The sequence below is a fragment of the Paraburkholderia aspalathi genome, assembly GCF_900116445.1.
GTDB lineage: Bacteria > Pseudomonadota > Gammaproteobacteria > Burkholderiales > Burkholderiaceae > Paraburkholderia > Paraburkholderia aspalathi.
Map to the genome: position 1 here is coordinate 1 of NZ_FPBH01000015.1, position 57545 is coordinate 57545.

Sequence of the window (57545 nt, forward strand, 5' to 3'; positions counted from 1 at the left end):
GTCACGGGCCATATGCTCGAGCCGGCGCAACTCGGGCAAGGTATTGCGGTCGCCTTTGTGGCGACGTTGTACGGTCTCGCGTTGGCGAATCTGGTTTTTCTGCCCTTGTACGGAAAGATCAGGGCGCAGGTGGATAGCGAATTGCGCTTCAGACGTTTGTATCTCGATGGTTTGCTCGCGATTTCGCGCAAGGAGTCGCCCCATACGATCGAAACCCGGCTCGCGGGTGATGTCCGGGAGCGATCGGCGGAGTTGCTGGGGTAACCAGGGGTCGCCCTGGGGTTGCCCTGGGATTGCCTTGGGATAACTCGGGATAGCCGGCCTCGATCGGTTGGCGCTAGCGCGCGACGCGCCCATTCAAACGCAATTCGGAAGCACACGTTTCGAGCATGACAATCTCCTCGGGTAACAAGCGCCTTGCGGCGGACAAAGCCGGCTATCGGCACGACGATGACGACGGCGATGGCGAGGCGCAATCCGGGCGTTGGTTGATTTCCTACGCGGACCTCATCACCACGTTGATGGTGCTGTTCCTGGCGCTTTACGCGCTGCAGCTGGCGAAAAACCGGGAGCTCGAAGTCAGGATGCTGGAGCGCCGCGAGGTGAAAACGGCGACGGCTGCCGGCACCGCCCACGCGCCGGTGGCAGCAGTGCCGGGCGCACCGGAAGCCGCGAGACGGCAGCTTCTTGCCTTGCTGGCGCCGCTTCAGGACAACCGGCAGATCACGATTTCGAATGCATCACAGGGCGTGGAAATCGCCATCAACGCGAAAATTCTCTTCAACTCGGGCGACGCGCGCTTGTTGCCGGAGTCGTTCGGCGTCCTGGATCAGATCGCAGGGGTGCTGCGCGACCGATCGAAGAACAACATCCTCGTCGAGGGGCACACGGACAATGTGCCGATATCGACAGCGAAGTACGAGTCCAATTGGGAGCTGTCGTCGGCACGAGCCGGCGCCGTGGTTCGATTCTTTGCCGACAAGGGCATCGAAGCTCACAGAATGGCCGCCATTGGCAGGGCGGACAACTTCCCCCTGATCATCGGCGACGATGCCGCAGCGCGCGCCGCGAACCGCCGCGTCACCATCCTCGTGGCATATTGAGTCGCAAGCAGCGTGAGTACGCTGCGCGTCAACACGGATCTCTCTACGGTCCACATGAATCAAAACCGGCCATTTCTTGCCGCATCTTACTCAGCGCTGAACTAAGCCGGACACCGCGTGCTTCGCGAGCATCCAGGAGGCTATGCGACGCGCCAGGTACGAAGTTTTTTATCCACCGTCCGCAAAACCCCATCGTTTGAAACGCACCTTTTCGCCGCGTGACGCGCCACCAGCAAGGCGCTGCGTTTAGTGCGAGGCGAAGCGAGTGCATCGCTTACGCCACGCAAAAAAATTCGTGCGGCAGCCAGCCTGTCCCACGTTCAAGCGATTCATAAATCCTCCGTCAATCCCCGTAGTGCGGGCCAGCACACATAGCGATGCAGGTGCAGGCGCGTCAATCTCGCAACCTGTCCGCCAGAACGACCGCTTGCTGTCTCAAGCTTGCGACACACTGGTCCACGACCTGTAAAAGCTACTTTTGTGTGTTGAGACCCGGCATTTTTGACCTGGGCATTCGTCAAACCATTGCCAGTCATCGTGGCTGCGGGTTTCCCCACCCTCCAGAAATCACGCGTGGCGCATCGCGGCAACCCGCCGCCACGGCCGCTCACGGCGTATCAAACACGAATCATCGCGTGATGCGAACTCCCTTCTGCGGGCTGCACCGAATCGCTCATCACCGCCCAGCAAGGTTTTGAGGGCACATGGCACAGCGCGTGCAATAAGGGAGTCACAAAGCGAAACACGTTGCAGCCGGGAAGCAGCAAACGAGCAGAAGCAGCAGAAAAAAATCCCGGCAGCAGCAACAGTCTTCGTAGAACGCGTCGGGGAGTTCAACGCGCTTTACGGGGTGCGGCGGGGCCAACGAAAAACGGATGTCGATAAAGCACGGCGCGAACGATCGATACGGGGTATCGACGATTCGTGACCGGGACGACGTGAAGCGCTGACCTCGCCACTTTTTCCGTCTCTGTGGACGGACCTCAACGCCGCACCGGTGGACCTGTTTTCAGGCAACTGACGCGGCACAAATCGAAGTCAACTTTCACTCTTACGGGGGTTAGCATGAAGAACACGATCCAACAATTTCTGCGCGAAGAAGACGGTGTTGCAGCGATCGAATATGGCCTGCTGGCCGGGCTGATTGCGGTGGCGATCATTGCGATTGTGACGACAATGGGTACGAACCTGAAAGCAGTGTTCACCACCATTTCGAACAAGTTGGCCACTGCCGCCGCGGCCTGACGCACTTCGCAGCCTCAGGCGCAAAACCGATCGCCCGCCCTGTCTCGACGGTCCTTCGAGATAGGGTAGCGGCGGCTCGGTGCTTAAAAGAAGCGACTCCAGAAGGGCAATTCGATCCTTGAAACGGAGCAGACAATGAACGGGGTTCCTTTTCCGGTTGGACCGTGCGTAATGACGTTGGTGTTGCTGGTCGCCTTGTGGGACTTGCAAACGCGCCGGATTCCTAACTGGTTGGTAGCGACAGGATTGATCGTGGCGATACCCGTGCAGTGGTTTACGCAGGGCGGTATCGACGGGATGCAGATGTGGTTGGGCGGCATGCTCGTAGGTGGTGCGATATTTTTGCCGGGCTACGCGATGCGGCTGATGGGTGCGGGCGACGTGAAGCTGATGGCGGCGATCGGTGCTTTCTGCGGCGCTTACGGCGCACTCGAAATAGGTTTGGCGACCTGTGTGATTGGCGGAATCGGGTCGCTTGCAATATTGCTCCGGCGGCGCCAGATGCGCGTCGGACTGAGCGGGGTGGCGGCATTGCTGATCAGTTGCACGACGCCGGGAAACGGCACAAAGCAACGGCTGGGCAGTGTGGCTGAGAGTAGTGCGACGGGGACCATGCCGTACGGAGTGGCCATAGCAATAGGTAGCGCACTCGTGTTGTTCTACAGCGTGTGACGCAGACCCGCAGGCAAAAAATCGGGGGTTGAAAATGAAAAACGCGCGCGCTGTAACGATGCTGCTGATCGCGACGCTGGCCGGTCTCACCGCGGTGGTGTTTGCCTCGCGCTGGATGGCTTCGCAGGCGTCGAATGCCACGACCAGAATCGTGGTGGCCGCAACCGATATCAATCTCGGTCAGCGGATTGGACCAGACTTCCTCAAGGTCGCCGAATGGCCGTCGGACAGCGTGCCGCCCGGCGCGTTCACCGACGTCCGGAAACTCGACGGCCGCGTGATAAAGGAAAGCCTCTTGCACGGTGAACCGATTGTCGACGCGAAGCTGACACCGGTTGGCACGCTCGGCGGCCTGTCGGCAGTCATCGGCGAAGGCAAGCGGGCCATCACGGTGCGGGTGAACGACGTGATCGGCGTAGCGGGCTTCGCGCTGCCGGGTAACTACGTCGACATCATCGTCAACACGCAGAAAGACAATCGCGATCCCGGTACGCAGCGCGATCAGAACATTTCGAAGATCGTACTCGAAAAGATTCTCGTGCTGGCCGTCGCACAGGAAGTGGGCCGCGACGAAACCAAGCCGAAGGTGGTCGATGCGGTGACGCTCGAAGTGTCGCCGGAACAGGCCGAGAAAATCGACCTGGCGCGCAGCATCGGCACGCTCTCACTGGTGTTGCGCAACCAGATCGACCCGCAGGCGATCGACACCGCCGGCGCGACCAAGGCAACGCTGCTCAAGATGCCGGTTGCAGTAGTCGCCGCGTCTGAACCGAAACCGGTGCACATCGTACGGAAAGTGGCGGTGCGCGCGCCGGGCAACTGTGTCCGTGTGCTCGACGGCGCCGACGCAAGACAAGAATGCTTTTGACAGGCCTTAGCCTGCAAGCCGTGACCGATATGCGTGACTGACCTCCAAGTTCAGCGCGTCAAAAAAGCGGCACATAACGGGGGTAGGACATGAACGCCAGAACGAATCAGCGCGCTCGCGCGCCGCAGGACCCGCTTGGCCCAGGTGAATCACGCGGATTGCATTCGCGCTCACCTCGCGGCCGGACCCGGATCGCTGAAGCCTGCACCTGCGTGGTGGTCGGACTGTATCTGTCGATGCTACCGGTCGCGCAAGCGGCCGGACAGAATGCGGCCGCCAATGTGCCGGGTCTGCCGGATATGCCGCTCACCGTGGCGTCAAACGGAGCCGTGCATCTGACCATCGCGGCAACGGGCATGAGCGGCGGCGCCTCTTCCGGCGGCGCGGCGCAGGCCAGTCGCGGACCCAACTGCAGTGGCCCGGTTGCGGAACATACCTCAGTGACGATCCCGGTTGGCAAATCCGCGATGGTCGATGTGCGCGAACCCGTGCGCAGTCGCACCGTCGGCAATCCGTCAATCGTGCAGGCGATGCTGGTGTCGCCGCAAACGCTTTATCTGCTCGGCTCGGACGTCGGCACCACCAACATGATCGTGCAAGGCCGCAGCGGCTCCTGCACGATCATCGACGTGAGCGTCGGCGCGGACCCGGGCGGCCTGCAGCAGACGCTCGCCGCGCTGATGCCGGAGGAAACCGGCATCCAGGTCAAAACAGCCGCCGATACGCTGGTGCTGACCGGCACGGTCACCGATGCTGTGAAGGCCGAGCGCGTGATGGAACTGGCGCGCGCCTTCGTGGCCCGGCCGACCACCGCGTTGCAAGGCGGTGCGCAGATGGGAAGCGGTCCGTTGCCGATCGGTGCGGCGCCGCGCGCGATGGGCGCATCAGCGCCGGCGCCGGCGCTCGGTGGCGGGAGTGGCGAGCGCATCATCAACATGATGCATGTGGCTGCACCGCAGCAGGTCATGCTCGAAGTGAAGGTCGCCGAAGTCTCGAAGACGCTGATCGACCAACTCGGTGTCGCGGCCAACATCCAGGGCGGCATCGGCAGCTGGAGTTTCGGCTTGCTGGCGAATTACCTGTCTGGCGGGTTGAGCGCGCTGACTGCCTCGAAGGCGAACAATCTCCCGCTCAACCTCGCGGTCGATGCGCAGAAAACCGATCAGCTCGTGAAGATCCTCGCGGAGCCGAATCTGATGGCGATCAGCGGCCAGGAAGCGAGCTTTCTCGCGGGCGGCAAGGTCTACATTCCGGTACCGCAAAGCAACGGCGCTGGCGGCACGACGATCGTGTTGCAGGAAGAACAATACGGTGTCGGGCTAACCTTCACGCCGACGGTGCTCGAAGGTGGCCGTATCAATCTCAAGGTGTCGCCGGAAGTGTCAGAGCTGTCGTCGACCGGTGTGGTGGTCACCGCCGGCAACTCGAACACGACCTCGATTCTGCCTTTGATCACGACGCGGCGCGCCTCGACCACGCTGCAGGTGTTCGACGGTCAGAGCTTCGCGATCGGCGGTCTCCTGAAGAGCAACGTGACGGGCTCGATCAAAGGCCTGCCTGGCGCTGCTGAACTGCCGGTGCTCGGCGCGCTGTTTCGCAGCACCAGCTATGAACAGGACAAGACCGAACTGGTGTTCGTCGTGACACCGCGTCTCGCCAAGCCGCTGCCGCAGCACTATCCGCTGCCGACCGACGGTTTCAGCGACGCCAACGAAGGGAACGTGTATCTGACAGGCCATATGGAGGGCACGAAGCGCGCCGCGCCAGCAGCAGGGGCCACGGCACCGGTTGCACCGAATTCGCCGAACGCCCCCTCGACACCGGCCGCGCCTGACATGCCCGCGGCAATCAGCCAGACACCGGTCGTGACTACGCCTGTCGCAACGCCGGCTACGTCCACGCAACCGTTGCCACCCACGCAACCCAAGCCCGGCCAGGACGATCGTACGCCGGCTCCGGTGGCCGCGACCACCCCGGCCCGCTCATCGACGGCAACGGCTGGCGGCGCGTCGCAGCAACTCACCGCCGTGAAGCCCGACCCGGCCCACGACGCCGCTCTCGTCAGCCAGGCATCGGCGGCCGGCGCCGACTCACACGCCGCGCGCTGAATCGCGGCCCATCGGAGACCGACATGACATCCACCAAGACACTGATCCGCGCAGCCTTATGCGCCGGCCTGAGCGTTGCGCTCGCCGGTTGCCTGACTTCGACGCCGCACTGGGACGCGACGTTCGGCGACTCAGTCAACCAGATCAAGGAAATGCAGACACTCAACCCGCAAGCCTCGGCCAATACCGATCCGGTTGCGGGCATCGACGGTAATGCGGCGGCAGCGGCACAGAAGAGCTATGCCAAATCGTTCACGGCGCCGCCCCCACCGGCCAACAGCCTCACGATCGGCGTCGGCTCATCGAGCAGCTATTGAAACAGCGCGGCCAGGCGGCTCGGGCTCGAGCCAGCGGAGACACACCATGATCGACATTCTCCTGATTTCGTCCAGCGCGGAGCGCGCGCCGCACATCGCAGCGCGTCTCGAAGCTAGCGACGTTGCGTTCCGTCTGCGTACGCTGCACGGCACCGCGAAGCAGTTGCGCGTGCATGCCGCGGCGATCAAGAGCGCGGATCTGCTGATCGTCGACGATGCCGAGCTGACGCCACGCGAACTGGGTGGCGTGGAAGAGGCGCTGTCCCATACGCCGAATCTGCACTGCATGCTGGTGACGCCCGCACCGTCGACCACGCTCCTGATGGCGGCGATGCGCGTGGGCGTGCGGCACGTGCTTTCCTGGCCGCTCGACGAACGCGAAATCGGCGATGCGCTCGCGCATATCTCGGCGAAGAAAACCGCCGGCGTGCGGCGCGACGGCCGTGTGGTGTCATTCACATCGTGCAAGGGCGGCAGCGGCACCACGTTGATCGCCGTGAATCTCGCCTACACACTCGCCGCGTCGCGCGACAAACGCGTTCTGTTGATCGATCTGAACCAGCAGTTCGCCGACGCGAGCCTGCTGGTGGCCGACAAGCCGCCGCCCGCGACGCTGGCCGACCTGTGTGCGCAGATCGATCGCCTCGACGTGGCGCTCTTCGAAGCTTGCGTAATGCACGTGCACGCGAATCTCGACGTACTGGCCGGCGCGGGCGATCCGGTCAAATCGGGCGAGCTGCGAGCCGCGCATCTGGAGCGGATTCTGACGCTGGTGCGCGAGCAATACGATGCGGTGTTGATCGACGTCGGCCAGAACATCAATCCGTTGGCGATTCACGCGCTCGATCACAGCGACTCTATCTGGATGGTGGTGCGGCAGAACATCCTGTATCTGCATGCTGGCCGCCGCATGCTCGACATCTTCAAGGAGCTCGGTTATCCAGCGAGCAAGGTGAAGGTGATCGTCAACCAGTACGACAAAAAGGCGCGGATCGATCTCGCGACGCTCGAAGCAACGCTCAACGCGAAGATCGCACACCATCTGCCGCGCGACGAGAAACAGGCGACTGAAGCGCTGAACCATGGTGTGCCGCTGGTGACGTCGGCGAAAGGCAGTGCGCTTGCACACGGCATCACGCTACTGGCCGAGATGCTCTGGCCGCAGCCTGTCAGGTCGCGCAAGAGTGTGCTTGGGCGTCTGTTCGCAAGCAGGACGAATGCTTCTAATGCGTCGAATGCTTCGAAATCGCCGCCGCAACTGAAGGCCGGACATTGAACCTGGCAAGGTCCGACTGAGTCCGGTTGCCATCGAAAAGAAAAGCGGAGAGCACCATGTCATTGCGCGAACAGTTAATGATGCAAAACGTCACCATGCCGTTCGACGGCAGCAGCGGAAGCACCGCGGCAGCAGCGGGCGTTGCGGCCGAAAGCCTTGCGGCACGGCGCGCGTACCAGCAACTCAAGATGAACGTTCATCAGGCGATCATCGACCGGGTCGAACTCGACAAGCTGCAACGCCTGTCGCCCGAGCAGATCAAGCGCGAACTCGCGCAACTGGTGGAGCGGATCCTCGAGGAAGACAAGATTCCCATGAACGAGCTCGAGCGCCGCCGTCTCGCGCAGGACGTTCACGACGAAATGGTTGGGCTCGGCCCGCTCGAACCGCTGCTCAGCGACCCGACCGTCTCCGACATTCTCGTCAACACGTCGCAGCACGTGTACGTGGAGCGGCGTGGCCGCCTCGAACACACGGACGTGACCTTCTACGACGACGCGCATCTGATGAAGATCATCGAGCGCATCGTCTCGCGGGTGGGTCGCCGGATCGACGAATCCACGCCGATGGTCGACGCGCGTTTGCCCGACGGTTCTCGCGTCAACGCGATCATTCCGCCGTCGGCGATCGACGGTCCGCTGGTGTCGATTCGCCGCTTCGCCGTGAATCCGCTGACGGTTGCCGACATGATTGACAACCAGAGCTTTACGCCCGCGATGGCGCAATTGCTCGAAGCGCTCATCAAATCGAAGCTGAACGTACTGATTTCGGGCGGCACGGGCAGCGGGAAGACGACGTTGCTCAATCTGCTCTCCGGCTTCATTCCTGAAGATGAGCGCGTCGTTACGATCGAAGATGCCGCAGAGCTGCAGATGCGCCAGCAACACGTGCTGCGACTCGAGACGCGGCCACCGAATATCGAAGGCAAAGGTGAAATCTCGCAGCGCTCACTGGTACGCAACGCGTTGCGGATGCGCCCCGACCGCATCGTGCTCGGCGAAGTTCGCGGCGCCGAAGCGCTCGACATGCTGCATGCAATGAACACCGGCCACGAAGGATCAATGGCGACGCTGCACGCGAACACGCCACGCGATGCGTTGACGCGGCTCGAGAATATGGTGAGCATGGCGGGTCTGACGATGCCAATCAAGGCGGTGCGCCAGCAGATCGCATCGGCGATCACGGTAGTGGTGCAGGCCTCGCGTTTGACCGACGGCCGCCGCAAGCTGATGAGCATTCAGGAAATCACCGGCATGGAAGGCGACATCATCAACATGCAGGAAATCTTCACGTTCAAGCGGACCGGCGTCGACGAAAACGGCATGATCAAAGGGCATTTCTGCGCGACCGGCGTACGGCCGAAGTTCTGCGAGCGGCTGGCGGGTTTCGGCATTGCGTTGCCGGACCAGATGTTCGATCCGGCACGGCGCTTCGAGGTGTGAGCATGCCTAACACAATGGCTTCAGGGAGGCGGATATGAACACTTCGTTTATCGGTTTTGCGGTGCTGGCGTTTCTTGCGATCGTGCTGCTGATCGAAGCCGTCTATCTGTTCTGGAACAGTCGTCACGGCACGGCCGTGAAGCGCATGGACGAGCGCCTTCGCGCACTTTCGGCGGGCGGTAATGTCGGCAAAGAGCAAATGTCGATCCTCAAGCAGCGCCTCCTCAGCGAATCGCCGTTTGTCACGCGGCTACTGCTGCGTGTGCCGCGTGTACATACGCTGGACCGGCAGTTGCAGCAGGCAGGGATGCGCTGGTCAGTGGCGCGGTTTGCCACCTATACGCTGTTGTGTGCCGTCGCCGGCGCCGTGCTGGGTTTCCTGATGCAGGTGCCCGCCGTGGTGATGGCGGTTCTGGCAGGGGTGCTGAGCCTGCTGCCCATGATGATCCTGCGCCGCAAGCGCGCGAAGCGCGTGTTGCAACTCGAACGCCAGTTGCCCGACGCAGCCGACCTGATTGCTCGTGCACTGCGTGCGGGCCACTCGTTTCCTGCCGCGCTCGGCATGGTCGGCGAAGAACTGCCCGACCCGCTCGGAGGCGAATTCGCGCTGGCGTTCGACGAGATCAACTATGGCGTGTCGATGAACGACGCGCTCCTGAACATGGTGAATCGCGTACCGGTCGAAGATCTACGCTACTTCGTGATCGCCGTGCTGATTCAGCGTGAAGCGGGCGGCAATCTGGCGGAGATTCTCGGCTGCATCGCCGGCATCATTCGCGAGCGGTTGAAGCTGCTCGGCAAGGTGCGGGTGCTGTCGGCTGAAGGGCGGTTGTCGGCATGGGTGCTCGGCGTCCTGCCGTTCGCGATTCTCGGCCTGCTATCGGTCCTCAATCCAGGTTACATCACTGTGTTCTGGAAAGACCCGGCGGGTGTGCAACTCGCCGGTATCGCAATCACGATGATGCTGTTCGGCATCTTGTGGATGCGCAAAGTCGTGCGCATTCATATTTAGACCGCCGGTCCCAAAGATTCGGAAAGAGGAGCGCGGGTTCTGCCCGCAGACCATGAGAACAGAACAGATCGTTATGTTAGGGGTGATGTTCCTGATCGTGTTCGGTGCCGCGCTGAAAGCGATGATGCTGCTGAAATCCGATCCGGTGCAACAGCGCATCGAGAAGGTCGGACAGTCCGGCGCCACGAACCATGCCGATGCAGAAGACGAGTTCGGTGCAGAGAGGAGCTGGGTCGAAACCGTCACCAAGGTATCTGAGCGTGTCGCCAGGCTTTCGCTTCCGAAAGACGACTGGGACAAGTCGGCTCTGCGCCTGCGCTTTGCGAATGCGGGCATTCGCACGCCGTCCGCGCCGGCCATCTATTTCGCCGCAAAGACGCTGCTGGCGCTCGTTCTGCCGGTCGTCGCGCTGATCTTCCTCGCCAACAGTTTCGACGCTGACAAGCGGGTCTGGCTGTTGCTCGCGGAGTTGGGGGTGTCGGCGGTCGGTTTCTATTTGCCGAATCTGGTGCTCACGCGTCTGATCGAAACCCGCCAGCGCAAGCTGTTCGAAGACTTGCCCGACGCGCTCGATCTGATGACCGTGTGCGTGGAAGCGGGTCTCGGGCTCGACGCGGCGATGATGCGTGTTACTCAGGAAATCGGCGTCAAGAGTCACACGTTGCAGGACGAGTTCGAGATGGTGCTGCTGGAATTGCGTGCCGGATCGGGTCGCGACAAGGCGTTGCGCAATCTGTCGCTGCGCACCGGCGTGGATGATATCGACACACTCGCCGCAATGCTGATTCAGGCGGACCGCTTCGGCACTAGCGTCGGCGATTCGCTACGCGTTTATACCGACAACTTGCGCACCAAACGGCGCTTGCGCGCCGAAGAGCAGGCTGCGAAGATCGCATTAAAACTGCTCTTTCCTCTGATGTTTTTTATTTTTCCGACGCTTCTGGCCGTGCTGGTCGGTCCGTCGGCGATCCAGGTCGTGCGCCAGCTGTACCCGGCCATGGCTGGCATGTCGGGTGGTTGAGCGATCGAGCGCACCGTATCTACCGGGGAATTACATGTTCGCGTCGAGCCCGTTTCCTGAACTGCTTCGCCACGCCACTCACTGGCTGGGCGGCTACGCGCTCGCACTGGTGATGATGGCTGTGGGCGCGTCGCTAGAGCGGCGCTGGCCTGTCGAGTTGCTGCAATCGCGCGCCGGGATGCGCTTTAACCTCATCTACGCAGCGCTGTATATGGCGCTCGCAGAGACAATGCGGCCGCTGACAGCAGTGATCAGCGTCGCGGTGGTCAATGCGCTCGGTGGCGGCTGGGTCGTGCTTGCTTCGCAGGGGTGGAGCGCATTGGCCTCCATCGTGGTCGTGGTATTGACGATCGATCTGCTGGAATATGCATTTCACCGCCTGCAGCACGCGTGGCCCGTGCTTTGGAAGTTGCATTCGCTGCACCACAGTGCCGCTGATTTCAATGTCACGGTGACGTTCCGGCATCACTGGTTCGAAGTGTTCATCAAGGGCTGTCTGCTCTATCCGGTGGTCGGCGTGCTATTCAAAGTCGAGCCGTGGATTGTCGGCGTGAGTTCCATCGTGTTCATGTTCGGCAATTATTTTGCGCATATGAACCTGCGCGTCGACCTGGGCCGCTTCACGACCTGGGTCAACAATCCGCAGTATCACCGCTTGCATCATTCGATCCGCGCCGAGCACTTCGATCACAACTTCACACAACTGCTGCCGCTGTGGGACCACCTGTTCGGCACGTTATGGGTGCCTGCAAAGCACGAATGGCCCGCCACCGGTCTGGACGACGGCGCACAACCGCGTTCATTGCTGGGCGCGCTGAGCTGGCCGCTCCGCTCGCAGGCCGGCGGCAGCGCCGGATTGGACGGCGAGCGCATTGCAATCCTGAACAAGGAGGCGAAATGAAAGCCACTTGCAAAGTTACTCGTGCGGAATCCGCACGACGGGATACGCGCAAGCAGCGCGGCGTAGCGACGATTGAATTCGCATTGCTCGCGCCGGTGCTGTTCCTGCTGTTGTGCATTGCGATGGATCTGGGAGTTGCGCTGTGGGTCAACCTGACGATGCAGTACGCGGTGCGGGAAGGCGCGCGTTACTCGGTGACCGGTCAAAGCAACCTGGATCCGAACGCAACCAATCAGCAGCGCTATCTGGCGATCGTGCAGGAGATCAAGGACAGCTCGATGGGACTCTACACGCTCGTTTCGCCGAGCTATGTGATCACCATCAACGGCGCAGCCCAAACCTACAACACGCAGACCAGTTACAGCACTGGCATGTTCGGCAATCCGGGCGACATCGTCGTGTTGCAGATCAATTGCATCTGGCCGTTGCTGACACCGCTGGTCAAGCCGTTTTTTGCCAACGGCCAGTTCAGTTTCAGCGTCGCGGCGACGATGCGTAACGAGGGCTTCTGACATGCGCACCCGTTCTTCGCCAAGAGGCCGCCACGCAACCAGAGGCATCGTCAGCGTGGAAATGGCGCTGTTGCTGCCGATGCTGGTGGCGCTCGCATTGCCCGTCTACGACATCGCGCGCAACATTCAGGCGCAGATGATACTGATCAACGTAAGCCGCGAGGGTGCGAGCCTGTCGTCGCGCGCATCGCTCACGTATCCGATGCAGACCATCATGTCGTCGTTGACTTCGACCACTCCGCCGCTGGACATGAACGCGCACGGGATGATCTACATCACCGAAATCATGGGCAACAACAACTGCGACAGCAACGGCAATAACTGCACAGGCGTCGTGGTCGCCCAGTATCGCTGGAACGGCGGCAATTATTTCCCGGCGAGCCAACTGTGGAGTTGCGGCAACAGCGGCACACGCTGGGCGACGGACGGCAGCGGCAGTTGCAGCGGCATTCCGGCGGCGGGGGCCAAGTCGCCGGTGGTGAACCTGCTACAAGGCAAGCTTTCCGATGGCCAGATCGCCTATGCAGTCGAGACGTTTTATTTGCAAACACCGCTGCTTGGTTCACTGGATCTGGGCAACGGCGTCAAAACACCGGCGCTCTCGCCGAATCTCTATGCGATGACGGTGTTCTGATTCAAGCAGGTACTGACTCAAAATAATAAAGCGCAGGTCGGGGGATTCAATGAAAAGAATAGCGGCACATAAACGGCAAAAGGGATCGGTCAGCATCATCGTGGCGGTGTCGCTGATTGCGTTGCTGGGCATTCTCGGGCTCGCGGTGGACTCCGGTTTCGGCTACATGATCAAGGCGCGGCTCGACGCCGCTACCGACGGCGCGGTGATCGCCGCCGGCGAGGCAGTCACGCGCGGCAACAACCAGACAGAGCAGACCGCCAACGCGCAGCAAGCGGCAACGGCATTCTTCGCGGCAAATTATCCGGCGGGTTTTCTCGGCTCGACAGTGACGGCAGGAACGCCGTCAATCGTGTTCAACGCCGGTACGGTCACGATCGACATGGCGGCGCAGGCGAGCGTGCCAGTCACGTTCATGCAGACGCTCGGCTTCAAGGTGCTGAACGTGAGTGCCTCGTCGCAGGCGATCCGCAAGACGCTGGATATGGCGTTCGTGATCGATAACACCGGCTCGCTGAACACGTCCGGCGTGCCGGCTGCGGTGCGCTCGAATGCGGTTGCGTTCCTGAACAATTTCGATGTGACCAACGATCGCGTGGCGCTGATGCACTTCGCGTACGGCACCGTGGTGGATGTGCCGTTCAACGGCAATACACGCGGCTTCGATCGCACGGCGATGGACGCCGATATCAACAAATACACCTTCAACGGCAGCACCAATTCAGCTGAAGCGATCTGGAATGCGCGCAACCAGTTGAATACGGTGATCACGCAACCGTCCAGTCTGCGAGTGATCGTGTTCTTCTCGGACGGTGCACCGAATAGCTTCTCGTCGTTCTTCACGACGAATCAGAGCGGCTGCAATAACACGGCCGGTACGATCGCGAGCCCTGATAGCGCGGGGACGATGTCGGGCCTGTACAACATGAACGCGCTGAATCAGGCGCTGGGCTCGCCGTGCTTCCAGAGCAACGTGACGAAGCTCGTCACCGCCATGCCGAAGTGGTACAACGCGCACAACGTCAACGAACAGATCTTTCCGATCTGGCCCGTGACCGCACCGCGCGCTGTGCCGAATGGCAACATCACGTATGTGAACGTCAATCGCGCGTCGCGCAATCTGCTCGAAGCGATGGCGGCGCAGGCGCGTATTGAGGGCACGTATGTGTTCACACTCGGCTATGGACCCGAACTCGTCGCGCCGGCCGGCCCGGACAACGAACTGGGCGAGGATGTTCTCAAATGCATGGCCAACACGCCGGATTCTCTGCCACGTTGCTACAACCCGGCACAACCGGTCGGCGTGTTTTGCTACGCCGCGACACCGGCCGATCTGAAGCCGTGCTTTTCGCAACTGGCCTCGCAAATTCTCCGCATTTCCAAGTGAGCGCGCTATGACACCGACGACATCTTTGCAGGATCTGCCTCTCTCGCCCAGCCCTGTGGACGCGGCACCTTTGCCTCAAGCATCCGCTGCCGATATGAGCGAGTCCACCGGCTTGCGCCGCGCGCTGGTGGAAATCACAGCACGGGCTGGCGCCGCGACGATGCTGAGCCTGTTCGCCTACGCCGCGATCATGCAGTGGCGCGCGGCGCCCTCGCGGATCACGTTGCTGCTGCTGGTGGTGGCCGCGTGCGTGACAGTCGGTCTTTCGCTGTTTTCGCGCGTGCCGATGAAGCGCGACTGGCGGCTGTTCGCGTTCGTCTGTTCGATGGGCGGCACGTATTACTTCCTCGCCGTGCGTCTTGCACCCGGCGCGCAACTGGTGCCTGAGATGGTCGGCGCATCGTTGCAACTGCTGGGGATTCTCTGGCAACTGTTCGCGAAGGCGTCGCTGCGCCGTTCATTCGGCATCTTGCCGGCGAACCGTGGCGTCGTATCGCGTGGCGCATATCGCTTCGTGCGTCATCCGATGTATCTGGGTTACTTCATCACCGACATCGGCTTTCTGCTGGTGAACTTTGGCCTGCAAAACCTTCTGGTGTACGGCTGCCAGTTTGCCTTGCAGGTCGGACGGATCGTGCGGGAAGAGCAGCTTCTATCGGCTGACGAAAGTTATCGGACGTACAAGGGGCGGGTACGTTATCGCGTGATTCCCGGCGTCTTCTAACCAACACTCGCCCCACGCACCGCTTTCCCACCCGTCAAACACACAACCATAGTAGCCACGACGAGCACGCATAACGCCACGCGCAAGCCGAGCAAACCCGCACCGAGTCCGATCAACGGCGGCCCCACCAGAAAGCCGGCATAACCCGCCGTGGCCGCCATCGAAACACCGACAGCCGGCGTCTCAGTCGAGCGGCCCGCCGCACTGAAAATCACCGGGACGATATTCGCGAGGCCGACGCCGACCATGGCAAAGCCCACGCAAGCCGTGAGTACGGTGGGCAGGCTCAACACCAGCGCGAGTCCAGCCGCCGCCAGCAGGCCGCCGAAGCCGATCACCTTGCTCGAACCGAAGCGCCGCACGGACACATCGCCGACGATGCGGCAAGCCGCCATCGAGAACGCAAACGCGGAATAGCCGACCGCCGCGACGCTGGCCGCTTCGGTCAAGGTAGCGCGCAAATACACCGCGCTCCAGTCGGCCACCGCGCCTTCCACCATCATGCAAAGGAACGCGAGCAACGCAAGCTTCATCACTTTGGCGTTGGGCAACGCGAAGCCGCTGGAGGACGCGGCCGCGCGCGGACCGAGATCACGCAACGCCAACACCGCGGCAGCGGCCATGAGGACGGCGATGAACACGGCCGGCAGCATGAGACCGCCGATCACGCCGACGCCGTTTTTCTGCAACATGGCGCCCGTCGCCGCGCCGAGCAGGCCGCCCGCACTCCACGCCGCGTGAAACGACGACATGATGGGCGACTTCCATTGCGTTTCGATCGTGCTGGCGTGGCCGTTCATCGAGACGTCGAGCGCGCCGTTCGCCGCACCGAGCAGGAGGAGCACGATGCCCAGTGTCGCCAGGTTCGGCGCAAAGGCGGGGAGCGGGAGCGCGATGACAAACGCAGCGCCGAGCAGCGCGGTGGCCCGGCCGCTGCCGAAGCGCGGCGCCAACTGTCCGGCCAACGGCATCGCGATGATGGCCCCCAGCGCGAAGGCGAACAACGCGATCCCCAACGAAGTGTCGCTGAGCGACAGGCTTTCCTTGATACGCGGCACTTCGACTGCCCAGGCGCCGATCCCGAATCCGTTGGCGAGAAACACGCCGAGGGTGGCCACCCGCTCCTTGAGCGGTTTCATGAGTGGCGTGCTGATCGGAGTAACGAGTGTTTTCATGAGCGCGCCACCATCACGTTGTCGCACACCGCTGCGAGTTGGGTACGCCGCGCGGCCGTCACATCCGCTTCGACGAATAGATGGTCCACGGCGCGCGCCGGCGCGACGTAAAACGGCGCAGCGGTCATCAGTTTTTCCGACGTCACGGCGATGGCGACCTGGCTGCTGGCCTGCACCATCGCCCGCTTGAGTTCGGCCTCTTCAGCATCGAACGCGGCGACTCCTTCGTCCGGATCGAACGCGCACGCACCCAGAAAGCAGAGGTCGGCTTTGATCTGCTGGATCTGCAGCAGGGCGGTGGCGCCAGTCGCGCCGGCTGCGTGCCGAGCGATGCGCCCGCCGATGAGAATGATGTCGAAGCCCGGCCGGTTCAGAAGGCGCGCGCAAGCCTCGGGCGAGTTCGTCACGACGGTTAGATCCGCGTTGTCCGGGAGCGCCGCGGCGATCGCGACGTTGGTCGACCCGGTGTCCAGCAAAATGATCTGTTTGGGCCGGACGATGGACGCCGCGACGACGGCGAGAGAGGCCTTCCGATCCACGGCTTCGTGCATGCGGACCGAGGCGTCTACGCCGGCAGGCGAGATCAACAGGGCGCCGCCGTACACGCGTTTGCAATGGCCCTGATCGGCCAGCTCGCGCAAGTGACGGCGGACCGTATGTTCAGATGTTTGGAGTTCAGCCGCGAGTTCGGATGCCAATACGCGGCCCTGCGCCCGTAGCCGTTCCAGAATCAGCCGCTCCCGTTCCTCGGGCAGAAGCCCGTCCACTGCGTCCTGCCTCGTTCGTTGCATGACTTCACCTTGCTCGATTGCGAAACGATCATAATCGAGCATAATTTAACGTAAACGAGCATGGCGAGCAACGGTGCAGTCGAGATTCTTCTGAAGGGACGGATTTGGCAGGTTGTTAAGGCGTTGGCGCCGTCTGGGCGGTCTGCTTAAAGGGGCTGGAGGCCTGTAATCGCCGAGGCCGCGATCCATGCGCGCCATTGCGACGTGAAATTGAATTCGGCATCGATTGCAAATGCCGAGTCGAGCGCTTCGTTGAGCGTCGTTCCACGTTGCAACGCATCGAAAGCCGCATGTGCGGCGGCGCATTGAACGAGTATCTGCGGCTGCCACTGCGGTCGCACGACCAGTACATGGGTCGGTGACTCGAAATTTGCCGGAAAGGAGCCACCTGGCTGATGCGCTGCCCAGATATCGGCGATCGCATAGCGCGACGAGATGAGCGCGCAGGCGGGATGCACGGCCAGTTTCGCTTCGAGCAAATCCTCGGGGCGGATGGCGGCCCATTCTGCAGGCGTAAGCACGTTGGCGTCCGCGGCAAAGTAGGCCAGATGCAGCGACCATTCGAGACGCGCGAGATCGGCGAAATAGCGGAAACGGGGAGCCTGTTCGTAGGTTTCGATGAAAGCCGGTAGCGCTGCGCCGAAGCGATTGAGGTCGCCGCTCTGTGACGGATGGGTTTCTCCGTAAGCCGCTGACAGCGCAGCAAAGTAGTCTTCGCCGACTAGCGCCAGCAAGACGGGATAGGCGCTGGTGAGTGCAGTCCGACGGTTCGCGTGAATACTGCTTCGATAGAGGTCGACGCGCTCGCGCAGATTGCCCGTGAGCTTGATGCCGCTAAAGCAAGGTGTTTGTTCCGCGACGTATGCAGGACTCTCAGCGCGACCTTGCGCCTGATCGACTCCGCGCCCCGTGCATTGCAGCTGCGAAAGCACAGGCCGCTGTTCGCCCTCCAGCGATTCAGCGAACATGCGCTGCAGTGACTCAAGCGGCGTGCGCATCGCCGGCATCATGTTGATTCGAAGGGCTGAGGGCCGATCGCCTGGCGTGCACGGTGTTCTGAATATCACGTGCGCGATCCGCTTCATCGAGCAAGACGCTTAACGCCGGTACATCGGTATCCCACTCGATCAGCGCCGGTATCGTGCCGAACCGCTGCAGTGCGTATTCATAGAGCGCCCAGACTTCGTTGACGACACGTGAGCCGTGATCGTCGATGACGGCGACGTCCGTCACGCGATGACCCGCAAGATGAATCTCGCCAATCGTGCCGATCGCCAGCGCGTTCATGGCCGCGACGGCGTCCTCTCCATGATTGCATTGGTTCACGTATAGGTTGTTTACGTCGAGCAATACGCCGCAACCCGTGCGTGACGCAAGTTCGGCAAGAAATGCAGTCTCGCCGTACTGATCGTCGCGGAATCGAACGTAAGTGGAGACGTTTTCCAGTAGAACCGGCCGGCCGAGCGCGTCCTGCAATTCGCTGATACGCGAAGTGAGCAGCGAGAGCGCCGCCTCGGTCAAAGGCATCGGCAAAAGATCGTTCAGATGGCCGGCCGACGTCGCGCCCCAGCAAAGATGTTCGGAGACGACAGCCGGCTCGATCCGCTCGATCAGACGTTTGAGCTTCGCAACGTGAGCGAGGTCGAGTGGCTTCGTCGAGCCAAGGCCGAGACCGACCCCGTGCAAACTGACAGACAGGTCGCGTCGCACGGTGTCGAGCACGTGCAGATCGAAGCCGCCGTCGCCGAAATAGTTTTCACTGTGCACCTCGACCCAGTCGACCGCCGGCATAGCGTTGAGGAAGTCGCGGTAATGGGCATGGCGCAACCCGATTCCGATGCCGGGCGGCGCGCAGGCAGAAGGGACGAGGGGATGCATCATTGGCAGCGGCTGGCACAGGATCGCCGCATCCGCATCAGGAATGCTGTTCGTCGATCTTGCCGCCCATCTTCTGGCAGGTTCCTTTCGGCACGGTCTTGAAGTCGCCTTTGTCGTTGTCGACCTTCGCCTCACCGGCGCAGCCGTGCACACCGGTCTTGCTCGCACAGTCGTTCTGACCGGCCTTGGCGATGCCAAAGCACTGAACCTTCTCGTCCGCATGCGCGGCGCTGATGCCGGTGGCGGCGAGTCCTGCGAGGGCCGCGGCGATCAATGCCGGCCGGCTAAGTTTCGAGTTCAATTTGCTTCTCCTGAGTAAGCGGCGGTGGATCGCTCGCCGCACCATTTCAACCGTCGCTTCGCCATGGGCTGCTTCCGGGCTGAGGCGGTGCGCCTGATTCGCAGCGCCCGGGCCATGTGTAAGCCGATTTTAAGCCTGCCGCATTAATTATCCGGCATGTTACTGGCTCATCGTACTCGCGCTTTTCACGGCACAGGAGGCGGTGACTTTCTCGCCGTCGCTGAATGAGAACGCCAGCGGGATCGTCGTGCCGATCTTGAGCGGCTGTTTCGGATGCTCCAGCATCACGTGATAGTTGCCCGGAGCAAAGACGAGCGAGCCGTGCGCGGGCACCGCCACCTGATGGACCATCGCCATGGAAGACGTGCTGCCCTGGCTTTGCGTCTGATGCAGCATGGCCATGCCGAAAGCGTCAGTGCTGATACCGGTGAGATTGACGGGCTGATCACCCGTGTTGCTGGCCTTGAAATAGCCACCCGATGGCAGATCGCCCGGCAACGCGCGGATCCAGCAGTCCGATACGCTCACGGCTGCAGCGGCACCGGCGAAGGCCTGAATGGATGATCCGCACAGCAAGGCGGCGAGGAGAAGTTTGCGTGTTGTCTTCATGAGGTGTTCCTTGTTTTTAACAGCGGAAATGAAGCGTTAAGCAGCTTGCCGCGTGGCGCGGCCAAAAATCGTGCGATCGGCAAGCCACACTGCGAGCAACGTGGCGCCCATCAACGGAAAGACGATACCGAGCAGAACGAGACTGGTTTTCCAGCCACGCATCGGCGGTGCGGCACGTTCGCGCGAGGGTGCGCCGAGCGAGCGCTGCGGGCGTCGCTTCCACCACATCACGCAGCCGGTCACGGCCATTGCCGCGAGCCCAAGCGAAATCGCAGCGCAGAGGATCTGATTGGCGACGCCGAAATAGCGGCCCATATGCAACGACGTGCCGTACGACACGGCTTTCGACACCGCGCCGTAATCGCCGTAGCGGATGTCTTTCAGCACCGTGCCGCTGTATTGGTCGATGTACAGCGTGCGCTCGTCTTTCGGGTCGGCGGGAAAGTACGAGACGGTGTAGACGCCCGTAGCGGATGACGGCAGCACGATGTCGTAGCCGCTCTGGACACCGAGCGATGCGACGAGGGCGACGATGCGTCCGAGCGGCAGCGCTTGCGCCGCGTGTGCATCGGCGGATTGCGGCACCGGCGTGTTGCCGACGGCCCATGGCGTGAGCGGCAACGGCAAATCGTCCATCACCATGCCCGGCATCGAGTCCATGTTCGCCTGATCAGCGCCGTGCGCCGCTTGCGTTTCACCACGCGCTCCCGGCAGGACAGAACGCAACGGCAAACCGCCCCACGAACCTGGCGGCGCGCCAAGATTGGCGGCGGTCGCGAGCGCCTTGAACTGCTTACCCCATGAGCCTGTCCACGGCAGACCGCTCAGCACGAAGATGAGCGCACCGAGCGCGAGCCAGATACCCATCACGGCGTGAAGATTCTTCCAAAGCGCGCGTCCCTGCAGCGAGAAACGCGGCACCAGCGCAGCACGTGCGGTGGTCTTCCCGCGCGGCCACCAGAGTGCGATGCCGGTGCCGATCATCACCAGCGTCCAGCACGCGGCCAACTCCATCAGCAATTCGCCTGGTTTGCCGAGCAGCAGCTTGCGGTGAAGCATGCGGTCCACCTGCATGAAGCGGCGCTCGACGCTTAGCGTGCCCAATACTTCGCCGGTGTAGGGGTTCAGATAGACACTCTGTTTTTCGCCGTCGGCGAGGCGAAAAATGAACTCGGTGCTGCGATCCGGTGCGCTCGCGATAGGAGCCGTCACCGCGCGCGCACCGGTCGGCATCGCCGCGCGGGCTTTGGCGAGCAACGCGTCTTCAGTGAGCCTTGGCGTGGCTTGCGGTTCGACGATCAGGCGGTGCGGGTAAAGCAGCGGTTCGATTTGCGGCTGGAAGCAATACAGCGTGCCGGTGATCGCAAGCACGACCAGAAACGGCATCACAAAGAGACCTGCGTAAAAGTGCCAGCGCCAGAGCGTCCGGTAGCCGGCATTCGCTGCGCCTGTTGCCGAAGTCGCGCGTTGTGCGGTGGTGGTGGACATTCAATCCTCCTGAAGCAAAAATGGGTCGATCGGTTTGCGCAGTGATGCACGCGCTGGTTTGCAACTCACGAGTGCAAACCGCGCATGCCAATCGCGTGTTCACATACGCAACTTTGCTTCGACGTAAAACGTGCGGCCCGGATACGGGTGATAGACGAAGTAGCGCGCGTCAAACAGGTTGTCGACGCCGATACCAACTTCACTCAGCTTCGTCGGCTTGAACGTGAATTTCGCGTCCGCCACCGTGTACGAACTGGTGCCGCCGAATACATCGGGATTCGTGTCGGTATTGGTGAGCGTGTTGTATTCACGGCCGGAGTAGCGCGCGGCAAGCGTGATCGCTGCGCGTTCGTCGATGTGATACGTCGCGGCGAGATTCGCGCGCCACAGCGGAATCCGATAGAAGTACTTGCCGACGGTGGCCGGGTTCTGCGCATTCGCGATGATCTTCGACTGCGTGTACGCCACGCTCGCCAGCAGATCGAGACCACGCACGAATACATCCTGTCCCGAGTAGCTCGTTTCGACGCCACGCGAGCGCACCTTGCCGATGTTCTGGAAATTCGTCACATTTGGAATCACGGTCGTATCGGTCTGACTGAAGATCGTGTTCTTCACGTCGTCCTGAAACAGCGAGAAGCGGAACACGCCATTCCAGTGCGCCCATTCAGCGGTCAACTCCTTCGAGAGATCGTCTTCGGGCTTCAGGTTCGGATTGTTGTTGATGATCGAGGAGCCGTTGATTTGCCCCTGGAACATCTCACCCACCGTCGGAAACCGATAGGCGCGGCCAATCGATGCGCGCAAGCTCAGATCGTCAGTGACATCGAACGACAATGAGGCTTTCGGCGAAAAGTGATGCTGGTTCGCGTCGCTATACGGGAACACCTTGCCCGGCAGTGCCTGCGAGCCGCCGTAGGCTTGCCAGTCTTCGTACCGTACGCCGTAGACCAACTTCCAGCGCGGCAGAAAGTGCCAGGCATCCTGGGCGTACAGCGCCTGGGTCTGCGTCTTGCCCTTGAAAGCATTGGCAAACGAGGTCGCCGCGCCATCGCGCCAGTTCAGCGTGTTGTAGCTCTCGTTGTCGAGGAAATAGTTGTCGTAGTGATAGCCGAAGCTCAGCGCATGACTCGTCAGGCCCGCTTGCGGCGTGACGGGTGTGTAGGTGGTGCGCAGATCGAGCGTTTTCCAGCCGGTGCCGTCGCCGAAGATCACCGTGCCGGGGCCGTTGCCCGGCGCGCCCGAATTCGCGGTGCGCGCCACGCTGTTGCCGACGTCGTAGTACGAAGCGATTGCTTCGCCATTCCAGCCGGTGGCGTTGCGGGTTTTCAGCGTGAGCCCGTATAACCAGTTCTCGCTGTAGCCGAGGCTCGGGGCGAGGGCGGCCGCCGGAATCGTGTACTCGTAGCCGCCGATCGCGACCTTGCCGCTGTATACCGGGTTGCCGTTCGCGTCGCGCAGGAAACTCGACGTCGCGCTGTTATAGGTCTGGTGCCAATAGCCGAGTGTGAAGGCGGCCTGCAGTGTCGGCGTGAAGTCGTACTGCATCTTCAGCTTGAACTGGTCCTGTACCGTGTGTTCGATCCCTTCGCCGTTCACGCCGAGCACCGCGGTCGGCGTATTGGTCTGGTTGTTGTAGAAGTACGCGCCGGTCACCGGTGTGTCTCCGGCTTTCGCGGGCGTATTTGACTTGGCGAGCGTGGCGAATTGCAGCGGCTGGCTCGTGTTCTCAAGGTGATTCACGCCCAACCGATACGAGAACTTCCCGATCTGATCGCCGATCGACGCGCTTGCCTCGCTGCCGTTGAAATTCTGATTCACACCGAACAGGCTGAAGTGCTGGGTGAAGGCTTTGACGTCCGCGTCGGCTTCGAACTTCTTCGGCATGCGGGTGCTGATGAGCACCGTGGCGCCTAGCGAATTGCCCGGATAGAGCGCGGAAAACGGCCCGTAGATCACGTCGACCTGCTGGATCTCGTCGGGAAACACCATCGACCAGCGCGGCGGAAACGAATAACTATTGCCGAGCAGATTACTGAGCAGGAGGCCGTCCGCATAGACGAGACCGCGTGCGCTCTGCGAATTGCTGGTGCCGCGTACGGCGATGATCGAGTTCAGATCGCCGATAAAACGCTTGCGCACGGCAAGGTTCGGCATGTACTTCAACACGTCTTCGGTATTGACGACGTTCCAGTTGTCGAACTGTTCGCGCGTTACGGTTTCGACCGAAGCCGGCAGATTAGGGTCGACGGCGCGCGGGTTGGCGACGGAATTGGCACTGGCGGTAACGCTGACGGCAGGCAGCGTGGCGTCGGCGGGTGCGCTATCCGCGTGAGCCGGGGAGGCGATAAATGCCGGCGCCAAGGCCGGAACTAGCGCAGAAAAATAAGCCGGGAAATGCGACAGCGGCAGCCGGCCGGATGGAATGCGCCGGGCGCCGCGGCGGGCGCAAAGACGCAGCCTTCGCAAAGCGAAGTTGAGCATGAACGTTTCCTTGATGCATTGAACAGGCGATCGCGCGCCCCCTCAGCGGGTGCGGCAAATGCGCGATCAGGAACAACAGCGATCAGGAAACGGCGGGCGGGCCTCTTGGGCGTCCGGACGGGAACGCGCCGAGCGGCGTGAAGCGGGTGGAGAGGGCGGGCGGCACAGTGCCGGCAAGCGCGAGCGCGGGGGGTGGTTCGACGGCCGCAACGGTCGGCATGGCGACGTGATGCTGGAGCAGGTGGCAGTAGCCGCATGCGCCGAAGGCGTCGTCGTGGCTGAGATGGACGGGCGCCGGGTTGGCCTGCGTGGAATGGCTCACCAGGCTCTGATTGGCCGGCTGTAGCGCGGAACAGAGCGCCGCGAAGGGCTCGTTCGCGCGGTTCGACACCAGCATCTGACTCACGACCGGCGCGAACACGACAAGCCACATGGCGATCAGGCCAAGCCATGCGGTCATGCGGTTATGGGAGCGTGGAGTCATGGTGATGAACGTAAAGACGCGGGCGATTCTAGCACTGCCGCGCGGTCTTTTCTCCTGTGATTCCGCCTATAGCGTCGGATTAGAAGGCCGAAACCGGCTCATTTCGGGGCGTTACAGCGTGACTGTTTCCCTTAAGCTGCATGGTAAATGTTCGGCTTTCCCTGTCGGCGCTTCGACCTCCTGCGCGGCCGCGCAGATACGCGAAACGCCGGACAGGGCAGGCAAAACACGATTGACCCGGCTGACCGCCGCCACCCGTTACCACGACTCATGACTGCCACGCAGACGCCAGCATCCTCGATAGCCGACATCAATCAGCAGGCGGCATTGCTCTGCAAAAGCGGGCAATTCGCCGATGCCTGGTCGTTGGTGGAGCCGATCCTCGACCCGCACGACGAGGTGGAGGAAGACGCGCGGGCCGACGCGTTGAATATTGCGGGCGCCTGCTGGTACGGCATGGGCAATCTGTCCGACGCGGAAACCTATTGGCGCCAGTGTCTGCGCGCCAAACCCGACTATGCCGAGGTGTACAGCAGTCTCGGCATGCTGCTCAAATCGCATGGCCGCCTGTCGGCGGCCAAGGCGGTCTATCGGCAACTGGTTGCACTGCGGCCCGGCCAGGCCGACGCGCACAACAATCTCGGCACCGTCCTCTACGGGATGGGCTACCGGGATGAGGCGGAAGCATCGTATCGTCAGGCGGTGACGATCCGCCCCGACTACGCGGAGGCGCACTACAACCGGGCTATCGTATTGCACGAACTGCGTCGCCTGCATGAGGCGGAAGTGGCCTATCGCGAGGCGCTGATCGGGCTGCCGGAACACGCCGAGGCGCACAACAACCTGGGCAACGTGTTGATGGAACTCGGCCGCGTTGCCGAGGCGGACGCAGCCTACCGGCAGGCGCTGACCATCAAGCCCCAGTATCCCGAAGCGCTCAATAACCTCGGCGGCGCGCTGAAGGCGACGTATCGTCTGCCCGAGGCCGAACTGGCCTGCCGGCTCGCGCTGGCGATTCGCCCGGATTACGCGGAGGCGCACCTCAACCTCGGCGCGGTGCTGGCTGATCTCCAGCGTCTGCCCGAGGCTGAAGCGGCGTACCGGGAGGCAATCACGCATCGCCCGGACTATGCCGAGGCGCACTACAACCTCGGCCTCGCGCTAACCAGCCTGGAGCGTCTGCCCGAGGCCGAAATGGCTTACCGGGAAGCGATTCGCTGCCGGCCCGACATCGTTCACGCGCACAACAACCTGGGCTGCGTGCTTCGTCAGCTCGACCGTTTGCCGGAGGCTGTCGAGGCCTTCGCGCAAGCACTTACGCTTCGTCCTGATCTCGCCGAGGCTCACTACAACGTCGGGGCCGCGCTGGCGCAACTCAAGCGGCTGCCGGAAGCCGAAGCCGCTTACCTGCGGGCACTTGCTTTACGTCCCGATTACGGCGATGCCAGGTTCGGTCTGGCTGTGCTGGTGCTCAGCATGGGCCGCTTTGAAGATGGCTGGCGCTTGTACGAGTGCCGCTACGACCAGCCGGGTTTCGTGCATCACAAGACGCGTTCCATGTTGAGCTGTCCGCAGTGGCAAGGCGACTCGCTCGCCGACAAGTCCTTGCTGGTCTGGCAGGAAGACGGGCTTGGCGATATGGTCCAATTCAGCCGCTATTTCGCCTTGCTCAAGGCGCAAGGGGCCGCGCATATCGCCTTTGTGTGCCAGCCTGCCTTGCACCGGCTGATGGCTACGGTGGACGGCGTGGATGCCGTGCTCGATCACGATACGGCGTTGGCCCATGTAGCCGCATCGACATACGACTGCTGGACGAGCTTGTTGAGCGCGCCGCTGCACTTGCGTACGGCAGTGGACACGATTCCGCGCCCGGTCCGTCTCGCGGCCGAGCCGTCGCTCGTCGAAAAATGGCGGCCGATGCTCGAGACCCTGCCGCCCGGCCGCAAGGTCGGGCTGGTGTGGAAAGGCAATGCGAAACACCATAACGACGCGAACCGGTCGATCCCAACGCTAGCCACGCTTGCGCCGCTCTGGAGCGTGCCGGGTCTGAGCTTTGTGAGTCTGCAAAGAGGCCAGGGCGAGGACGAGGCGCAAAACCCGCCCGCAGGTCAGCCGCTGCTCGAACTCGGTTCGACGGTGAACGATTTCGCGGACAGCGCCGCGATCATCGAACAACTCGATCTGGTGATTTGCGTGGACACGTCCATGGCGCATCTGGCCGCCTCGCTGGGCAAACCGTGCTGGGTGATGCTGCCGGAGAAAGACATCGACTGGCGCTGGATGCACGAACGCAACGATTCGCCGTGGTATCCGCACACGCTGCGGCTATTCCGCCGGGCAGTGGGCGAAGACTGGACCGTGTCGGTCGAGAGAGTGCGGCAGGCGTGTGTGGAGCGGTTTGCCGTTGAACGCGCTACCGAACTCTGAACTCCTCCGGATTCCTCACTTGACCCGCAGCCCACGCTTGCGGCCCGCTTGCGTTGAAGCGTGGAACTGGCTCTCGGTCGCCTCGATCGCGTGGCCGAGGAACTGCAGGAACATGCTCATCGCGACGGTCGTGGTCAGGTCAGAGCGCTGATAAAGGCAACTGAACGACTTCGCGCCCGCATCGGCGAGCGCAGTCCACGCAAGCTTGCGTTGCGTCACATCCTCCGCCACGTTCTCCGCAATCAGGAAGCCGATCCCGACACCGTCCGCAACGAGCCGGCGCACCATCGAAACCGAACTCGTCTCCACCAACGGACGCGCCTTGCGTTGCTCGCGGTGGTCGATCTGATCCACCATGGCCCGCAACTCCGTATCCGGTGTCATGAGGATAAGCGGGTAGTCGAGGCAGTCGCGTAGCCGGGGCCGCTTGCCGAGCTTCGTCAACGGATGCCCAGGCGGCGTGACGAGCCCGAGGTGTTGCGAGAAGGCGCGCACTTCCACGACGCCGGGCGGCGGCTTGCGACGCAGGCCATAGCCGATGTCGGCTTCACCGGTCTCCACCCACTTGAGAATGCTCTCGCCGTTGCCCGAGCGCACGCTGTAAGTCACCCCCGGATAGCTTTTCATGGCGGCCTGAATGGCTTCGGGCACCAACTGCTCGGCCGATGAAGGCGACACCGCGAGGTTGATATGGCCGCGGCGCAACGAACGCAGGTCTTCCACCTGAGTCATCGCATTGTCGAAATCGCGCTGTCCGCGCCGCACCGCAGCAATGATGATCTCGCCAGCCGTGGTGAGTTGCATGCCGCGCGGCAACCGGTCGAAGAGCGGCGAGCCGACCTGCTCCTCGAGATTAAGAATTTGCTGGTGCACGGCGGCCGCGGTCAGGTGCAGCGATTCTGCCGCTTTGCGGATCGAACCACGCCTGACTACCTCGTCGAAACAACGGAATGTCTGCGATATTGGACGCATAAATCGACCGTATAGTTTTTTCATACGGCCCGTAAAGAATAATCAGATTTTATTGACGGAACGGATAGCCTAGATTTCGCTTCATCATCTTAACGGAGCGAACCGTGACCACGACAGTCGATCAAATTACCCAGCGGCGCCGCGGCGTCGGCCTCATCGCTCACGACCCCAGGGTTTCGTTCGGCGGGTATACGCTGATTGCTCCGCAAACTGCGGGTGGCCGCGTCTATCTCATCGATATCGAGGGCGCCATCGTGCACGAGTGGAAGATGCCGGTGCGGGCCGGCCGCCACGCCGTGATTCTTGCCAACGGCAATCTCGGCTACAACGGCAGCCATGCAAAATCGGAAGACCGTTACGCGCCATGGTCGATGTGGCACGGCGGCGATTTCTCCGAAGTCACGCCTGAGGGCGAGGTGGTCTGGCATTACGAAGATCCCGCGCATCATCATGACGCGCAGTGGCTTGCCAACGGTAATTTGCTTTACGCCGCATGCGCACCCGTGCCGGCCGGATTTGCCGTGCGCGTGCCGGGTGGCACGGCGCACGGTCCCGAAGAAGTCATGTACGGCGATGTGATCCGCGAAGTGAATCGTGCGGGCGAACTGGTGTGGGAATGGAAGGCATGGGAACACCTCAAGCCCGAAGACTTTCCGATAGCGACCGGCTTCGGCCGCTATCACTGGCCGCTCGTGAATGGGCTCGGCGTGAATGCGAAGGGCGAGGTGTTGATGAGCCTGCGCACCACGTCGGGCATCATCGCCGTCGATCGCAAGACCGGCGGCGTGACGATGCACATTCCGCCGAGCGTGGTGTCGCACCAGCACGCACCCGTGGCGCTCGCTAACGGCAACATTCTCACGTTCGACAACGGCAATTTCCGTAGCGGCGCGCACGTGGCTTTCTCGCGCGTGCTCGAGATCGATCCGTCGAACAACGAGGTGGTGTGGTCATACGCCGACGACATGGTGAATGCGTTCTACAGCGCTTTCATGGGCAACGCGCAACGACTCGCGAATGGCAATACGCACATCACCGAGTCGGCAACGGGCCGCCTCTTCGAAGTGACGCCCGCAAAAGAAGTGGTGTGGGAGTACGTGATTCCCTGGTTCGACCAGTACCCGGACGAAGCAGCGCGCAAAACCGGCCCTGGCCAGTTGAACAGCGTCTTCCAGACCTTCCGCTACAGCCGCGAGCAATTGCCGTGGCTGCGCGCCTGAACGCCGCGTTTTCGATCCCTCGGGGGTAACGTGAATCCAGACCCAGCCACACATAGCGTCGATACGCGCCTGCCTGCGTGGCAACTCGCGCTGTTCGGCTTGCAGCATGTCCTGTCGATGGCGGCTTCGCCCGTCACCGCGGTTTTTCTGGTGTCGAGGATGCTGTCGCTCTCATCGGACATGACCGTGCATCTGATCGGCGCGACCTTCTTTGCCTGTGGCGCCGGCACGCTGTTGCAATCGCTCGGGGCGGGGTCGATCGGGGCGCGGCTGCCCTTCGTGATGGTGCCGGGCGGGGCGCCCGCCATGCTGTTCGCCGTCATCGCCACGCAGACGGATCTGCGCACTGCCGCGGGCGCGGCGATTCTCACCAGCCTGTTCTACTGGCTCGTCCTGCCGGTATTCGCGCGCTGCCTGCGGTTTTTCCCGCGTGTGGTGGTGGGAACGATGCTGCTGCTCGTCTCAGTGAGCCTCATCAAGATTTACGCCGGCATCATCGTCGGCCAGCCGGGCACGCCTGGTTTCGCGCGGCCGCAGTCGCTCGGCCTTGCATTGCTCACGATCATGGCCACGCTGGCTGTGGCGCGCCTCTTCAAGGGCACGGCGGGGCGGCTTGCCGTGCTGCTCGGTCTTGCGATGGGCACGTGTGCCGGCTGGGCTATGGGACTGATGCCCGCAGGCGATATGTGGGGCGGTCCGCTCTTCACGCTGCCGGTTTTGCTGCCTTTCGGCATGCCGCGTTTCGACTTGCTCGCCGCGCTGCCGATGCTGATTTTCAGCGTGATCTCGATGGCTGAGGCAACAGGGCAGACGGTTGCCGTCGGCGAGATCACCGGCAGGAAGATCGACATGCGCCGCGATGTGCCGAGGACGATTCGCGGCGATGCGGTGGCGTCGCTGCTCGGCTCGCTGCTGGGCACCTCGCTCATCATCACGAGCGCGGAGAACATCGGCGTCGTGCAGACCACCGGGGTGCGCTCGCGCTACGTGACCGCGACGGCGGGTGCGATGTTGATGGTCATCGCGCTGTTTGCGCCGCTCGGACGCTTCGCTTACGCCATTCCCGCGCCGGTGGTAGGCGGCACGGCGCTGATCGTGTTCGCGATGATCGGCGTGATGGGCGTCAATCTGCTCGGCAAGGTCGACCTGCATGCACGCGGCAATCAATACACGCTCGCTGCCGCGCTCGTTGCGGGGCTGATACCGATTCTGGTCCCCAACGTCTACGCATCGTTCCCGGGCTGTGTGCAGATCGTATTGGGCAACGGCATGGCGGCGGGGACGCTCACGGCCATCGTCGTCAATCTGGTTTTCGGCGCATGGCATCTAAGCCCCGCGGAAAAGATTCAACCAACCTGATGAACTCGGGCTTTAACTTCTAACGCACGGCCACGCAGTTCTCCCTCCAGCGCTTCAACCAACACGCCATGAAAACCCATTTCGCTTTCCGCGCGACACTCGTCGCGTGCTTGCCTGCGCTCGTCGTTTCGACTGCGGCCAACGCCCAGAGCAGCGTCACGCTGTACGGCAGTCTCGACGCGGGTCTTGGCTACGTGAGCAACCTGCACGGCGCCCATGCGTATATCGCCGAGCAGGGCACCTTTCAGGCCGACCGCTTCGGGTTCCAGGGCGTCGAAGATATCGGCGCGGGGCGCTCGGTGGTATTCAGACTCGAAAGCGGTTTCGTCACGACAACGGGCGCGTCCGCGAGCAGCAGTACCTTCTTCAATCGTCAGGCCTACGTGGGACTGTCAGATCCGATGTTCGGCACCGTGACGCTCGGCCGTCAGACCGACTGGAATTTCGATTGGCTCGGCTCGGTGTCGACCGGTCAACTGCTCGGCGACTTCTCTGCGTTTCACCCGGGCAATCTCGATGGCCTTGGAAGCACTTTGCCCGTGCAGCTATCGAGCACGGTGAAGTGGAAGAGTGCCAACTACAGCGGACTCAGTTTCGGTGCGCTCTACGGATTTCCCGGCGCATCGGCCAGCAATACCAATGGACGGACCATCAGTTTCGGCGCCAACTATACGAACGGGCCGCTCAAACTGGTGGCGGTGTATTCCGAATACCGCGACCGTTTGCTGCCGCTTTCCAATGGACTCGGCCTGACGTCGTTCGAAGGGCAGACACTCGCGCCAGGCGCCACCTTCAACGCGAAACAGGTGCGCGACATGGGGATCGGCGGATCGTATCGTTTTGAACGCGTGACGCTGCATGCGCTCGCAACGGATGTGCGAATCCAGTCGGACGGCGGCAGCGAGCACTTTCGCACCATCGACGGCGGCGTCAATGTGCGCCTGACGCCTGCGGAGGAGATTGCGGCGGGGGCATGGACCGCGACACTCGCGGGGCGTCGCTGGACTCAATTGACCGTGGCGAACGTGTATTCGCTTTCGAAAGCAACGCAACTCTATGCCGATCTGATGTTCGAGACCGCAGGTGGCGGGGCGGTGGCGAATACGCTCGGGATCGGCGCGGCGTCAGGTGGAAGGCAGACGGTGTTTCTGAGCGGGATACACCATCTGTTCTGATTCGAGCGCGGGACGACGGAGTTGCAGTCGCGCTGTGCCGCGTGTTCGAGAACATCGTTGAACAACGCGCTCCTCAAGGTTCCAAGCCGGTCTCGCGTTGAACCGACTCATTCCGATAAACAGATTAGATGGCATTGCACGCTCCTTTAGGTGCTTCCTCGCCACCTTCGAAACCTACAATAGTACCCATCACATAGTGAATACAGGTGGGTTGGAAATGGCAGGCAAGGCGATGTTGGTGGTGAGCGCGCATAGCGCCGATTTCGTGTGGCGAGCAGGTGGTGCAATCGCTCTGCACAAAAAAAACGGATACCGTACGAAGGTTGTATGCCTCTCATTCGGCGAGCGCGGAGAGTCGGCCAAACTCTGGCGCAAGGGCGAAATGACGATCGAGAAGGTCAAGGCGGCGCGCAAGGAGGAGGCCGAGCGGGCCGCGGACATCCTCGGCGCGGAAGTCGAATTTCTCGATCTCGGCGATTACCCGTTGCGCGTGCCGGACGAGGCTCTGATGCGCCTCGTCGATGTGTACCGTGAACTGCAGCCGGCGTTCGTGTTGAGCCATTCGCAGAAGGACCCGTACAACTTCGATCATCCGCTCGCCATGCACGTGGCGCAGGAAGCGCGGATCATCGCCCAGGCCGAAGGCCACAATCCCGGGCAGAAGGTGGTCGGTGCGCCGCCCGTCTACGCGTTCGAACCGCATCAAACCGAACAATGCGAATGGATGCCCAATACGTTCCTCGATATCACCGAGGTCTGGGACACCAAGCGCCGTGCGATCGAGTGTATGGCGGGCCAGGAGCACCTGTGGGAGTACTACACGCGCGTCGCCCTGCAACGCGGCGTACAGGCCAAGCGCAATATCGGCATCACCGCCGCGCGCGATATTCAATACGCGGAAGGCTATCAACGCATCACCCCGGCCGTGACGGGAGAACTGGCATGAAGCGAGGCGTTGTGGTGACGACTATCCGCCGCGCCGATCCGCGCGACGTGGCCGTGCTGCAGCATGCGGGCGCCGCCACCGTTCACGAGGCGCAGAACCGGCTAGGCCTGCTTGCGTCGTACATGCGACCGATCTACTCGGGGCCGGCTATCGCGGGGTCGGCGGTGACGGTGCTGGTGCCGCCCTCGGACAACTGGATGCTGCACGTTGCCGTCGAGCAATGCCGCGAGGGTGACATTCTCGTTGTGGCGCCGACTTCGCCTTGCGAGGACGGTTATTTCGGCGACCTGCTCGCGACCTCGCTTACGGCACGTGGCGTGCGCGGACTGATCATCGACGCGGGATGCCGCGACGTCGCCTCACTCAGGGAAATGAAATTCCCAGTCTGGTCGAAGGCCGTGTCCGCGCAAGGGACGGTCAAGGAAACGCTCGGTTCGGTGAATATCCCGGTGGTATGCGCGCAGCAGATCGTGCATCCCGGCGATGTCATCGTTGCGGACGATGACGGCATTGTCGTCGTGCCGTTCGATACCGTGGCGAGTGTCGCGCAGGCGTCGCAAGCCCGGATCGCGAAGGAAGAGAAGACGCGTTCGGTGCTGGCCGGCGGCACGCTCGGCCTCGACTACTACGCGATGCGTGAGAAGCTCGCGCAAAAGGGCCTGCGCTACGTCGCCTCGGCCGAAGATATTTGACGGAGAGGCGAGGTCATGCCCAGTCGCGCACAAACGCGCATTCCGTGCATGATGATGCGCGGCGGCACGTCGAAAGGCGCCTATTTCATGGCGTCGGATTTGCCGGCCGATCCCGCTCTTCGGGACCGTGTTCTGCTTGCCGTGATGGGCTCGCCCGATCCGCGCCAGATCGACGGTATCGGCGGCGCCGATCCGTTGACGAGCAAGGTGGGGATCATCTCGCCCTCCACGCGCGACGATGCCGACGTCGACTATCTGTTTGCACAAGTCGTCGTGAACGAAGCGCGGGTCGATTTCGGACAGAACTGCGGCAATATTCTCGCGGGCGTCGGCCCGTTTGCGATCGAACGCGGTCTCGTGGATGCACGCGACGGCAGCACACCGGTCGCGATTCACATGGTCAACACCGGGCAGATCGCGGTAGCGACGGTAAGCACGCCGGGAGGCCAGGTTACCTACGAAGGCGATGCCCGCATCGACGGCGTGCCAGGCCTCGCAGCGCCGATTCCGCTCGAGTTCAGGGACACGGCTGGTTCCACTTGCGGCACGCTGCTGCCTACGGGGCATCTCAAGGATACGGTCGACGGTATCGACGTGACGTGCATCGACAACGGCATGCCCCTCGTGCTGCTGCGAGCGCGCGATCTCGATCGCACCGGTTACGAAACGCGCGAGCAACTCGACGCGGATGACGAACTGAAAGCGCGCATCGAAAAGATCCGGCTTGCTGTGGGGCCAATGATGAATCTCGGCGACGTGAGCGCGCGCACGGTGCCGAAGATGTGTCTGGTGGCCGAGCCTCGCCACGGCGGCACGATCAGCACGCGCAGCTTTATTCCGCATCGCTGCCACGCGTCGATCGGTGTACTCGGTGCGGTGAGCGTGGCCACGGCCGCGGTGCTGCCGGGTACGGTCTGCGAGGGCCTTGCCGAGGTGGACGCTGACGGCGCGCGGAAGCGCGTGTCGGTTGAGCACCCGACAGGCGAGTTCACGGTGGAACTCGTTCTCGGCGGAAGCCCTTGTCAGCCTGAAGTGCTGAGCGCGGCGCTCTTGCGCACGGCGAGGTGGCTATTCGACGGAGCAGTCGGCATTCCTTCGGCAGTGTGGCCGGCACGGACATAAGCGGACTTCAGGCGGGTCGCTTCGCTGGGTTTCAGCGCGGTTAGCGGTATTGCGGGTTGTTTGTGGAGTTCAACCCGATAAATAAGTCAGAGGCATCCGCGCTGATTGAAATTCTGCCTATTCTTAAAATTGATGCGCGTTGTAATAAATGTTTCGCAATGTCGAGGTAGGGATGGTCGCCTCGATAAAGTTTCGGTCTGTAAATACAATATTCAAATATAAACAGACTCAACGAATTCAAAATGAATCGATCGTGTTAATTAAGCCGTCGATTCAAACATTGGTGTGTTGAATGTATCAGCCATCAAACCATGCCCGGCGGGCATCCACGGGGCTGTGGCAGTGTTATCGAGGGGCATTGCGGGGCCCTGTAATGCGGAAGTATTCAACAGACAAAATAGCAGTTTTGATAAAGCGCATCCCGCATATTGCATTTGAAAATTGAGCGGTTATGATGGCGTCTCCCAGATGCGATTTCTCGAACGATCGCTTACGGAGACGGCAGGAACATTTGCCGGGCATTAAAGCTGGAGGGGGTAATTAATACTTCCCGCGCAGATGGACTAAATCGAGGAGACGATATGTTGAGTCCCCATGAATTCGCTACGTTAATGCTCATCAAGAACGCCCCGGATCAGATCGAACTGGGCCGCGCCGAGCTCGACGCTCTGCTCGAGCGACAACTCATATCCCTGGAAAACCTCGCGTCGGGACGTTCACGTCCTCAGATCACAAGCGAAGGCGATTCCATTCTCAAGGCGGTTGCCCGGATGCGCTAGGCATCTGCATCTGCGACACCCACATCGATTTATTCACCATCGCGATCCGCCGCAGCACACCCGTCCGATCGGGGCTTCGCGTGCCGGACCGAACTTTGAGGAATTCACAATGACTCTATTGAGTCCCGAGCAGGTTGCTGCACAGAAGGCCAACGTCGACGCGTTCTTCGGGGTGGCCGGAAAGATCTTTGAAGGCTTCGAGAAACTGGCCGCGCTGAACCTGCAGGCCGTCAGGGCCACGCTGGCCGAAACGCAGGAAAACATGGCGAAGGTGTCTGGCACGACGGAGCCGCCGCAATGGTTCGCGCTGCAAGCCGGTTTCACCGCACCCTTCGCGGAAAAATCACTGTCACACAGCAAGCAGGTGTTCGAGATCGCATCGAGCACTCAGGCTGAAGTGACGCAACTCGCACAGGCGCACTACGAGCGCTATAACGACCGCGTGCAGGCATTCGTCGAAGAAACGGCGAAGCATGCTCCCACCGGCTCCGAAGCAGCAGTCGCCGCATGGAAGTCCGCGATTGCCGCCACCACGACCCTGTACGAAACGCTGCAGAAAACGGGGCAACAGGCTGTGCAGTTTGCCGAAAGCAATCTTGATGTAGTCACAGCCTCGGCATCGAAGGCCGTGCAAGGCAACTCTGAGAAGGCTCCCGTAGCCGCGGGCGCGAAGCGATAGAACTGAAGCCGATAGTTCGCTAGTTCCGCAATGGAGGTCGCGATGAGTGAAGCAGTGGGAATCGTTATGGGTTCGTTCGTGCTGGCGATGGCGCCTGTGTTCGTCGCCGCTCATTATTACCGGGAGCAGATGCGTCGCAAGCGGCTTAGACATCTCGATCACCGCCACTACTGGCCGCATTGGAGCAAAGCCCGGCATTGAGCCTCCGCGCTCGCCAGGCTGTTATTGCCGTACCTAGGTGCTGCTGCGTTCCAAGGCGCAGCAGCACCTTCGGATTCTGCTGGACGTCTTGACCCACAGAATTTTCCAAGCCAAGGCTTCACGCCTTGGCTTTTTTTTTGTGCGCGTCTCTCATGGAAATCCCGTACGGCTCCTTGGTCTCCGTGTAAGCCGAGGGAAGGATTCGCTCTCCTAGAATCGGCCCATCGATGCAGACGGGCGGCACTCCGCCGCACCGGACAATAACGGAGACAATCGATGACCCCTCGCATTCGCACGTTGCGCCATATCGCCGTTGCTTCCGGCCTGCTGTTCAGTCTTGCGTCGCAGCACGCGATAGCCGCTGACGGCGAGAAGATCACGATCATGGTCGGCGGTATCACGAAGCTGATCTATTTGCCGGCGCGCCTGACCGAACAACTCGGCTATTTCAAGGATGAAGGGCTCGACGTCGAACTGCTGTCGCAGCCGGCAGGCGTCGATGCTGAGAACGAACTGCTGGCCGGCGCCGTTCAGGCCGTCGTCGGTTTCTACGACCATACGATCGATCTGCAAACCAAGGGCAAGGATGTCAAGGCGATCGTCGTGTTCGGGCAGGTGCCGGGCGAGGTCGAAATGGTATCGACCAAAGCGGCCGAAACGGTCAAATCGATGGCGGACGTGAAGGGCAAGACGCTAGGTGTGACCGGCCTCGGTTCTTCGACAAGCTTCCTGACGCAATACCTCGCTGGACAGCACGGCATCCCGTCCACGCAATACACGATGCTGCCGGTGGGCGCCGACGCGAGCTTCATCGCGGCGATCAAACAAGGTCGCATCGACGCCGGCATGACGACTGAGCCGACTGTCTCGGCATTGCAGAAGTCCGGCGACGCAAAGGTGCTTGTCGACATGCGCACAGTGGAAGGCACGAAGGCGGCATTGGGCGGCACCTACCCGGGATCGAGCCTCTATGTGCAGGCGGCATGGGCCGATTCCCACAAGGCGGAAGCAGCGAAGCTCGCGCACGCGTTCGTTCGCACGATGCAATTCATCAACACGCATAGCGCGGAAGAAATTGCAGCGAAGATGCCTGACGACTATCAGAAAGACAAACCGCTCTACGTGAGCGCGTTGAAAGCATCGCTGCCCATGTTTACGAAGGACGGCAAGATGCCGGCCGACGGTCCCGAGACCGTGCTGAAGGTGCTGTCGGCGTTCAACCCGTCGGTCAAAGGTAAGCATATCGAGCTGGCGAAAACCTACACCAACGAGTTCACCGGTTCGAAATAAGCCGGCGCTTGCCGGTCACTGCTGCGTGTTGGTTGCGGAGTGATTTCGTTGCGCCGCCGGTGCCGCTTTCGCGGTACCGGCGCCTCGCACGCATTTACCTGATGAATCCCGCTGTTTCCAAAGACGCTCCGGTGATCGAGTTCGACGCCGGTGGCGTACCGCTTTTATCTCCGAACGGCCTGCGGCGCTGAAGTGGGTCGGCATCATCCTGCGCGGCATCGATACCGCGTAGCGAGCGCCGAATTAGCGACGTATATCGGTGAATTCACTTAGTTGTGCCGGTGATGCGGGAAAGCGGCGTGAAGGATTGAGAAAACTAGGATTGCGCTCATCGACTGATCGGGGCTGTTGTCCGGATCTCCGGACCGCAGTCACCGCAGTCGGCGAAAACGAAAATTTCAACGTTGTAATCAGAGGAGACGATCGTGAAGAAAAAGTATCTGGCTTTGGCCGCTACGGCAGGCGCTTTTGCGGCAACCGGCGCGCACGCCCAATCGAGTGTTCAGCTCTATGGCCTGATGGATCTGAGCGTACCGACCTATCAGTCGCACGCGAATGCGAACGGTGATCACGTGATCGGCATGGGTATCGGCGGCGAACCGTGGTTCAGCGGCAGCCGTTGGGGCCTGAAGGGCGCGGAAGATATCGGTGCCGGTTCGAAGATCATTTTCCGGCTTGAAAGCGAATACGTTGTCGCCAACGGCCAGATGGAAGATCCGGGCCAGATTTTCGACCGTGACGCATGGGTCGGCATCCAGAACGATACGTTCGGCAAGATTACGGCAGGCTTCCAGAACACGATCGCACGCGACGCATCGACGATTTATGGCGATCCGTACGGCACCGCGAGTCTGACGACGGAAGAAGGCGGCTGGACGAACGCGAACAACTTCAAGCAGATGATTTTCTATGCGGCCAGCGCGACCGGCACACGTTATAACAATGGCGTGGCATGGAAGAAGCTGTTCGACAACGGCATTTTCGCCAGCGCAGGCTACGCATTCGGCAACTCGACGAGTTTCGGCTCCAACGCCAACTACCAGGCAGCGCTCGGGTACAACGGCGGGCCGTTCAACCTGTCGGGTTTCTATAGCCACGCGAATCGCGTCGGCTTTACCAACCAGTCGTTCTCGGTCGGTGGCAACTACACGTTCGGTATTCTGCGCGCCAACGCGGGTTACTTCCGTTACCTGGGCAATCAGGGCGCGCTCGGCCAGCGTCAGGACAATGCCTTTACGGTGTCGCTCAAGCTGTCGCCGAAGGGGCCATTCGACTACGAACTCGGCTATCAGCAGATGCGGGTACACAACGCCGCTTACAACAGTGACGGCGATATCCCGAACGCGAACATCGGCGCTTTCGATCCGACGTCGGGCCTCCACAACGGTTACAAGGAAACGCTGTACTGGTCTGCGTTCTATCACCTGTCGAAGCGTACTGAAGTGTATCTGGCGGGCGACTACATGAGGCTGCATGGCGGCTACACAGTCGGAACGACGTTCGGCGCAACCAATCAGCTCGAACTGACTTCGGGCGTGCGCACTCGCTTCTGATGCAGGAATCAGATTCGCGCTGCTTCGTTCATCGGCGTGCTCCTACTAGCGGTGGGCGGACTTATCCGCTCACCGTTTTTTTGGGGCTCACCATGTGCAACCTCCCACGCCGACGATAGGTCCAAGAACTAGCGTATGCGGTAGATAGGAGGAGGTGTGCGATGAACGGTCGAGCAGCAGTACGGTGCATTTGCGCCGCTTTACTCACGTTACTCACGTGCGGCTTTCTCGCCGGTGTTGCCGGGTGCAATGCGCTAAGCGGTCCACCGGCGGCGGAATGGCCAGGGCCTCACACCCCTTATCCTTTCCCGGACGATGTTCCGCATCGTACCGAATGAGCCGCACGCACTCCGTCGCGCCACTCCAAGTCAACCGACGGCCCCGCACGCGACGTTCGGTGCTGTGTACGGGGATGGATACGCAGACGTGGGGCCGCTGACGAGGCGCAGTCGCTGGGTCGCCAATACGTCGGCTTCCGTCGTTTCGCGTCGGGTGAGCGCGGTGCCGGTGGCGCGCACAGCGGTCAGGGGCTCGTTCACAGCACAGCTCAGCGTTTTGCCGTCGGAAAGGTGCACCGTTGTCGAATAGGCGTAATTCGGCTGAGCGGCTTGGCTATCGGCAGCCCAGAACGCGGTGACGGCGAATAGTGCGAACAAAAAAGATTGGCTTTTCATAGTGCTTCCGTTGTCTTGATCGTCACTATTCGACCAAGGCAACAGCGGCATATTCTGGCGATCTTTGTAATTCTGAATTCCAGATTTCAATGACATTAGCCACGCTAAAGCTGGTTTGCAGCGATGCTGATCGTCCGCGTGACATCGACAACCGAGAGCCGGATCGCGTCGATCAACGCACGCGCCGCGGGTGAGGGCGTGCCGGCTGCCCGCATGGTTAGGCCTATGTCGCGCCGGGTGTTGTGCAACTGCACGTCGAGCATCGTCAACTGGCCAGATTGAACTTCGTAGTGCAGTTGCTGACCCGACAATGCCGCGACCATGTCCGTGCCGAGCAGCAGCCCACGAATCACGGCGAGGTCGGCCGTCTCGACCGTGGGCATGGGCGGCTTCACTTTCATTCGCTTGAATTGCGCTTCGAACAGCGCGCGAGCCGGCGCATTGCTGCGCGGCACGATCCACTGCGCGTCGCGCAAATCCATGAAGGTCAGATCGCGTGCGCGAGTGAGCGGGTGATCGCGACGCACCAGAACGACCATATCTTCCGACATCAGGCGCTCGTTCTTCAAACCGCTGCTGGCGTCGTTATCGCGGAGCGCGCCGAGAATGAAGTCGATATCGCCCGCGCGCAGGCCGGCGACCAGCGCCTCATAGGCGCTTTCGTCAGTGACGACTCTCACGCCCGGATGCTGCGTGGTCATCCGCGCAATCGCCTTGGGCAGGAGCAACGTGCGCCCGAGCGGCAATGCGCCTACCGTCACCGCACCCTGAATCTTGCCGTGCAAGGCGGCGATATCGTCGGGCACATGCCGCAATTCGTTCAATGCGCGGCGCACGTGAAGCAGAAACGTTTCGCCCTCCGTGGTGAGCAGGATGCCGCGCGCGCTGCGATGGAACAGACTCAAACCGGAGCCGCTTTCCAGCACCCGGATCGCTGTGCTGACGGCCGGCTGACTGATGCCGAAGGTCTTCGCCGCACTCGGCATATGCCGATGACGGGCCAATGCGATGAATAGCTGAAGCCGCCGGGTGTTGAGCAGATAGGCCGGCAACGCGCCTTCTGCTGTCGGCCGTCGGCGTGCCTGCCTCGTGGAGCACCACTGCGCGAGTTCTTCCAGTTCGGCGAAGATCCGCTCGCACCGCTGCAGCACGGCGCGGCCAACGGGCGTTGGAAGCATGCCGGAGGGGCCGCGATCGAAGAGGGGCTCGCCGAGTGCCGACTCGAGTTCCTGTACCGAGCGCGTCACAGCCGATTGGGCGCGAAATAGCGCCGCTGCCGCACGCGTGGCGCTACCCATGTCGGCGACGAGTCGAAATGCGCGCAATTGCGCCAGGTTGAGGAGTTCTTTGCTGCTCACGGATGGCGGCGTTCCGGCTGGCGGATGTTCAACGTGTCCGCGATGGTGTGCTGGGTGATCTCGTTCATGGGTGTCTGCTTATTCGAGGCCATCAAGTATAGCGACGCATCAGGTCCCGTACCACGCTTGCCAGACGGCTTGCGACTTCGTTTCCCGGGCATCTGTTTTGTTTATCGCATGTGGATAGTCAGGAGTGTAGGCCGGGACTCGGCACGCTCGCCAGTGATACCCGACACCCTATATCCGGTGGGGCTTCCAGCGCTTATCCGTGCGCCGGCCACGGGCATTCAGGGTGCTTGCGAGCAATTTAATCGGTGCAAATGTGGTTTACCCGTACTTTCGGCAAGCCTGCATGATCTTTATGGTTGCACCTCAAGATGGTTGCAAAGGCTGCCACCCCGGTAGCGGCGACCCATCCGATTGGCGCTTGTTGAAGCACGGCACGAAGTAACGGAAGACAACGGGATATGGCAAGGATCATTGGTGGAATCGGCACGTCGCATGTGCCCACTATCGGCATGGCGTACGACAAGGGTAAGCAGAACGATCCCGCGTGGGCGCCGCTCTTCAAAGGCTACGAACCGGTGGCCGACTGGCTCGCCGAGCGCAAGCCGGACGTGATGGTGATGTTCTACAACGACCACGCAAACAGCTTCTTCTTCGATTGCTATCCGACCTTCGCGCTGGGTGTATCGGCCAATCACGAATTCGCGGACGAGGGCGCGGGCAAGCGCCCGCTGCCGGACATTGCCGGTCATCCCGATCTGGCGATTCACATTGCCGAGCAGCTCGTCAACGACGAGTTCGATCTGACGATTTTCCAGGACCGTGCACTCGATCACGGATGCAATTCCCCACTTTCGCTGATGTTGCCGCACGACGGCGGCTGGCCGATGTCGCTCGTGCCGATGGAAGTCAACGTGCTGCAATATCCGCTGCCCACCGCGAACCGCTGCTACCGTCTCGGTCAGGCGCTGCGCCGGGCGATCGAGTCGTTCGAGCAGGATCTGGATGTCGTGGTGGTCGGCACCGGCGGGCTGTCGCACCAGGTCCACGGCGAGCGCAGCGGCTTTAACAATACCGATTGGGACATCGAGTTCCTCGATCTGATCGTGCATGAGCCGCAGCGGCTCGCCGCGATGAAGCATGTCGACTATGTGCGCCTTGGCGGCGCGGAGAGCGTGGAGACGATCATGTGGCTCGCGATGCGCGGCGCGCTCGGGCCGAAGGTTCGTGAACTGCACCGCAGCTATTACCTTGCGACGAGCACGGCGATGGCCGTGACCCTCTACGAAGAGGAGGTGACGCAATGAACCCGCAACTGATCGGTATCGAGGAATTGACGGGCACGTATCCGTTCGACATCCGCCAGAGCATGAAAGCGATGCGCCTGAACCGTTTCTTCTGGCAGATGCGCGAAGCGCCGGCTCGCACGCTGTGGCTGGAGAACCGGACCGCTGCCTACGACGCGGTCGGCCTGACGGTGGAGGAGCGCGCGCTCGTCGACAACACGGACTGGATCGGACTGATTCGATATGGCGTGTGTTTCTTCGTGCTCGAGAAATTTGCGCGCGTGGTGAAGATCACGAATCTGGGCATGTACGCCAGCATGCGAGGCGAAACACTCGAGGCGTTTCTGAAAACGCGCAGGGTGCCGGAGGCCGTCTAAGGCGACTCGACCCTGCGTCACATCTTTTTTTTAGCGGCTTTTTCATTTCAATACCAAGAAGACCCGGCTTCGACAGAACGCCGGGGCGGGAAACTGTTTTCTCCGGAGACACGCATGAAATCTGCAGACTCAGTCGACATCAAGGCGTTTATCGACGCACGCAAGATGTCGGCGTATCAATGGCTGGTCCTCGTTCTATGTTTTCTGATCGTCATGATGGACGGGCTGGACACAGCCGTGATGGGCTTTGTCGCGCCCGTCATCATGCATGACTGGAATGTCAGCCGGGCCGCCTTCGGTCCCGTGATGAGTGCCGCGATGGTCGGCCTTGCAATCGGCGCGCTGTCTGCAGGGCCGATTTCCGATCGCATCGGGCGCAAGAAAGTGTTGATTGCCTCCGTGCTCTGCTTCGGCTTCTTCAGCCTGACCTGCGCATTCGCCGACTCACCCTTGGAACTCGTTGTGCTGCGCTTTCTGACGGGCCTGGGCCTCGGCGCCGCGATGCCGAATTCCACCACGCTGCTCTCCGAATACGTACCGTCGCGCAGTCGCTCGCTGTTGCTCACGATCATGTTCACCGGCTTCAACTTCGGTTCGGGGGCCGGCGGATTCGTGGCGGCTTCGCTGATTCCGCACTTCGGCTGGCGCGCGGTGTTCATGTTCGGCGGTATCTTGCCGATCCTCAGTATTCCCGTGTTGTTGTTGCTGCTGCCTGAGTCCGCACGTTTGATGCTGGTGCGCAAAATGTCGACCGAGCGCATCGCCGCAACGCTTGGCCGTGTCTGCGGACACGTCTTCGGTCAAGACGTGCGCTTCACCGCACCCGAACCGGTGGTCACAGCGAAGGCACCGGTGCGGATGCTGTTCGCGGACGGCTACGCGTTCAGCACGCTGATGCTGTGGCTCACGTACTTCATGGGCCTGCTGATCATCTATCTGCTCACTGGCTGGCTGCCCACGTTGATCAAGGACGCCGGCCTGCCGGTCGAGCGTGCTGCCGCGATCACCGGCATGTTCCAGTTGGGCGGCACCGTGGGCGCCATTGCGGTCGGCTTCGCGATGGACCGCATGGATCGCAACGCGGTGATCGGTGCGGCGTATCTGCTCGGCGGCGTGTTCATCTTCGCGCTGGGCATGGGCACGCTCAAATCGAACCTGCTGCCGGTTCTCGTTACCTGTGCCGGCTTTTTCATGAGCGGCGCACAGACCGGCCTCAATGCACTTGCCCCGAGCTGCTATCCGACACGTGCCCGCGCAACCGGCGTGAGCTGGATGCTTGGGTTCGGCCGACTCGGCGGCATTCTGGGATCGCTCGTGGGGGGCACGTTGCTGTCGCTGGGATTCAGTTTCGAAACCGTATTCGCGGTGCTCGCTGTGCCAGCGCTGATCGCTGCCGTGGCGATCGTCATGAACCGTCTCGCGCTGCGCTTTATCACTAGTCCCGTGGCCGACGCCTGAGCGCGGTTGCAACGGCGGCCCCACGCAGCGGCTTGCTGGCCGCTGCGCGCACGGCATCCCTTACCAGAAGTTATTGAAGGAGAGCAGACATGGGCGGCAATTTTAGCGTGAGCGGAAGCGGACTCAACAAGGGCGAGGCGACGAATGTGACGGAATGGCCGAACCGCATGGCCATGATTCGCGCGGGCGTGATCGGTGGGTTGGTCGGCGCCGTGATCATCTGGATTTACGAAGCGCTCATCTGGGTAGGGGCGCAGCACCTGATGCCGTTGGCGGGGATTCCACGGAACGCGACGGGGCTGGTGTTCGGCAAACAGGTGCAGGAATCAATCGGTGTGTGGGCTTATATCGTCGGCACGGGCATTCACTTCGTGTTCGCGTCGGCGTGGGGTGTTCTGTTCGCGGCAATCTGGCCTTACTTTCGCCGGCGCGGATACGAAGCCACTTTTGTCGCCCTGTTTTACGCGGTTTTCGCGTGGATCGTCATGCATGTGGCAATCATGATCGCCTCCGATAACCATCCGAACTACTACGACCCGGCTGTGATCATTGGTGGCTTCATGTCCCATATCTTCTTCACCGTCCCCCTAGCCTTGACGGTAAAGCGACTGCTGCAACCGCAAGGGCAATAGAACAAAGTGTTTGGCGAACCTCGAGCGTCAATGCCGATTAAGACAATTTCAACAAGACGTACGATTTGGAGATCTGCAGCATGAATAAAAGTATCAGACGAGTAGACGTTGTGCTGTTGGGCGCAGCGATCGCGGCTTCTGTGCCGGTTTTCGCGCAAAACAGCGTCACGTTATACGGTATCGTCGACAACGGCTTTTCTTATACGAACAATCAGACGTCGCTTGGCTCCACTAGCGGAGGAAAATCGGCCGTCAAAATGGCGCAGGGTGTATTTGCGGGCAGCCGCTTCGGCCTCAAGGGCGCGGAAGACCTGGGTGGCAACACGAAAGCGATCTTCCAGCTTGAGTCCGGCTTCAATTCGGCAACCGGTGCCCAGCAATACAGCAACGCGATGTTCGGCCGCCAGGCGTGGGTCGGCCTGACCAACCCGACGTACGGTACCTTCACGGCGGGCCGCCAATACGCTTCGTACTACCAGATGCTCTCCCCGTACAGCCCGACCACCTGGATCACCGGCTACTACGGCGCGCATCCTGGCGATATCGACGGCCTCGACACGATCTACCGTGCGAACAACACGCTGGAGTACACGTCGCCGAAGCTCTATGGCCTGACGGTGAGCGGATCGTATTCGCTGGGCGGCGTGGCAGGCAGCACGAACCAGGGCTCGACCTGGGCGACCGGGATCCAGTATGCGATGGGGCCGGTCGGCCTCGCAGTCGGCTTCTCGCGAATCAATAACTCGACCGCGGGCGGCGGCTCATGGGGCTCGGATTCGACCACCTCGAACGGCGGCTCGCAAATCGGCGTATCCGCGTTGACGAACGGCTATCAGACCGCGCAGGCGCAACAGCGTTTCGCTGTGGCTGGCGGCTATAAGTTCAATGGCGCGTGGGATATTACGGCGACCTATTCGAACGTCCAGTACATTCCGGGAACTGGCTCGAAGTTCCACGATACGGCGATCTTCAATACGGCGGGTACCGTCTTGCACTGGAAACCGGCCGTTGCGTGGGATTTTGCCACGGGGTACAGCTATACCCGTGCTACGCGCGCGAACGGCATTCAGGACAGTGCGCAATACCACCAGTTCAATCTCTCCGAGTACTACGCGTTGTCCAAACGCACGGGTTTGTATGCGTTGGAGGCCTATCAGAAGGCGAAGGGCAAGACGCTGGGCACCAACGGCGCCGGGCAGATCATCGACGCCACGGCGACACTCGGCGATGGGTATAACACCACGCCGTCTTCCTCAGGCAGTCAGTTGGCGGTGGGCGTGGGCCTTATTCACCGGTTCTGATTGGTAGTTTTTGCGGTGGGAAAGGCCGGGGGCAGTTCAGACCCGGCCTTTTTGCTTTTCGTGAACGCTTGCACGGCCGCGTGCCGGTTACCGAAACCTATTACATCCGAGGTAATTGGCGAGCCGCACGCTCACGCCTAATCTTCGGTCATCGCGCAACTCATCCCGAGCGGCGCTTACGATCGAGGACACACCATGTCGACGTTTCACATTCACACGATTGAATCCGCACCCGAACAATCCAGGCCGGTGCTTCGGCAACTCGAGCAAAACTTCGGCCTTATCCCTAACATCGCGGGGGCGATGGCTGGATCGCCGGTGTTGATCGGCGGCTTCATCGGCATCTTCCAGAAGGTTCATGCGGGTACTTTCACGGAAGCGCAGATACAGACGCTATTGCTGACTAACGCAGTGACCAATGCATGCACGTGGGCGGTTGCGTTTCATACTGCGCTCGCGCTGAAAGAGGGTCTTTCACCCGTCGATGTCGAAGCGATTCGCGATGGCCGCGTACCTGCCGATCGCAAGCATGCCGCGTTGTCCACCTTGACGAAAACGGCGATCGAGAAGCGTGGACACCTGGAGGACAGTGACGTGAACCCGTTTCTTGAAGCCGGCTTCCGTCAGGATCAGGTGCTCGAGGTTCTCACGGTGCTGGCTGCTTCCACTATCACGAACTACGCCGGCAACATCACCAAGCCTCCGCTCGAAGCGCCGTTCCAGGAATATGTCTGGACCGCGTAGGTCGCGTCTGGCAGGGCCGGTCCGCAACTGGGAGTATGCTGACCGGCGCGGTTCGAACGACTGGTTGGCGCCGGACATCTGCGATGCTCCGGCGCCACCGATCACCGAACCTGATCTGTATCGACTAACGGACCACAGACCGATGAATCCTGCGAATCCCGAAAGGAAGACGCCGCCGAACGACCTCGGCGCGTTGTTGCGTCACTGGAGAGACATGCGCGGCATCAGCCAATTGGACCTGTCGTTCAACGCGGGTGTCTCGCAGCGTCACATTAGTTTTATCGAAAGCGGACGCAGCGTGCCGAGCCGGCAGATGCTGTTGGACATCGCTCAGACGCTCGACATTCCTCTGCGCGAACGCAACACGCTGCTATTGGCGGCGGGCTATGCGCCGATGTATGCCGAAGGCGCCTGGAACGCCCAGGAAATGCAGAGCGTCACGAAAGCACTTGGGCGAATGTTGCGCCAGCACGAGCCGTTTCCCGCGCTCGTCATGGACCGCTACTGGAACGTGCTGATGACCAACGAATCCGCGCCGCGCTTTTTCAATTGCTTCATCGATATGGCTGCGCGCAAGGGACCGCGTAACATGCTGCATCTGATTTTCGATCCGGATGGAATGCGTCCGTTCGTTGCCGATTGGCAGGCGGTGTCGAATAGTCTGATTCAGCGTGTCTATCGGGAATCGGTTGGTCGCGTGGTCGACGAACAGACGCACGAGTTGCTTGCCGCGTTGCGCGCCTATCCGGATGTGCAGTCTGATGTGAAGTCTTCTCAACGGGCCGTGGAAACCGGGGCCGCTGCTGCGGCCATGCCGGTGATCCCCATCGGTTTCATCAAGGACGGCAAGGTCCTGAACTACTTTTCAATGGTCGCAACCGTGGGCACGCCACAAGCCGTCGCGGCACAGGAGTTGCGTATCGAATGCATGTTCCCCGCAGACGACGAGACAGAAGCGCGTCATCTCGAGATGATCGACGCGGTCCAGCAACAACACTGAACGGCAGCGCCGGCCAACCGCGCCAGCGCCACCCGAACCCGTCAGAACCCATCAGAACCGGTGCCGCAAGCCAATGCTCACAATAGCCTGGGACTGCGTGTCCGACGAGTGGCTGTTGCCCTTGTCACTGACCGACGCGGTCGCCGCGACCGGATTGCCGAGCGCATCCAGCGTGACGCCGGACGCGTGCTGATAGCCGCCCATCAGATAGACCGTCGAACGCTTCGAGAGGTTGTACTGCGCGCCGAGCGTCACGTTGTGATATTGCGCGCGCTCATCCACACCTTCCACTTCGCCGCCGCGCGTGTAGCTGTAGCCTGCGAACAGTTGCACGGCGGGGCGGATCGTCCACTGTCCGAACACGCCCGCGATATTGAACGTCGCATGCCCGTTGAACAACGAATCGGCGCCCGAGCGGTACTGTACGTTGCTGTAGTTCACACCGAGAATGGCCGGGCCGAAATTGTACGTAGCGCCCGCGCCGATGATCTGTTGCGATTGCGCGCTCGCGTAGCCTTCATTGATCGATGAATTGAACAGGCCGTCGTCCGTGCCGTTCCATTTGCCGACCGTCGAATCTTGCGGCCCGCTCTTGCTGTTATCCGAACGCTCGTAGCCGACGCCCACATGCAAAGGGCCGTTGCCGTATCCCGCGCCCACGCTCCACGTGTTCTGCTGCTTCAGGCTGCCCGGTCGACCGCCGAATCCATACAGCGCGCCGAACGTAAAGCCCGAGTAGTTCGCGCTCGTGTACTTGATCGAATTGTTGACGCGCGCGGTCTGATCGAGATCGTCGATATCGCCCGGATGCGCGCCGTAGCCACCCACGAACGCGACCGGCGAAACGGGCGCGACGAAGTCGTTCAGCGCGGTGTACTGGCGGCCGAGCGTGACCGTGCCGTATTGCTGGCTGCCGATGCCAACGAACGCCTGACGGCCGAACAGGCCGCCGTTCTGGCCGGTCTTGCCGTTGGTGATGTCGAAGCCGTCTTCAAGCAGGAACAGCGCGTTCCAGCCGCCGCCGAGGTCTTCCTGGCCCTTGATGCCGAAGCGGCTGCCGGAGAGGTTGCCGCTCGTCAACGCGACGTTCGAGTGTCCCGTGTAAGCGCCGACGGAGCCGGTGCGCTCGTTGCTGCGATAGCTGATACCCGCATCGACGATGCCGTACAGCGTGACAGAGCTCTGCGCGGCCGCAATGCCGGCGAAGGACAACAGCAGGGGTGCAGCAATCAATTGCTTTTTCATCGTGGTTATAGCTCGGTTGGATCGTCTATCTCAAGTCGCCTGCATGGCGATCTCTCTTTTTTCCGCGCGCACGCAGTCCGCTCCTGACCAACGGAGCAGATTGCGTGAAGCGGGGGAAGCGGCTTGCGCGACCCTTGTTACTCGCCCTGATTGCGGGCGCGCTGCAAGGGCATGTTTAGCGGCTTAGTGGCTTAGCGCCGCACCAGGTGGCATTTCGGGCGCATGCACCGTGACAGTCTTGCGGACCTTGGCGACATCCGCCGCGCTGACCGTCGAACCGGTGTTGCCCCAGCTAGTGCGCACGAAGTTCGTGACGTCAGCGACTTCCTGATCGTTCAGGCGCCAGCCGAAGGCCGGCATCGTGAACGAGGAGGGCGCGGTTTTCGTACCTTCGAGCGTGTTGCCGGTCAGCAGGACATGAATTAGCGAGGTCGCGTCCTTGCCTTGCACGACAGGATTGCCGCCTAGTGCCGGGAACACGCGTGTATAGCCGCGGCCGTCACTGCGGTGGCAGGCGGTGCAGTTGTCGCGGTACACGGCGGCTCCTGGCGCTGTGGCGTCGCCGGTGCGCAGAGCGTGAGCCGCCGTATCGTTGTACACGTACGGCGTTTCCTTCGGATCGGTCGACGGCAGCGTCTTCAGATAACGCGCGATTGCCGTCAGGTCGGCGTCGTTCATATGCTGCATGCTGTGCTGAACGACGTCGGTCATGCCGCCGAATGCCGCGCTGTGCTGCGTGCGTCCGGTCTTCAGGAATTGCACGATATCGGCCTCGCTCCACGAGCCGATGCCGGTGCGTGGATTCGCGCGCAGGCTCGACGGGACCCAGCCATCAATCGCTGCGCCGCCCGCGAGAAACTCCGAGCCGTCGAGATCGCTCAACGCGCGTTCCTGCATCGTCACCGCACGCGGCGTATGGCAGGCGCCGCAGTGGCCGAGGCCCTGCACGAGATAGGCACCGCGTGCGACCACCGGGTCGGCATAGTGCTTCGAATTGAACGCCACGGGATCAGGCGCGAACAGATAACGCCAGATGCCGAGCGGCCAGCGCATCGACAGCGGCCAGACGATATCGACAGCACGGTTCCCCTGGTTCACCGGTGCGACGCCTTGCGTGAAGTACGCATACAGCGCATGCATGTCGTCATCGCTCAAACGTGCATACGAGGGGTACGGCATCGCCGGATACAGCGTGTCGCCGTTCGGCCGCACGCCTGCACGGACCGCGCGATCGAACTGCGCGAAGGTCCATGAGCCGATGCCGGTCTTGCGATCGGGCGTGATGTTGGTCGAGTAGATCGCGCCGATCGGCGTGTCGAACTTCAGGCCGCCCGCGAAGGGTTTGCCCGACTGTGCGGTATGACACGCGATGCAGTCACCGGCACGCGCGAGATATTCGCCGTGCGCGATCAACGCCGCGTCGGATTGACTTGGGGGCGTTGCCGCTTGCGCGGCGAGCGGAACGGACAACGTAGCCGCCACGCAGAACGACGCTGCGCGCACGCGTCTGAATGCCTGACCCAGGCGTTTCACATCGATGTTTTTCTTCATACGCTCACCAGCGGGCCGGGGTTCTTCAGATACTGCTCGCGGATCGCACGCGCCGACCAGTAGGCGAGTGCGGCGACAAGGCCGGTCGGGTTGTAGCCGATGCCTTGCGGGAACGCCGACGCGCCCATCACGAACACGTTGTGCACGTCCCAGCTTTGCAGGTAGCGGTTCAACACGCTCGTCTTCGGATCGGTACCCATGATCGCGCCACCGACGAGGTGAGTCGTCTGATAGCGGCGCGAATCGAAGTGCGCGCCGAATTCGCGCGTATAGACGCCGATCGATTTCGGCCCCATCTGCTGCGCGATCTTGTGCATCTGCCCGGTCACGTATTGCGCCATCTTGATGTCGTTGTCCTTCCAGTCGAAGGTCATGCGCAACAGTGGCTGGCCGTATGAATCGCGATAAGTCGGATCGAGATCGAGGAACACGTCGCGGTACGACATGTTGGAGCCGTGCGCATCCATCGAAATCGTGTGCGCATAGTGGTCCTTCACCGACTTCTTCCAGTCCACGCCCCAGTTGGGCGTGCCGGCCGGCGTCGCGATGCCGCTGATCGGTTTGGTGCCGGCCTGATTCACCCACAACGGCGAGCCGCCGACAAAGCCGAGCGGACCGTGATCGAAGTTGTCGGCATTGAAGTCGTCGACGGCGACGCCGTTGCCGCCCGCGCCGATGAACGGATTGGTGAAGGTGTCCTTGTCGAAGAACGCGGTGATCGTCGAGAGGTTCTGATACGCGAAATTGCGGCCGACCACGCCTTCGCCCGAGACCGGGTCATACGGCTTGCCGATGCCCGAGAGCAGAAGCAGGTGGACGTTGTGATACTGGAACGCCGCGACGATCACGAGATCCGCAGGCTGAAACACTTCGTTGCCCGCCGGATCGACGTACGTCACGCCCTTGGCGCGTTTTTTCGTGTCATCAAGTTCGACGCGCAGCACGTGGCAACGCGAGCGCAGTTCGAAATTCGGCGACTGCTTCAGCGCAGGCAGGATGTTCAGATTCGGCGACGCCTTCGAGTACATGTAGCACGCGTAGCCGCTGCAGAATCCGCAGAAGTTGCACGGGCCCATCTGCACGCCGTACGGGTTCGTGTACGGACCCGAGGTATTCGCCGAAGGCAGGCGGTACGGGTGCAGTCCGAGTTCGCGCGCGGCCTTGCCGAAGCGCTCGGCCGAGTAGGTGTTCAACTGCGCGGGGAGCGGGAAGTTGTCACTGCGTGGCGCGTCGAACACGTTACCGTCGCCGACCACCTTGCCGTTGACTTTATAGGCCTGGCCCGAGGTGCCGAACACTTTCTCGGCGAAGTCAAAATGCGGTTCGAGTTCGTCGTAGCTGACGCCGTAATCCTGAATCGTCATGCCGTCAGGAATGAAGCGCTTGCCGTAGCGCTCTTCATAGTGGCTCTTCAGACGCAGCTCTTCCGGCGTGATGCGGAAATGCACGCCCGACCAGTGCAAGCCGGCGCCGCCGACGCCTTCGCCCGGCAGAAACGCAGCAAGCTGCCGATAAGGCAGTGCCGTTTCGCCGACGTTATGACGGATCGATACGGTGGTCTTGGAGAGATCGAGGAACAGCTTCTTGCGGACGTTGTAGGTCAGCTCGTCGATCGTGTTCGGATACGCGCCGTCCGGATAGGTGTCGCGATACTCGCCGCGTTCGAGCGCGACCACTTTGAGGCCGGCTTCGGTGAGTTCCTTCGCGAGGATCGCACCGGTCCAGCCGAAGCCGATGACGACCGCGTCGACGTGCGGTTTGGTTTGTGTAGTCATCAGGTGCGTTTTCCTTCAATCGACACGGGGCCATACGGATAGGCCTGGCCGTTCTGGTTGACGAAGTCCATGAAATCGGCGCGCGCGCCGGGGAAGCCGATCATCTTCCAGCCGCCCATGTCGCGATTGCCGCCGTGGATTGGGTCGCAGAAGTAGCCTTCGCGGGTGTTTTGCAGCAACTGGCCGAAGAAGACGCCAGCCGGTACATCCGCGAGTTCGATCGAGCCTTTCTCGAGCGCGGTGAGCACGGTGTCGCGTGTGGGGGCGTCGAGGGCGTCGAAAGTATGCGAGTAGGTCTTCGTGCAGTAGGCGTTGACCGCGGCGATGCCGAGGCGGTACAGATCGCGCGGCACGAGCTTCAACTGATAGCCGAGTTCCGGTGCGCCTTGCTGGAACGGGCCCTGCATGTACCAGAGCGCGCCGTGCGCATACGGCGTGTCCATCTGCCGGTCGATGAACTCGGGCACGCCGGATTCGACCGCACCCGGGCCTTCGCTGTCCGATGGAATCAGGCGATCGACCGCTGCGTGGATAAACGCCCATTCCTTTGCGTCGAAGAAATGCGGCTTGTAGTCGGCGCCGGAAGGCTGGCCCGCGGAGGCGGTGCCGCTCGCGCCCTGAGCAGTCGTGGCAGATTGCTTGACTTCACAACCGGCGAGAGTCCCGGCTGGAACCAGCGCGACAGCCGTGCGTAAGAAGCCGCGGCGGGAGGTAAGAGGAGATTGAGCCATATTGTTCTTTATCGCGAGATTAGAACGCGCCGTGCTGCGCACGGACGGTCGTCGGATTTGGGCGCCATAGTAAATGGAACCGGTTCCAAAGTGTCTCTACTTTTTTACAATAAGCTGTTTCGTGAAGTGATTAAATGACGTCCTGAAAGAAATATGTCTTTCAAATCATAAGTGTTTTGCCGCGCGGAGCACTGGGAAGTTGACGCGAAAAAGCGACGCTTTTTGCTCCGGCCATGGCTCTGAGCGGCCGTTCGGGTGGACGTGGTTTACCCGCGCTTACAGCACGCTGACAACGGCAAGCGGTCGCCGGTCGGGCCTGAGACGGCCATACGGGGCAGGTGAATCCCGCTATATCTTCCAGCCGTATTGCGCCGGCCCCGGCGCGAGAATACTTTTCGCCTGCCGCAAACGCGCGAAAACAGACGAAGCCTACAAATTGAAAGAAATTCCGCGCTGAAGGGCTCTTTTCGACGCCTGTGCCTCGCGCCGCCGGGGGCACACATCACGACGATCATCAAGGAGACAAGCTGTGCTTCCCGCAACCATGCCGATCAACGTTGGCAATACCGCTTTCATGCTGCTGTGCGCGAGCCTCGTCATGCTGATGACGCCGGGTCTCGCGTTTTTCTACGGCGGCCTCGTCGAACGCAAGAACGTGCTGGCGATCATGATGCAGAGCTTCATCTCGCTCGCATGGACAACCGTGCTGTGGTTCGCGTTCGGCTACTCGATGTGCTTCGGCCCAAGCTGGCACGGCATCGTCGGCGACCCGACCTACTATGCGTTTTTGCGCGGCATTACGCTGCAAACCATGTACACGGGCAACGACGCGGGCATTCCGCTGGTGGTTCACGTCGCCTATCAGATGATGTTTGCGATCATCACGCCGGCGCTGATCACAGGTGCGTTCACCAATCGCGTGACGTTCAAGGCGTACTTCCTGTTCCTGACCGGCTGGCTGGTGCTGGTGTATTTCCCGTTCGTGCACATGGTCTGGAGTCCGGATGGACTGTTCGCGAAGTGGGGCGTGCTCGATTACGCGGGCGGCATTGTGGTCCACAACACCGCTGGATTCGCCGCGCTAGCGTCGGTGTTGTATGTGGGGCGCCGTCAGACCCTCACGCACAAGCCGCACAACGTGCCGTTGATTGCACTCGGCACGGGCCTGCTGTGGTTCGGCTGGTACGGCTTTAACGCCGGCTCCGAGTTGCGCGTTGACGCCATCACGGCTTCGTCTTTCCTGAACACCGATGTCGCCGCTTCGTTCGCTGCCATTACGTGGTTGCTGATCGAATGGGCCAACGCACGGCAGCCGAAATTCATCGGCTTGCTGACCGGTTCGGTCGCCGGCCTCGCGACCATCACGCCCGCAGCCGGCTATGTGTCCTTGAGCACCGCCGCGATAATCGGCATTTCTGCTGGTGTGATCTGCTATTACGCTGTTGCGCTGAAAAACCGGCTCGGCCTCGACGACGCGCTCGACGTGTGGGGCGTACATGGCGTGGGCGGCCTCGTCGGTACCGTTCTGCTCGGCGTGTTCGCGTCGAAGGCGTGGAATCCGAATGGCGCGGACGGCCTGCTGTTGGGTGGCGGCGCTTTCTTCGTCAAGCAATGCGCGGCGGTATGCGTGTCCGGCGTCTGGGCGTTCGTGTTCACGTGGGGCATGTTGTGGCTGATCAACCGCGTGACACCCGTTAAGGTGGGTGAAGCCGCCGCGCAGCACGGGCTCGATACCGAGTTGCATGGCGAAGTGGCTTATCTGGACGCGTAAGCCCATGGTCGCCTCTGTGCTAGCGTTGGGTCTGGGCCCAACGTTAAGCGCAGCATCCATGGAAAATCTCCTCAAAAAACTCGATCTCACCTCGCTGCGCCTGTTCGTCGCCGTCTGCCAGGAGCAGAACATCGCGCGCGCGGCTGAGCGCGAGTTCATCGCGTCGTCCGCGGTGAGCCGGCGCATCGCCGAAATCGAGGCATTGATCGGCTTGCCGGTGATTCAGCGCCAGTCGCGCGGCATTACGGTGACGCCGGTTGGCGAGACGGTGCTGCGCTACGCGCTCGCGATCATCGGCAACATCGAACAGATGAGCGCCGAGTTGTCGCGCTTTTCCTCGGGGGCGAAGGGGCGGGTGCGGGTGGTGGCGAATCTCTCGTCGATCGTGCAGTTTTTGCCGGAGGACGTGGCCGCTTTCGGGCGCGCGTTTCCGGAGGTGTCGATCGAACTGGAGGAGGAGAACAGCGCCGACGTGCTGCGTATCGTCGACGAACACGGTGCGGACTTTGGCATCTGCAATCCGGTGGCGGGCAGTGAAGCTTTCGAGCAGGTGCCGTATCGGGAAGACCGACTGGCGGTGCTGGTGCCGGGCGGTCATCGTCTGGCCTCGGCTTCTCGGGGCGTGGCCTTCGACGAGTTGCTCGACGACAGCTTCGTCGGCCTGCGCAGCGAGAGTGCGCTGACCAAGCTTCTCGCACAGCAGGCGGCCAGCGCAGGGCGGCAGATCGACGTCAAGATCCGCGTCAGCAGCCTCGACGCGCTGTGCCGGATGGTCCATGCCGGCCTCGGCATCGCAATCGTGCCCGAGCAGGTGGGGCTGCTCTATGTGAATGCGCTCGACGTGCGCCTGCTGTCCTTGAGCGACACCTGGGCCGTGCGGCATCTCATCATGATCTTCAAGTCGCGCGATCAGTTAAGCGCCAGCGCGGCGGCGCTGGTCGGGTTCCTCGGCAGCAAGCCTTAGCCCGCGGGGCGCCTCGCACCATTCTCCAAACAAGACGTCTGCGTTGCTGGACCGGCACTTCGGCATTGCCTACGCGCGCCGTATAGTGGGCGCAAGGAGAATGCTCATGAGCGATACGATTCGTCTGGACGGCCGCGTGCTGTACCTGTCACAGGACCCCGCGGTGATCGAGGCGCAACTCGCCGGCGAAAATTTCACGCGCGCCACCGCCGGTGCGCTGCGCGATAACGTCTCCACCGACGAAATCACCCCGGTTACCGTCATGCTCACCTATGACGAACGCCTCGGCCAGTATCCGTACGTCGGCTTCAAGGCGGGCGAGCGCATGCCGATCGGCCGCGATGCGGTCAGGAACGGCGGCTTCCAGGTGACGGTGGCGGGCAAGCGCTATGGGAAGGGGTCGTCGCGCGAATCGAGCCCGTTGGCGGAGTTGTCGGCGGGTATTCGCCTGATCGTTGCGGAGAGTTTCGAGCGTATCTATCAGCAGAACTGCGACAACATCGGCATTCTCACGACCACCGATTTCTCCGTGCTCGATCGTCTGATCGCAGGAGAGGCGGTGCCGATCGACGAGTTTCTCAAGGGGCGCGATGCGCTCACGCAGCAGATCATTCGCAGCGGCGGTTTGCTTGCGTACAGCAAGTTCGCGGACTGGCCGGCGCCGCGTGTGCGGGAGATGGCAAACCCGGCAAACGAAGCAAGCACCGCCGAACCGAAGACGCTGGTCGAGAAGATCATCGAGCGCCATCTTCATCCCGGCATTGAAAGCGCGCAGCGCGGCGACGGTGTATTCATCGCCGCCGACTGGCGCTTCAGCCACGACTACTTCACCGGCATGTGCGCGCATCTGATGCATCGTGCGTTCGGCAAGCCTGCGCCGCTGCATGCGCCGGATCACATCATCGCGTTTCAGGATCACCTGGTGCTCGCCTCGCAAAGCATTCCGCACGTGCGCGACGGATTGCTGCCGGGCGTTGCTAACCTGATGGAAGGGCACACGTCGTTCTCGCGCGACTATCCGGTGCGCTCGCACGGCGCGCTCGACAACTCGCCGGGTTCCGAAGGCATCTGTCATGCGCTGATGGCCGAGCAGTACGCATTGCCAGGGCAGGTCGCATGCGGTACCGACTCGCACACGCCGCATTCCGGCGCGCTCGGTTGCCTCGCATTCGGTGCGGGCGCAACCGAAATCGCCAATAGCTGGGTGACGGGTTACGTGCGCTGCAAAGTGCCGGAGACCTTGCGCATTGAAATCGACGGCACGTTGCGCGACGGCGTCACCGCGAAAGACCTCGTGCTGCATCTGTTGCAGATGGACGCGATCCGCTCGGGCGGCGCGATCGGTCTCGTGTTCGAATACGGCGGCGCCGCGGTACGCGCGATGTCGATCGACGAACGCGCCACGTTGACCAACATGGTCGCGGAACTGGGCGGCTTCACGGGCATTGTGGAGCCGGACGAACGCACGGTGGCGTTCCTCAAGGAGCGCCGCGGTGTCGATTTCACCCTTGAAAACTGGATGAAAAGCGATTCAGGCGCCACGTATCGCGACACGATCCGCATCGACGCCACCGCCATCGAACCGATGCTCGCGCGCCCGGGCGATCCGGGCAATGGTGTGCCGGCGCCGCAACTGGAGCAGGACATCGCGATCGATATCGCGTATGGCGGCTCGTGTACGGCGGGCAAGCGCGAAGACTTCGACTTCTATCACGAGGTATTGCGCTGGGGCGTGGAGCAGGGCATGCATGTGCCCGAGGGCACGCGTCTCTTTCTGCAATTCGGCACCATGGCCGTGCGCGCCTACTGCGAGAACCAGGGCTAT

General features: G+C 61.7%; 55 protein-coding genes (1 of these 55 running past the window's edge). 39 read left to right on the forward strand and 16 right to left on the reverse strand.

The features are described from left to right. The 16 genes from BM438_RS22135 to BM438_RS22210 form a co-directional block, all read left to right on the forward strand. Positions 1–264 (forward strand): MotA/TolQ/ExbB proton channel family protein (locus tag BM438_RS22135; protein WP_208620689.1); only part of this gene is annotated, 264 nt, incomplete at its 5' end. Positions 265–389: 125 nt separating this feature from the next. Further along, entirely contained in the window at positions 390–1103 is a 714-nt protein-coding gene (locus tag BM438_RS22140) for an OmpA family protein (protein ID WP_093637808.1), read from the forward strand. 1065 nt (positions 1104–2168) lie between these two features. Continuing rightward, entirely contained in the window at positions 2169–2348 is a 180-nt protein-coding gene (locus tag BM438_RS22145; RefSeq protein WP_093637811.1) for a Flp family type IVb pilin, read from the forward strand. A gap of 135 nt (positions 2349–2483) precedes the next feature. Next, complete coding sequence (locus BM438_RS22150; protein ID WP_093637815.1) at positions 2484–3020, forward strand: A24 family peptidase; 537 nt, start codon at positions 2484–2486, stop codon at positions 3018–3020. 34 nt (positions 3021–3054) lie between these two features. Next, positions 3055–3888, forward strand: coding sequence for a Flp pilus assembly protein CpaB (cpaB, locus tag BM438_RS22155; RefSeq protein ID WP_093637818.1), 834 nt, complete (start codon positions 3055–3057; stop codon positions 3886–3888). 89 nt (positions 3889–3977) lie between these two features. Further along, positions 3978–5996 carry a type II and III secretion system protein family protein gene (locus BM438_RS22160; protein WP_244179430.1) on the forward strand — a complete coding sequence of 673 codons (2019 nt, stop codon included), beginning with the start codon at positions 3978–3980 and terminating at the stop codon, positions 5994–5996. 23 nt (positions 5997–6019) lie between these two features. Then, a complete protein-coding gene (locus tag BM438_RS22165; RefSeq protein WP_093637822.1) occupies positions 6020–6313 on the forward strand; it encodes a hypothetical protein in 294 nt (97 codons plus the stop codon). Between the two features lie 46 nt (positions 6314–6359). Continuing rightward, positions 6360–7589: a CpaE/TadZ family protein gene (locus BM438_RS22170; RefSeq protein ID WP_093637825.1), complete on the forward strand. Its 1230-nt coding sequence runs from the start codon at positions 6360–6362 to the stop codon at positions 7587–7589. A 56-nt stretch (positions 7590–7645) separates the two neighbouring features. Continuing rightward, the gene (locus tag BM438_RS22175) at positions 7646–9031 is read left to right on the forward strand and encodes a TadA family conjugal transfer-associated ATPase (RefSeq protein ID WP_093637828.1); all 1386 of its coding nucleotides are present in this window, start codon (positions 7646–7648) and stop codon (positions 9029–9031) included. A gap of 34 nt (positions 9032–9065) precedes the next feature. Continuing rightward, the gene (locus BM438_RS22180; protein WP_093637831.1) at positions 9066–10043 is read left to right on the forward strand and encodes a type II secretion system F family protein; all 978 of its coding nucleotides are present in this window, start codon (positions 9066–9068) and stop codon (positions 10041–10043) included. A gap of 52 nt (positions 10044–10095) precedes the next feature. Beyond that, positions 10096–11064: a type II secretion system F family protein gene (locus tag BM438_RS22185; protein WP_093637834.1), complete on the forward strand. Its 969-nt coding sequence runs from the start codon at positions 10096–10098 to the stop codon at positions 11062–11064. 34 nt (positions 11065–11098) lie between these two features. Continuing rightward, positions 11099–11965: a sterol desaturase family protein gene (locus BM438_RS22190; RefSeq protein WP_093637837.1), complete on the forward strand. Its 867-nt coding sequence runs from the start codon at positions 11099–11101 to the stop codon at positions 11963–11965. Next, complete coding sequence (locus BM438_RS22195) at positions 11962–12477, forward strand: TadE/TadG family type IV pilus assembly protein (protein WP_093637840.1); 516 nt, start codon at positions 11962–11964, stop codon at positions 12475–12477. Before BM438_RS22190 ends, BM438_RS22195 begins: the two co-directional genes overlap by 4 nt. A gap of 1 nt (position 12478) precedes the next feature. Then, the gene (locus BM438_RS22200) at positions 12479–13111 is read left to right on the forward strand and encodes a TadE/TadG family type IV pilus assembly protein (RefSeq protein ID WP_093637843.1); all 633 of its coding nucleotides are present in this window, start codon (positions 12479–12481) and stop codon (positions 13109–13111) included. Positions 13112–13160: 49 nt separating this feature from the next. Next, positions 13161–14498 (forward strand): vWA domain-containing protein, encoded by a 1338-nt coding sequence (locus tag BM438_RS22205; RefSeq protein WP_093637846.1) that lies wholly within the window; start codon positions 13161–13163, stop codon positions 14496–14498. A gap of 94 nt (positions 14499–14592) precedes the next feature. Continuing rightward, positions 14593–15222: a methyltransferase family protein gene (locus BM438_RS22210; protein ID WP_244179431.1), complete on the forward strand. Its 630-nt coding sequence runs from the start codon at positions 14593–14595 to the stop codon at positions 15220–15222. Here the strand turns inward: BM438_RS22210 and BM438_RS22215 are convergent. From BM438_RS22215 to BM438_RS22255, 9 genes are all read right to left on the reverse strand, one after another. Continuing rightward, the gene (locus BM438_RS22215; RefSeq protein ID WP_093637853.1) at positions 15219–16397 is read right to left on the reverse strand and encodes an MFS transporter; all 1179 of its coding nucleotides are present in this window, start codon (positions 16395–16397) and stop codon (positions 15219–15221) included. The genes BM438_RS22210 and BM438_RS22215 overlap by 4 nt on opposite strands. Further along, positions 16394–17188, reverse strand: a complete 795-nt coding sequence (locus BM438_RS22220; RefSeq protein WP_093638246.1) for a DeoR/GlpR family DNA-binding transcription regulator — start codon at positions 17186–17188, stop codon at positions 16394–16396. The genes BM438_RS22215 and BM438_RS22220 overlap by 4 nt, the downstream gene beginning before the upstream one ends. A gap of 146 nt (positions 17189–17334) precedes the next feature. Beyond that, a complete protein-coding gene (locus tag BM438_RS22225; protein WP_167378433.1) occupies positions 17335–18186 on the reverse strand; it encodes an HvfC/BufC N-terminal domain-containing protein in 852 nt (283 codons plus the stop codon). After that, complete coding sequence (gene bufB / locus BM438_RS22230; protein ID WP_208620690.1) at positions 18170–19069, reverse strand: MNIO family bufferin maturase; 900 nt, start codon at positions 19067–19069, stop codon at positions 18170–18172. The genes BM438_RS22225 and bufB overlap by 17 nt, the downstream gene beginning before the upstream one ends. A 34-nt stretch (positions 19070–19103) precedes the next feature. Next, positions 19104–19367 (reverse strand): BufA1 family periplasmic bufferin-type metallophore, encoded by a 264-nt coding sequence (locus tag BM438_RS22235; RefSeq protein ID WP_236078141.1) that lies wholly within the window; start codon positions 19365–19367, stop codon positions 19104–19106. A gap of 159 nt (positions 19368–19526) precedes the next feature. Continuing rightward, positions 19527–19976 (reverse strand): copper chaperone PCu(A)C, encoded by a 450-nt coding sequence (locus BM438_RS22240; RefSeq protein WP_093637862.1) that lies wholly within the window; start codon positions 19974–19976, stop codon positions 19527–19529. A gap of 36 nt (positions 19977–20012) precedes the next feature. Further along, positions 20013–21464: a PepSY-associated TM helix domain-containing protein gene (locus tag BM438_RS22245; protein ID WP_093637865.1), complete on the reverse strand. Its 1452-nt coding sequence runs from the start codon at positions 21462–21464 to the stop codon at positions 20013–20015. Positions 21465–21563: 99 nt separating this feature from the next. Beyond that, positions 21564–23948 (reverse strand): TonB-dependent receptor, encoded by a 2385-nt coding sequence (locus BM438_RS22250; protein WP_093637868.1) that lies wholly within the window; start codon positions 23946–23948, stop codon positions 21564–21566. 82 nt (positions 23949–24030) lie between these two features. Beyond that, positions 24031–24432 carry a DUF2946 domain-containing protein gene (locus tag BM438_RS22255; protein WP_093637871.1) on the reverse strand — a complete coding sequence of 134 codons (402 nt, stop codon included), beginning with the start codon at positions 24430–24432 and terminating at the stop codon, positions 24031–24033. On the opposite strand from BM438_RS22255, the gene BM438_RS44930 reads away from it, so the two are divergent. Next, positions 24431–24706, forward strand: a complete 276-nt coding sequence (locus BM438_RS44930; protein ID WP_143131738.1) for a hypothetical protein — start codon at positions 24431–24433, stop codon at positions 24704–24706. The genes BM438_RS22255 and BM438_RS44930 overlap by 2 nt on opposite strands. After that, entirely contained in the window at positions 24703–26859 is a 2157-nt protein-coding gene (locus tag BM438_RS22260) for a tetratricopeptide repeat protein (RefSeq protein WP_093637874.1), read from the forward strand. Before BM438_RS44930 ends, BM438_RS22260 begins: the two co-directional genes overlap by 4 nt. Before the next feature lie 15 nt (positions 26860–26874). On the opposite strand, the gene BM438_RS22265 is transcribed toward BM438_RS22260, so the two are convergent. After that, complete coding sequence (locus tag BM438_RS22265; RefSeq protein WP_093637877.1) at positions 26875–27831, reverse strand: LysR family transcriptional regulator; 957 nt, start codon at positions 27829–27831, stop codon at positions 26875–26877. Positions 27832–27935: 104 nt separating this feature from the next. Between BM438_RS22265 and BM438_RS22270 the strand changes: the two genes are divergently transcribed. From BM438_RS22270 to BM438_RS22320, 11 genes are all read left to right on the forward strand, one after another. After that, positions 27936–29051, forward strand: a complete 1116-nt coding sequence (locus tag BM438_RS22270) for an aryl-sulfate sulfotransferase (protein ID WP_093637880.1) — start codon at positions 27936–27938, stop codon at positions 29049–29051. Between the two features lie 30 nt (positions 29052–29081). After that, entirely contained in the window at positions 29082–30410 is a 1329-nt protein-coding gene (locus BM438_RS22275; protein WP_093637883.1) for a uracil-xanthine permease family protein, read from the forward strand. A gap of 68 nt (positions 30411–30478) precedes the next feature. Further along, positions 30479–31585, forward strand: a complete 1107-nt coding sequence (locus BM438_RS22280; RefSeq protein ID WP_093637886.1) for a porin — start codon at positions 30479–30481, stop codon at positions 31583–31585. Between the two features lie 217 nt (positions 31586–31802). Then, entirely contained in the window at positions 31803–32531 is a 729-nt protein-coding gene (locus BM438_RS22285; protein WP_093637889.1) for a PIG-L deacetylase family protein, read from the forward strand. Then, entirely contained in the window at positions 32528–33223 is a 696-nt protein-coding gene (locus tag BM438_RS22290; protein WP_093637892.1) for a 4-carboxy-4-hydroxy-2-oxoadipate aldolase/oxaloacetate decarboxylase, read from the forward strand. The genes BM438_RS22285 and BM438_RS22290 overlap by 4 nt, the downstream gene beginning before the upstream one ends. A gap of 15 nt (positions 33224–33238) precedes the next feature. Next, positions 33239–34345, forward strand: coding sequence for a 4-oxalomesaconate tautomerase (locus BM438_RS22295; protein WP_093637895.1), 1107 nt, complete (start codon positions 33239–33241; stop codon positions 34343–34345). Between the two features lie 581 nt (positions 34346–34926). Further along, a complete protein-coding gene (locus tag BM438_RS22300; protein WP_054038930.1) occupies positions 34927–35124 on the forward strand; it encodes a hypothetical protein in 198 nt (65 codons plus the stop codon). A 109-nt stretch (positions 35125–35233) separates the two neighbouring features. Then, on the forward strand, positions 35234–35803 hold the full coding sequence (locus BM438_RS22305; RefSeq protein ID WP_093637898.1) for a phasin family protein: 570 nt from the start codon (positions 35234–35236) through the stop codon (positions 35801–35803). Positions 35804–35845: 42 nt separating this feature from the next. Beyond that, positions 35846–36004, forward strand: a complete 159-nt coding sequence (locus BM438_RS45585; protein ID WP_166618145.1) for a hypothetical protein — start codon at positions 35846–35848, stop codon at positions 36002–36004. A gap of 276 nt (positions 36005–36280) precedes the next feature. Then, the gene (locus tag BM438_RS22310; RefSeq protein WP_093637902.1) at positions 36281–37294 is read left to right on the forward strand and encodes an ABC transporter substrate-binding protein; all 1014 of its coding nucleotides are present in this window, start codon (positions 36281–36283) and stop codon (positions 37292–37294) included. Between the two features lie 425 nt (positions 37295–37719). Further along, positions 37720–38847, forward strand: coding sequence for a porin (locus BM438_RS22320; RefSeq protein ID WP_093637908.1), 1128 nt, complete (start codon positions 37720–37722; stop codon positions 38845–38847). Positions 38848–39215: 368 nt separating this feature from the next. On the opposite strand, the gene BM438_RS22325 is transcribed toward BM438_RS22320, so the two are convergent. Then, a complete protein-coding gene (locus BM438_RS22325; protein ID WP_143131739.1) occupies positions 39216–39617 on the reverse strand; it encodes a hypothetical protein in 402 nt (133 codons plus the stop codon). Positions 39618–39625: 8 nt separating this feature from the next. Continuing rightward, positions 39626–40879, reverse strand: a complete 1254-nt coding sequence (locus BM438_RS22330) for a LysR substrate-binding domain-containing protein (RefSeq protein WP_093637915.1) — start codon at positions 40877–40879, stop codon at positions 39626–39628. 467 nt (positions 40880–41346) lie between these two features. Between BM438_RS22330 and BM438_RS22335 the strand changes: the two genes are divergently transcribed. The 7 genes from BM438_RS22335 to BM438_RS22365 all read left to right on the forward strand — a co-directional run bounded on the left by BM438_RS22335 (position 41347) and on the right by BM438_RS22365 (position 47683). After that, a complete protein-coding gene (locus BM438_RS22335; protein ID WP_093637918.1) occupies positions 41347–42192 on the forward strand; it encodes a gallate dioxygenase in 846 nt (281 codons plus the stop codon). Further along, the gene (locus tag BM438_RS22340) at positions 42189–42548 is read left to right on the forward strand and encodes a protocatechuate 3,4-dioxygenase (RefSeq protein WP_093637921.1); all 360 of its coding nucleotides are present in this window, start codon (positions 42189–42191) and stop codon (positions 42546–42548) included. Before BM438_RS22335 ends, BM438_RS22340 begins: the two co-directional genes overlap by 4 nt. A 114-nt stretch (positions 42549–42662) precedes the next feature. Next, positions 42663–44006, forward strand: coding sequence for an MFS transporter (locus tag BM438_RS22345; protein ID WP_093637925.1), 1344 nt, complete (start codon positions 42663–42665; stop codon positions 44004–44006). A gap of 89 nt (positions 44007–44095) precedes the next feature. Continuing rightward, positions 44096–44638 (forward strand): hypothetical protein, encoded by a 543-nt coding sequence (locus BM438_RS22350; RefSeq protein WP_093637928.1) that lies wholly within the window; start codon positions 44096–44098, stop codon positions 44636–44638. 80 nt (positions 44639–44718) lie between these two features. Then, complete coding sequence (locus BM438_RS22355) at positions 44719–45939, forward strand: porin (protein ID WP_093637931.1); 1221 nt, start codon at positions 44719–44721, stop codon at positions 45937–45939. Between the two features lie 195 nt (positions 45940–46134). Then, entirely contained in the window at positions 46135–46683 is a 549-nt protein-coding gene (locus BM438_RS22360; RefSeq protein ID WP_093637934.1) for a carboxymuconolactone decarboxylase family protein, read from the forward strand. Between the two features lie 142 nt (positions 46684–46825). Then, a complete protein-coding gene (locus tag BM438_RS22365; protein ID WP_093638251.1) occupies positions 46826–47683 on the forward strand; it encodes a helix-turn-helix domain-containing protein in 858 nt (285 codons plus the stop codon). 51 nt (positions 47684–47734) lie between these two features. On the opposite strand, the gene BM438_RS22370 is transcribed toward BM438_RS22365, so the two are convergent. The 4 genes from BM438_RS22370 to BM438_RS22385 all read right to left on the reverse strand — a co-directional run bounded on the left by BM438_RS22370 (position 47735) and on the right by BM438_RS22385 (position 52985). Next, positions 47735–48928 carry a porin gene (locus tag BM438_RS22370; protein ID WP_093637937.1) on the reverse strand — a complete coding sequence of 398 codons (1194 nt, stop codon included), beginning with the start codon at positions 48926–48928 and terminating at the stop codon, positions 47735–47737. 183 nt (positions 48929–49111) lie between these two features. Beyond that, positions 49112–50479 (reverse strand): c-type cytochrome, encoded by a 1368-nt coding sequence (locus tag BM438_RS22375; protein WP_093637940.1) that lies wholly within the window; start codon positions 50477–50479, stop codon positions 49112–49114. Further along, on the reverse strand, positions 50476–52254 hold the full coding sequence (locus BM438_RS22380; protein WP_093637944.1) for a GMC family oxidoreductase: 1779 nt from the start codon (positions 52252–52254) through the stop codon (positions 50476–50478). The genes BM438_RS22375 and BM438_RS22380 overlap by 4 nt, the downstream gene beginning before the upstream one ends. Continuing rightward, a complete protein-coding gene (locus tag BM438_RS22385; RefSeq protein WP_093637948.1) occupies positions 52254–52985 on the reverse strand; it encodes a gluconate 2-dehydrogenase subunit 3 family protein in 732 nt (243 codons plus the stop codon). The genes BM438_RS22380 and BM438_RS22385 overlap by 1 nt, the downstream gene beginning before the upstream one ends. Before the next feature lie 529 nt (positions 52986–53514). On the opposite strand from BM438_RS22385, the gene BM438_RS22390 reads away from it, so the two are divergent. The 3 genes from BM438_RS22390 to BM438_RS22400 form a co-directional block, all read left to right on the forward strand. Further along, positions 53515–54756: an ammonium transporter gene (locus BM438_RS22390; protein ID WP_200618347.1), complete on the forward strand. Its 1242-nt coding sequence runs from the start codon at positions 53515–53517 to the stop codon at positions 54754–54756. A 58-nt stretch (positions 54757–54814) separates the two neighbouring features. Continuing rightward, a complete protein-coding gene (locus BM438_RS22395; RefSeq protein WP_093637955.1) occupies positions 54815–55720 on the forward strand; it encodes a LysR family transcriptional regulator in 906 nt (301 codons plus the stop codon). Positions 55721–55826: 106 nt separating this feature from the next. Next, on the forward strand, positions 55827–57545 hold the 5' portion of the coding sequence (locus tag BM438_RS22400; RefSeq protein WP_093637958.1) for an aconitase family protein. The gene runs 240 nt beyond the window's last position; 1719 of the gene's 1959 nt are visible here — the first part of the coding sequence; it begins with the start codon at positions 55827–55829; the stop codon falls past the right edge of the window.

Coding starts and splice junctions, on each gene's coding strand:
- BM438_RS22215 (WP_093637853.1), bottom strand. CDS start 16,397: ATGAAAACACTCGTTACTCCGATCAGCACGCCACTCATGAAACCGCTC.
- BM438_RS22190 (WP_093637837.1), top strand. CDS start 11,099: ATGTTCGCGTCGAGCCCGTTTCCTGAACTGCTTCGCCACGCCACTCAC.
- BM438_RS22195 (WP_093637840.1), top strand. CDS start 11,962: ATGAAAGCCACTTGCAAAGTTACTCGTGCGGAATCCGCACGACGGGAT.
- BM438_RS22350 (WP_093637928.1), top strand. CDS start 44,096: ATGGGCGGCAATTTTAGCGTGAGCGGAAGCGGACTCAACAAGGGCGAG.
- BM438_RS22200 (WP_093637843.1), top strand. CDS start 12,479: ATGCGCACCCGTTCTTCGCCAAGAGGCCGCCACGCAACCAGAGGCATC.
- BM438_RS22310 (WP_093637902.1), top strand. CDS start 36,281: ATGACCCCTCGCATTCGCACGTTGCGCCATATCGCCGTTGCTTCCGGC.
- BM438_RS22220 (WP_093638246.1), bottom strand. CDS start 17,188: ATGCAACGAACGAGGCAGGACGCAGTGGACGGGCTTCTGCCCGAGGAA.
- BM438_RS22165 (WP_093637822.1), top strand. CDS start 6,020: ATGACATCCACCAAGACACTGATCCGCGCAGCCTTATGCGCCGGCCTG.
- BM438_RS22160 (WP_244179430.1), top strand. CDS start 3,978: ATGAACGCCAGAACGAATCAGCGCGCTCGCGCGCCGCAGGACCCGCTT.
- BM438_RS22345 (WP_093637925.1), top strand. CDS start 42,663: ATGAAATCTGCAGACTCAGTCGACATCAAGGCGTTTATCGACGCACGC.
- BM438_RS22245 (WP_093637865.1), bottom strand. CDS start 21,464: ATGTCCACCACCACCGCACAACGCGCGACTTCGGCAACAGGCGCAGCG.
- BM438_RS22170 (WP_093637825.1), top strand. CDS start 6,360: ATGATCGACATTCTCCTGATTTCGTCCAGCGCGGAGCGCGCGCCGCAC.
- BM438_RS22210 (WP_244179431.1), top strand. CDS start 14,593: ATGAGCGAGTCCACCGGCTTGCGCCGCGCGCTGGTGGAAATCACAGCA.
- BM438_RS22285 (WP_093637889.1), top strand. CDS start 31,803: ATGGCAGGCAAGGCGATGTTGGTGGTGAGCGCGCATAGCGCCGATTTC.
- BM438_RS22370 (WP_093637937.1), bottom strand. CDS start 48,928: ATGAAAAAGCAATTGATTGCTGCACCCCTGCTGTTGTCCTTCGCCGGC.
- BM438_RS22355 (WP_093637931.1), top strand. CDS start 44,719: ATGAATAAAAGTATCAGACGAGTAGACGTTGTGCTGTTGGGCGCAGCG.
- BM438_RS22255 (WP_093637871.1), bottom strand. CDS start 24,432: ATGACTCCACGCTCCCATAACCGCATGACCGCATGGCTTGGCCTGATC.
- BM438_RS22305 (WP_093637898.1), top strand. CDS start 35,234: ATGACTCTATTGAGTCCCGAGCAGGTTGCTGCACAGAAGGCCAACGTC.
- BM438_RS44930 (WP_143131738.1), top strand. CDS start 24,431: ATGGTGATGAACGTAAAGACGCGGGCGATTCTAGCACTGCCGCGCGGT.
- BM438_RS22205 (WP_093637846.1), top strand. CDS start 13,161: ATGAAAAGAATAGCGGCACATAAACGGCAAAAGGGATCGGTCAGCATC.
- bufB (WP_208620690.1), bottom strand. CDS start 19,069: ATGATGCATCCCCTCGTCCCTTCTGCCTGCGCGCCGCCCGGCATCGGA.
- BM438_RS22145 (WP_093637811.1), top strand. CDS start 2,169: ATGAAGAACACGATCCAACAATTTCTGCGCGAAGAAGACGGTGTTGCA.
- BM438_RS22340 (WP_093637921.1), top strand. CDS start 42,189: ATGAACCCGCAACTGATCGGTATCGAGGAATTGACGGGCACGTATCCG.
- BM438_RS22265 (WP_093637877.1), bottom strand. CDS start 27,831: ATGCGTCCAATATCGCAGACATTCCGTTGTTTCGACGAGGTAGTCAGG.
- BM438_RS22240 (WP_093637862.1), bottom strand. CDS start 19,976: ATGAAGACAACACGCAAACTTCTCCTCGCCGCCTTGCTGTGCGGATCA.
- BM438_RS22250 (WP_093637868.1), bottom strand. CDS start 23,948: ATGCTCAACTTCGCTTTGCGAAGGCTGCGTCTTTGCGCCCGCCGCGGC.
- BM438_RS22300 (WP_054038930.1), top strand. CDS start 34,927: ATGTTGAGTCCCCATGAATTCGCTACGTTAATGCTCATCAAGAACGCC.
- BM438_RS22150 (WP_093637815.1), top strand. CDS start 2,484: ATGAACGGGGTTCCTTTTCCGGTTGGACCGTGCGTAATGACGTTGGTG.
- BM438_RS45585 (WP_166618145.1), top strand. CDS start 35,846: ATGAGTGAAGCAGTGGGAATCGTTATGGGTTCGTTCGTGCTGGCGATG.
- BM438_RS22335 (WP_093637918.1), top strand. CDS start 41,347: ATGGCAAGGATCATTGGTGGAATCGGCACGTCGCATGTGCCCACTATC.
- BM438_RS22290 (WP_093637892.1), top strand. CDS start 32,528: ATGAAGCGAGGCGTTGTGGTGACGACTATCCGCCGCGCCGATCCGCGC.
- BM438_RS22395 (WP_093637955.1), top strand. CDS start 54,815: ATGGAAAATCTCCTCAAAAAACTCGATCTCACCTCGCTGCGCCTGTTC.
- BM438_RS22140 (WP_093637808.1), top strand. CDS start 390: ATGACAATCTCCTCGGGTAACAAGCGCCTTGCGGCGGACAAAGCCGGC.
- cpaB (WP_093637818.1), top strand. CDS start 3,055: ATGAAAAACGCGCGCGCTGTAACGATGCTGCTGATCGCGACGCTGGCC.
- BM438_RS22325 (WP_143131739.1), bottom strand. CDS start 39,617: ATGTCATTGAAATCTGGAATTCAGAATTACAAAGATCGCCAGAATATG.
- BM438_RS22295 (WP_093637895.1), top strand. CDS start 33,239: ATGCCCAGTCGCGCACAAACGCGCATTCCGTGCATGATGATGCGCGGC.
- BM438_RS22360 (WP_093637934.1), top strand. CDS start 46,135: ATGTCGACGTTTCACATTCACACGATTGAATCCGCACCCGAACAATCC.
- BM438_RS22180 (WP_093637831.1), top strand. CDS start 9,066: ATGAACACTTCGTTTATCGGTTTTGCGGTGCTGGCGTTTCTTGCGATC.
- BM438_RS22260 (WP_093637874.1), top strand. CDS start 24,703: ATGACTGCCACGCAGACGCCAGCATCCTCGATAGCCGACATCAATCAG.
- BM438_RS22280 (WP_093637886.1), top strand. CDS start 30,479: ATGAAAACCCATTTCGCTTTCCGCGCGACACTCGTCGCGTGCTTGCCT.
- BM438_RS22185 (WP_093637834.1), top strand. CDS start 10,096: ATGAGAACAGAACAGATCGTTATGTTAGGGGTGATGTTCCTGATCGTG.
- BM438_RS22385 (WP_093637948.1), bottom strand. CDS start 52,985: ATGGCTCAATCTCCTCTTACCTCCCGCCGCGGCTTCTTACGCACGGCT.
- BM438_RS22225 (WP_167378433.1), bottom strand. CDS start 18,186: ATGCGCACGCCGCTTGAGTCACTGCAGCGCATGTTCGCTGAATCGCTG.
- BM438_RS22175 (WP_093637828.1), top strand. CDS start 7,646: ATGTCATTGCGCGAACAGTTAATGATGCAAAACGTCACCATGCCGTTC.
- BM438_RS22375 (WP_093637940.1), bottom strand. CDS start 50,479: ATGAAGAAAAACATCGATGTGAAACGCCTGGGTCAGGCATTCAGACGC.
- BM438_RS22365 (WP_093638251.1), top strand. CDS start 46,826: ATGAATCCTGCGAATCCCGAAAGGAAGACGCCGCCGAACGACCTCGGC.
- BM438_RS22380 (WP_093637944.1), bottom strand. CDS start 52,254: ATGACTACACAAACCAAACCGCACGTCGACGCGGTCGTCATCGGCTTC.